Source organism: Oscillatoria sp. CS-180, from assembly GCF_028330965.1.
Lineage (GTDB): Bacteria > Cyanobacteriota > Cyanobacteriia > Phormidesmidales > Phormidesmidaceae > Halomicronema.
The window spans coordinates 1-57,671 of record NZ_JAQMUB010000029.1; the positions used below are offsets into that span (position 1 = coordinate 1).

Annotated in this window: 50 protein-coding genes (1 of these 50 running past the window's edge); 23 read left to right on the forward strand and 27 right to left on the reverse strand. The window is 49.4% G+C overall.

The window, feature by feature from the left end; all coding sequences use genetic code 11:
• Positions 1 to 150 precede the first annotated feature (150 nt).
• Both PN498_RS28560 and PN498_RS05745 read left to right on the forward strand, forming a co-directional pair.
• The gene (locus PN498_RS28560) at positions 151 to 375 is read left to right on the forward strand and encodes a response regulator (RefSeq protein WP_442951403.1); all 225 of its coding nucleotides are present in this window, start codon (positions 151 to 153) and stop codon (positions 373 to 375) included.
• Positions 376 to 413: 38 nt separating this feature from the next.
• Positions 414 to 2,771 carry an EAL domain-containing protein gene (locus PN498_RS05745; RefSeq protein WP_272061763.1) on the forward strand — a complete coding sequence of 786 codons (2,358 nt, stop codon included), beginning with the start codon at positions 414 to 416 and terminating at the stop codon, positions 2,769 to 2,771.
• 20 nt (positions 2,772 to 2,791) lie between these two features.
• On the opposite strand, the gene PN498_RS05750 is transcribed toward PN498_RS05745, so the two are convergent.
• The 6 genes from PN498_RS05750 to hemC form a co-directional block, all read right to left on the reverse strand.
• Complete coding sequence (locus tag PN498_RS05750) at positions 2,792 to 4,126, reverse strand: methyltransferase domain-containing protein (RefSeq protein ID WP_272061764.1); 1,335 nt, start codon at positions 4,124 to 4,126, stop codon at positions 2,792 to 2,794.
• A 270-nt stretch (positions 4,127 to 4,396) separates the two neighbouring features.
• Positions 4,397 to 5,212: a hypothetical protein gene (locus PN498_RS05755; protein WP_272061765.1), complete on the reverse strand. Its 816-nt coding sequence runs from the start codon at positions 5,210 to 5,212 to the stop codon at positions 4,397 to 4,399.
• A gap of 383 nt (positions 5,213 to 5,595) precedes the next feature.
• Complete coding sequence (locus PN498_RS05760) at positions 5,596 to 6,147, reverse strand: type IV pilin-like G/H family protein (protein WP_272061766.1); 552 nt, start codon at positions 6,145 to 6,147, stop codon at positions 5,596 to 5,598.
• A 462-nt stretch (positions 6,148 to 6,609) separates the two neighbouring features.
• Positions 6,610 to 8,160 carry an ATP-binding protein gene (locus PN498_RS05765; RefSeq protein ID WP_272061767.1) on the reverse strand — a complete coding sequence of 517 codons (1,551 nt, stop codon included), beginning with the start codon at positions 8,158 to 8,160 and terminating at the stop codon, positions 6,610 to 6,612.
• Between the two features lie 60 nt (positions 8,161 to 8,220).
• Complete coding sequence (locus PN498_RS05770; protein ID WP_272061768.1) at positions 8,221 to 9,150, reverse strand: lysophospholipid acyltransferase family protein; 930 nt, start codon at positions 9,148 to 9,150, stop codon at positions 8,221 to 8,223.
• Between the two features lie 28 nt (positions 9,151 to 9,178).
• Positions 9,179 to 10,156 (reverse strand): hydroxymethylbilane synthase, encoded by a 978-nt coding sequence (gene hemC / locus PN498_RS05775; RefSeq protein WP_272061769.1) that lies wholly within the window; start codon positions 10,154 to 10,156, stop codon positions 9,179 to 9,181.
• Positions 10,157 to 10,295: 139 nt separating this feature from the next.
• On the opposite strand from hemC, the gene PN498_RS05780 reads away from it, so the two are divergent.
• Positions 10,296 to 11,618, forward strand: a complete 1,323-nt coding sequence (locus PN498_RS05780; RefSeq protein ID WP_272061770.1) for a tetratricopeptide repeat protein — start codon at positions 10,296 to 10,298, stop codon at positions 11,616 to 11,618.
• 104 nt (positions 11,619 to 11,722) lie between these two features.
• Here the strand turns inward: PN498_RS05780 and PN498_RS05785 are convergent, their stop codons facing one another.
• From PN498_RS05785 to PN498_RS05800, 4 genes are all read right to left on the reverse strand, one after another.
• Positions 11,723 to 12,313, reverse strand: a complete 591-nt coding sequence (locus PN498_RS05785; protein ID WP_272061771.1) for a hypothetical protein — start codon at positions 12,311 to 12,313, stop codon at positions 11,723 to 11,725.
• A 211-nt stretch (positions 12,314 to 12,524) separates the two neighbouring features.
• On the reverse strand, positions 12,525 to 14,144 hold the full coding sequence (locus tag PN498_RS05790; protein WP_272061772.1) for a CHAT domain-containing protein: 1,620 nt from the start codon (positions 14,142 to 14,144) through the stop codon (positions 12,525 to 12,527).
• Positions 14,145 to 14,247: 103 nt separating this feature from the next.
• Positions 14,248 to 16,500, reverse strand: a complete 2,253-nt coding sequence (locus tag PN498_RS05795) for a protein phosphatase 2C domain-containing protein (RefSeq protein WP_272061773.1) — start codon at positions 16,498 to 16,500, stop codon at positions 14,248 to 14,250.
• 87 nt (positions 16,501 to 16,587) lie between these two features.
• Positions 16,588 to 16,935 (reverse strand): NAD(P)H-quinone oxidoreductase subunit M, encoded by a 348-nt coding sequence (locus PN498_RS05800; RefSeq protein WP_272061774.1) that lies wholly within the window; start codon positions 16,933 to 16,935, stop codon positions 16,588 to 16,590.
• 252 nt (positions 16,936 to 17,187) lie between these two features.
• On the opposite strand from PN498_RS05800, the gene cofH reads away from it, so the two are divergent.
• Positions 17,188 to 18,435, forward strand: coding sequence for a 7,8-didemethyl-8-hydroxy-5-deazariboflavin synthase subunit CofH (gene cofH, locus PN498_RS05805; protein ID WP_272061775.1), 1,248 nt, complete (start codon positions 17,188 to 17,190; stop codon positions 18,433 to 18,435).
• 937 nt (positions 18,436 to 19,372) lie between these two features.
• Positions 19,373 to 23,095, forward strand: a complete 3,723-nt coding sequence (locus tag PN498_RS05810) for a substrate-binding domain-containing protein (protein ID WP_272061776.1) — start codon at positions 19,373 to 19,375, stop codon at positions 23,093 to 23,095.
• A gap of 83 nt (positions 23,096 to 23,178) precedes the next feature.
• Here the strand turns inward: PN498_RS05810 and hpsJ-B are convergent, their stop codons facing one another.
• Both hpsJ-B and PN498_RS05820 read right to left on the reverse strand, forming a co-directional pair.
• On the reverse strand, positions 23,179 to 23,958 hold the full coding sequence (gene hpsJ-B, locus PN498_RS05815; RefSeq protein ID WP_272061777.1) for a hormogonium polysaccharide biosynthesis protein HpsJ: 780 nt from the start codon (positions 23,956 to 23,958) through the stop codon (positions 23,179 to 23,181).
• A gap of 352 nt (positions 23,959 to 24,310) precedes the next feature.
• Positions 24,311 to 24,799, reverse strand: coding sequence for a HugZ family pyridoxamine 5'-phosphate oxidase (locus tag PN498_RS05820; RefSeq protein WP_272061778.1), 489 nt, complete (start codon positions 24,797 to 24,799; stop codon positions 24,311 to 24,313).
• Positions 24,800 to 24,846: 47 nt separating this feature from the next.
• Here PN498_RS05820 and PN498_RS05825 point away from each other — a divergent pair, with 47 nt between their 5' ends.
• Together PN498_RS05825 and PN498_RS05830 are read left to right on the forward strand one after the other, a co-directional pair.
• Positions 24,847 to 25,392, forward strand: coding sequence for an SRPBCC family protein (locus tag PN498_RS05825; RefSeq protein ID WP_272061779.1), 546 nt, complete (start codon positions 24,847 to 24,849; stop codon positions 25,390 to 25,392).
• Between the two features lie 84 nt (positions 25,393 to 25,476).
• On the forward strand, positions 25,477 to 26,175 hold the full coding sequence (locus PN498_RS05830) for an SOS response-associated peptidase (RefSeq protein WP_272061780.1): 699 nt from the start codon (positions 25,477 to 25,479) through the stop codon (positions 26,173 to 26,175).
• 283 nt (positions 26,176 to 26,458) lie between these two features.
• Here PN498_RS05830 and PN498_RS05835 read toward each other — a convergent pair whose 3' ends face one another.
• A complete protein-coding gene (locus PN498_RS05835) occupies positions 26,459 to 26,764 on the reverse strand; it encodes an RNA recognition motif domain-containing protein (RefSeq protein ID WP_272061781.1) in 306 nt (101 codons plus the stop codon).
• Positions 26,765 to 27,387: 623 nt separating this feature from the next.
• Between PN498_RS05835 and bchI the strand changes: the two genes are divergently transcribed.
• The 5 genes from bchI (at position 27,388) to PN498_RS05860 (ending at position 32,536) form a co-directional block, all read left to right on the forward strand.
• Positions 27,388 to 28,491 carry a magnesium chelatase ATPase subunit I gene (gene bchI, locus PN498_RS05840; protein ID WP_334312225.1) on the forward strand — a complete coding sequence of 368 codons (1,104 nt, stop codon included), beginning with the start codon at positions 27,388 to 27,390 and terminating at the stop codon, positions 28,489 to 28,491.
• The gene (gene ruvC / locus PN498_RS05845; RefSeq protein ID WP_272061783.1) at positions 28,491 to 28,979 is read left to right on the forward strand and encodes a crossover junction endodeoxyribonuclease RuvC; all 489 of its coding nucleotides are present in this window, start codon (positions 28,491 to 28,493) and stop codon (positions 28,977 to 28,979) included. Before bchI ends, ruvC begins: the two co-directional genes overlap by 1 nt.
• Positions 28,980 to 29,207: 228 nt before the next feature.
• Positions 29,208 to 29,555 carry a c-type cytochrome gene (locus PN498_RS05850; RefSeq protein WP_272061784.1) on the forward strand — a complete coding sequence of 116 codons (348 nt, stop codon included), beginning with the start codon at positions 29,208 to 29,210 and terminating at the stop codon, positions 29,553 to 29,555.
• A 422-nt stretch (positions 29,556 to 29,977) separates the two neighbouring features.
• Entirely contained in the window at positions 29,978 to 30,871 is an 894-nt protein-coding gene (locus PN498_RS05855; RefSeq protein ID WP_272061785.1) for a hypothetical protein, read from the forward strand.
• A gap of 321 nt (positions 30,872 to 31,192) precedes the next feature.
• Positions 31,193 to 32,536, forward strand: coding sequence for an MATE family efflux transporter (locus PN498_RS05860; protein WP_272061786.1), 1,344 nt, complete (start codon positions 31,193 to 31,195; stop codon positions 32,534 to 32,536).
• 94 nt (positions 32,537 to 32,630) lie between these two features.
• Here the strand turns inward: PN498_RS05860 and PN498_RS05865 are convergent, their stop codons facing one another.
• The 7 genes from PN498_RS05865 to ahcY form a co-directional block, all read right to left on the reverse strand.
• Positions 32,631 to 33,389: a class I SAM-dependent methyltransferase gene (locus PN498_RS05865; protein ID WP_272061787.1), complete on the reverse strand. Its 759-nt coding sequence runs from the start codon at positions 33,387 to 33,389 to the stop codon at positions 32,631 to 32,633.
• A gap of 90 nt (positions 33,390 to 33,479) precedes the next feature.
• A complete protein-coding gene (locus PN498_RS05870; RefSeq protein WP_272061788.1) occupies positions 33,480 to 34,331 on the reverse strand; it encodes an energy-coupling factor ABC transporter ATP-binding protein in 852 nt (283 codons plus the stop codon).
• Positions 34,328 to 35,116: a cobalt ECF transporter T component CbiQ gene (gene cbiQ / locus PN498_RS05875; protein WP_272061789.1), complete on the reverse strand. Its 789-nt coding sequence runs from the start codon at positions 35,114 to 35,116 to the stop codon at positions 34,328 to 34,330. Before cbiQ ends, PN498_RS05870 begins: the two co-directional genes overlap by 4 nt.
• A gap of 16 nt (positions 35,117 to 35,132) precedes the next feature.
• The gene (cbiM, locus tag PN498_RS05880) at positions 35,133 to 35,777 is read right to left on the reverse strand and encodes a cobalt transporter CbiM (protein WP_272061790.1); all 645 of its coding nucleotides are present in this window, start codon (positions 35,775 to 35,777) and stop codon (positions 35,133 to 35,135) included.
• Positions 35,777 to 36,244, reverse strand: coding sequence for a carboxypeptidase-like regulatory domain-containing protein (locus tag PN498_RS05885; RefSeq protein ID WP_272061791.1), 468 nt, complete (start codon positions 36,242 to 36,244; stop codon positions 35,777 to 35,779). The genes cbiM and PN498_RS05885 overlap by 1 nt, the downstream gene beginning before the upstream one ends.
• On the reverse strand, positions 36,244 to 37,125 hold the full coding sequence (locus tag PN498_RS05890) for a DUF4382 domain-containing protein (protein ID WP_272061792.1): 882 nt from the start codon (positions 37,123 to 37,125) through the stop codon (positions 36,244 to 36,246). The genes PN498_RS05885 and PN498_RS05890 overlap by 1 nt, the downstream gene beginning before the upstream one ends.
• A gap of 909 nt (positions 37,126 to 38,034) precedes the next feature.
• Positions 38,035 to 39,312: an adenosylhomocysteinase gene (gene ahcY / locus PN498_RS05895; RefSeq protein WP_272061793.1), complete on the reverse strand. Its 1,278-nt coding sequence runs from the start codon at positions 39,310 to 39,312 to the stop codon at positions 38,035 to 38,037.
• Positions 39,313 to 39,969: 657 nt separating this feature from the next.
• Here ahcY and rpaB point away from each other — a divergent pair.
• The 3 genes from rpaB to PN498_RS05910 are packed head-to-tail and all read left to right on the forward strand — an operon-like array spanning position 39,970 to position 42,771.
• Positions 39,970 to 40,698: a response regulator transcription factor RpaB gene (gene rpaB / locus PN498_RS05900; protein ID WP_272061794.1), complete on the forward strand. Its 729-nt coding sequence runs from the start codon at positions 39,970 to 39,972 to the stop codon at positions 40,696 to 40,698.
• 40 nt (positions 40,699 to 40,738) lie between these two features.
• On the forward strand, positions 40,739 to 41,773 hold the full coding sequence (gene plsX / locus PN498_RS05905) for a phosphate acyltransferase PlsX (RefSeq protein WP_272061795.1): 1,035 nt from the start codon (positions 40,739 to 40,741) through the stop codon (positions 41,771 to 41,773).
• A complete protein-coding gene (locus PN498_RS05910; protein WP_272061796.1) occupies positions 41,773 to 42,771 on the forward strand; it encodes a beta-ketoacyl-ACP synthase III in 999 nt (332 codons plus the stop codon). The genes plsX and PN498_RS05910 overlap by 1 nt, the downstream gene beginning before the upstream one ends.
• A gap of 150 nt (positions 42,772 to 42,921) precedes the next feature.
• Here the strand turns inward: PN498_RS05910 and PN498_RS05915 are convergent, their stop codons facing one another.
• The 4 genes from PN498_RS05915 to hisG all read right to left on the reverse strand — a co-directional run bounded on the left by PN498_RS05915 (position 42,922) and on the right by hisG (position 47,430).
• A complete protein-coding gene (locus PN498_RS05915) occupies positions 42,922 to 43,578 on the reverse strand; it encodes a DUF4033 domain-containing protein (protein ID WP_272061797.1) in 657 nt (218 codons plus the stop codon).
• Positions 43,579 to 43,731: 153 nt separating this feature from the next.
• Positions 43,732 to 44,466 carry a histidine phosphatase family protein gene (locus tag PN498_RS05920; protein ID WP_272061798.1) on the reverse strand — a complete coding sequence of 245 codons (735 nt, stop codon included), beginning with the start codon at positions 44,464 to 44,466 and terminating at the stop codon, positions 43,732 to 43,734.
• Positions 44,467 to 44,554: 88 nt separating this feature from the next.
• Positions 44,555 to 46,453, reverse strand: coding sequence for an ABC transporter ATP-binding protein (locus tag PN498_RS05925; RefSeq protein WP_272061799.1), 1,899 nt, complete (start codon positions 46,451 to 46,453; stop codon positions 44,555 to 44,557).
• A gap of 332 nt (positions 46,454 to 46,785) precedes the next feature.
• Positions 46,786 to 47,430 carry an ATP phosphoribosyltransferase gene (hisG, locus tag PN498_RS05930; protein ID WP_272061800.1) on the reverse strand — a complete coding sequence of 215 codons (645 nt, stop codon included), beginning with the start codon at positions 47,428 to 47,430 and terminating at the stop codon, positions 46,786 to 46,788.
• Positions 47,431 to 47,570: 140 nt separating this feature from the next.
• On the opposite strand from hisG, the gene PN498_RS05935 reads away from it, so the two are divergent.
• Positions 47,571 to 48,182, forward strand: a complete 612-nt coding sequence (locus PN498_RS05935; protein ID WP_272061801.1) for a thioredoxin family protein — start codon at positions 47,571 to 47,573, stop codon at positions 48,180 to 48,182.
• 16 nt (positions 48,183 to 48,198) lie between these two features.
• On the opposite strand, the gene gmk is transcribed toward PN498_RS05935, so the two are convergent.
• Together gmk and PN498_RS05945 are read right to left on the reverse strand one after the other, a co-directional pair.
• The gene (gmk, locus tag PN498_RS05940; protein WP_272061802.1) at positions 48,199 to 48,837 is read right to left on the reverse strand and encodes a guanylate kinase; all 639 of its coding nucleotides are present in this window, start codon (positions 48,835 to 48,837) and stop codon (positions 48,199 to 48,201) included.
• A 207-nt stretch (positions 48,838 to 49,044) separates the two neighbouring features.
• Positions 49,045 to 49,782, reverse strand: coding sequence for a phycocyanobilin:ferredoxin oxidoreductase (locus PN498_RS05945; RefSeq protein ID WP_272061803.1), 738 nt, complete (start codon positions 49,780 to 49,782; stop codon positions 49,045 to 49,047).
• Here PN498_RS05945 and PN498_RS05950 point away from each other — a divergent pair.
• Complete coding sequence (locus PN498_RS05950) at positions 49,781 to 49,909, forward strand: hypothetical protein (RefSeq protein ID WP_272061804.1); 129 nt, start codon at positions 49,781 to 49,783, stop codon at positions 49,907 to 49,909. The two genes, PN498_RS05945 and PN498_RS05950, sit on opposite strands and share 2 nt — an antisense overlap.
• Positions 49,910 to 49,954: 45 nt before the next feature.
• On the opposite strand, the gene PN498_RS05955 is transcribed toward PN498_RS05950, so the two are convergent.
• Positions 49,955 to 50,122, reverse strand: a complete 168-nt coding sequence (locus PN498_RS05955) for a metallothionein (protein WP_272061805.1) — start codon at positions 50,120 to 50,122, stop codon at positions 49,955 to 49,957.
• A 176-nt stretch (positions 50,123 to 50,298) separates the two neighbouring features.
• On the opposite strand from PN498_RS05955, the gene PN498_RS05960 reads away from it, so the two are divergent.
• From PN498_RS05960 to acnA, 6 genes are all read left to right on the forward strand, one after another.
• Positions 50,299 to 50,676: an ArsR/SmtB family transcription factor gene (locus PN498_RS05960; protein WP_442951402.1), complete on the forward strand. Its 378-nt coding sequence runs from the start codon at positions 50,299 to 50,301 to the stop codon at positions 50,674 to 50,676.
• Between the two features lie 590 nt (positions 50,677 to 51,266).
• Positions 51,267 to 52,301, forward strand: coding sequence for a FecCD family ABC transporter permease (locus PN498_RS05965; RefSeq protein ID WP_272061806.1), 1,035 nt, complete (start codon positions 51,267 to 51,269; stop codon positions 52,299 to 52,301).
• Between the two features lie 2 nt (positions 52,302 to 52,303).
• Positions 52,304 to 53,116 carry an ABC transporter ATP-binding protein gene (locus PN498_RS05970; protein ID WP_272061807.1) on the forward strand — a complete coding sequence of 271 codons (813 nt, stop codon included), beginning with the start codon at positions 52,304 to 52,306 and terminating at the stop codon, positions 53,114 to 53,116.
• A 68-nt stretch (positions 53,117 to 53,184) separates the two neighbouring features.
• Complete coding sequence (locus PN498_RS05975; RefSeq protein ID WP_272061808.1) at positions 53,185 to 55,851, forward strand: TonB-dependent hemoglobin/transferrin/lactoferrin family receptor; 2,667 nt, start codon at positions 53,185 to 53,187, stop codon at positions 55,849 to 55,851.
• Between the two features lie 120 nt (positions 55,852 to 55,971).
• Complete coding sequence (locus PN498_RS05980) at positions 55,972 to 56,874, forward strand: ABC transporter substrate-binding protein (RefSeq protein ID WP_272061809.1); 903 nt, start codon at positions 55,972 to 55,974, stop codon at positions 56,872 to 56,874.
• A 159-nt stretch (positions 56,875 to 57,033) separates the two neighbouring features.
• Positions 57,034 to 57,671 carry the 5' portion of an aconitate hydratase AcnA gene (gene acnA, locus PN498_RS05985; protein ID WP_272061810.1) on the forward strand. It continues 2,050 nt past the right edge of the window, so the window shows 638 of its 2,688 coding nt (coding positions 1-638); the start codon lies at positions 57,034 to 57,036; its stop codon lies off the right edge, out of view.

A 57,671-nucleotide genomic window follows, 5' to 3' on the forward strand; every position in this document is an offset into this window, starting at 1 on the left:
AGTCAAGCTCATCTCAAGAAGAAGATTCTGGCCTTTGTCGATTACTTCAATCGCACCATGGCCAAGCCTTTTAAGTGGAATTACACGGGCAAACCACTCACCTCATGAATAGTTCCTTTATTTCTGCCGTCAGGTACTAGATTTAGTGGCATAGAAGTTTTACAAGCAATTCGGCAGAATTCAACTACGCAGTACTTGCCTGTTGTTATCATGTCTTCTTCATCAGAAGAAAGTGATTTGACGGCTTGCTACAATCTAGGCGTTAACAGCTACGTTGTGAAATCTTTAGATTTTCAACGGTTTCACGAAACCATCAGGCAAGTCGCAATTTACTGGATGACAATCAATTATCCCGTTAGTGTTTTAATACCCTGACGGGAATCATGAATGTAGAATAGGATACCTTCGGGTTTATGGTGAATCGTTCTCTCTCTGTGCAGAGGGGTATAACCAATGTTGCGAATTTAGATGATGCTGAAACAGCTGCATCACGATTAAAGCTGCTGGTTGTAGAAGATGTCCAAGAAGACGTCGAACTGATTTCCCTGTGCCTAGATGCAGCTGATATAGACTGTGCCATTGAGGTAGCAGACTCTTTTGAGAACTGCGATAGTCTTCTCTCTCAGCAGACTTTTAATGCTGTTTTAGCAGACTATCGCTTACCTGGTCTGAACGCCTTCGATATCTTTCATCTTGTCCAAAAACATCAATCAACAATCCCCTTCATTTTGGTGACAGGTAGTCTAGGGGAAGAGTCAGCTGTTGAGTGCATCAAAGCTGGAATGACTGATTATGTGCTCAAGGATAGACTCTATCGTTTACCAACCGTGTTGAAACGGGCCTTGGCTGAGGCCAAACTGAAACGGCAGCAACAAACTGCTATCGAGCAAATGGAGCAGCAGGCTTGGCGCGAATCTGTTTTGAATCGCATTATACAGGCCATTCGGGAGTCCCTTATTTTAGAAGAGGTTTTGCAAGCAACCGTAAAACAATTGCAGACAGCACTCAAAGTGGACTACTGCATGGTCGTTCAGCCTTCTGCAACTCAGCAAATGCTCACGCAATATGTCAGTTCCTCTACAGGTGAAAGCACTGTTTTTTATCAAGAAAACTGGGATCTGTGCATTCATTTTGAGGAACAACTCAGAGCCGGACAGCAGATAGAACTTAATCAAGCTAACCTGGCGATCGCTGAGATTTCCAAAGGTAAGCATCTCCAGTCGGCGTTGGTGACTCCGCTGAATTATCAACAGATGTACTTTGGGGCATTGATGCTATGCCATATCCATGAGCAACGTTCCTGGGAAAAGCTAGAAGCCGGTCTAATCCAGGCTGTCGCTGAGCAGTGCGCGATCGCAATCTATCAAGCCAATCTTTATGCCCAAGCACAAAGAGAGTTGGAACAGCGTCGCCGTGTTGAAGATCAGCTGCACCATGATGCCTTTCACGATGCTCTCACTGGTTTACCGAATCGAGCCTTATTTCTGGACCGTTTGAACCATGCTCTCCAAATTGCTCACCGAGATAAGTCCGACAATGTTGGAGGCGTGCTAGGCAGTTTTGCTGTACTGTTCCTGGATTTAGATGACTTCCGCATTGTCAACGATAGTCTGGGACATGATGCCGGTGACTTCTTATTGCAAGTCGTAGCCGCAAGACTATATCAATGCCTCCGAGTAGGAGATACGCTCGCACGTATCAGCGGTGATGAATTTGCCGTTTTGCTTGAAGACATCTCAAATATTGACCACATCATCAAGGTGGTAGAGGACATCCAAAACGTTTTAAGAGAGTCGATTACTCTGGAATCTCAAGAGATTTCAATAAGTTCCTGTGTTGGCATTGTGATTGATGCTCCAAACTACAACAATGCGGCTCAGTTTTTGAGAGATGCTGATACCGCGATGTACCAAGCCAAACGCAAAGGTCGTGGTAGTTATCGAGTTTTTAATTGGTCAATGCATGCTGAAGTCAAGCAGCGTCTTCAGCTCGAAAACGATTTGCGCCGGGCAGTCGCTCGGGATGAATTTCATCTGGTTTATCAGCCTATTATTCATCTTCCTAGTCGAGCTTTACGCGGGTTTGAAGCACTGATACGTTGGTGTGACCCGGTTCAAGGCATCCTTTCACCTAGTGAATTTATTCCTGTCGCTGAGCAGACTGGCCTGATCATTCCCATGGGTCAATGGGTTATTCGTCAATCTTGCCAGCAATGGAAGCAATGGCTTCAGCGCTGGCCCCAATTGTTGAATCGTTGCAGCATCAGCGTAAATCTATCTGCTAAGCAGTTTGTACAGAGTGATTTGGCCACTCAGATTGATACCATTTTGAAAGAAACTGGCATTGACTGTTCCTGTCTTCGGATCGAAATTACGGAGAGTGCCCTCCTCAATAATGAGGCTACCTCTCTTGAGATACTGACTCAGCTAAAGGCACGCCGCATTCAAGTTGCAATGGATGATTTTGGTACAGGATATTCTTCACTCAGTTATCTCCTGCGTTTTCCCAAGGATGTCCTCAAAATTGATAAATCTTTTGTCTCTAATTTGGACGATAGTCCAGACAACCAAGAGATTATTAAAACAATTCTTGCACTAGGTAGTAATTTGGGGCTGGATGTAGTGGCTGAAGGCATTGAAACTGAGCATCAAGCTCAGTTTTTGCTTGATCAGGGCTGTGCTTTCGGTCAGGGATACTGGTTTTCAGAACCTTTGACCAGCGAAGACGCTGATGCCTTGTTGCATGAACAGTTGGATAGCCCTTTGCTTTGATTGAGCGGAAAGCTATTGCCCTATATATCGCTGTTAAGCTCAATGAGAACGTATCCTACCTGCTCTAAGTTGGCCAAGAAATTGCGCACGGTTGCAAACCCTTGAGAGGGCGGTGCCGGCTGTAAGGTGATGGGGTCTAGGGGATTCACCTGCAGCCATCGCTGGGCTAGTTCATTGACGGTTTTAGGGGTTTCTAGCAGTGCATAGAGACAGCCTGCATAAGCACTGTCCAGTTTGAAGGGTCTACCGTCTATTTGGAAATACTGATCTAGAGGAATCATGCCAGGTCTGTTTGCATGACTTCTCAGAAGCTTCTTAAAGGCTGAAGTTTTCAATTGAGGATGCAAATGCACACGGGCTGTTTTCCACTGCTGATCGCTCCATTCAATCAGTGGCAAACGTGCTTGAGCTTGACCTGGATGTCCACAATAGAGATCTAGCAAACGGTGAACTGGATGAAGCAGATCAAAGAGATGAAGCTGTTTCTCTAAGCTCATTTCTGCCATGGTTAGGGCGATCGCCAGAGGTAAATCTGTCAAGTCTTTGAACAACATCTCCAAATTCCAAGTCCGCCAGTCCACCATGCTGACAAACTCTAGTCCCGCCTGCTGTAGCATCGTGGAAAAGGCCTGCATTGTTGTTCCTTTATCACCCCGCAACAAGAAATTGGCAAATAGCTTCTCCTCATCAGTTTCCAGTTCTGGGTTAGGCTGCCAAATTTCCCGCTTCGTCACAGTCCAATCCTGTAAATTGCGCATCGTCTGTCGTGTTAGCGCAATTTCTTCTTGAGTTAGTGCCCCACGCAGGTACCCCAACTGCGTCAAAAACGCCTGCACTCGGTAGCAATCTGCCCGCTGAAATGCACTGTGCATGTTGGCCCGTATAATGCCGTCGGGTTTCAAGACAGCTCTCATAGCCTCTAACCCATCGACTGGATCGGCTAGTAGATACAGCGTTTCGTCACAGTTGATGTAATCGAACGAATATCCCAGACTCGGCAACTCTTCAACTGCTAAACAGTGAAACTCCACTGGGTTTTGAATCCCGTGATACTCAATTCGCTGTTTGGCAAGCTCGACCGATTTTGGTGAAATGTCAATGCCAACAACGCGAGCACCCGGATTTGCCATTGCCAAAGCCGCAGCTTTAACTCCAGATCCACAGCCCGCATCTAGAATCCATTTGTCCTGAGTATTTATAACCTGGTGATATCGCAAATAGTAAGGAATCACGCAGCTATGGACTGACAAATAGTTGGGATGATTTCCAAACGGCTGTTCTAAAGGAACATTAGGATAAGGAAGAGCATCAAACTGCGGACGGACGTACTCCCATTGATCGCTCGTTTGAGACATGGAAACATTCTCTTGCAAGTAGTTTTAAGGTCTGAATTTGGAAATTTTTCTCATTCTGCCTTTAAACGATCTTTAAAGACGGCAAATCAATCATTTGAGTTTATTGGCCTATATCAATTTTCGGTCAGTTTTTTGTTTTGAACTCAGGTCCGTAAGGGTTGGAAAAAACTAAATTCAGCATCTGTAGCTCCTGGGCAAAATCTAGCGATATTCACAAACTGCGTCTCCAAGTTGGGAAATGCCTTCTTTTCAAATTGGCATCGCTTAAGCCTATTCTTCATTCTCTGCCTCCTCCTGCTCAGGATTGTACCGAATCGTATATCGCCCCTGTTCATTAGGAACAATCTCTGCTCCCAAGTCCTCGATTTGTCTAGCAACGACGGCACGAGTCTGATCATCTTGTGCTGAAGCTAACACTTGTGACCAGGCATTCAATTGAGCTTGAAGACTGTTAGGGTTGGTAGCATAAAACTCCGCAGCACGCGCTAGCGAATACTGATCGTCTTCTGCGCTCGGATAGGGCGATTCAGCCGCCCATTCAGCCGCAATTTGGTGCGATCGACTAGCGGCTTCGTGATCTCCCAAGAACAAAAGCTCATCAATGCCTTTACTGCGCCAGATGAAATATGACCGGGGTGGTAAGTCTGGCGATAAAGATTGCAAGCCTTTCTCTTGTAGAGCTACAGCCCGCTCCGGTTGAGCGGCGAACAGCGAAACACTACTGGATAAGAAAATGTAGGGGTCGTAGGCATAGGGATCGCGCTCAATGATGATGTCAAAGTAGTCACCGCTAAGGCTATATCCCGTTATCTGACGATGCTCAAGGTTACCAAAATATTGAAGAAATTTAAGAAAAGTCCAATCCGCAATAATGTTACGAAAGCCAAAATCGGGCAAAACTTTGAGTATTTGTAACTCCAAAGATTCCTGCTGTTCCTGATTTTTGGCTTGAGTAGGAATGGTCTCTGAGCTTGGCTCAGTTAAAGCTTGCAAACGTGCTTTTTGTAAAACAGCTAATACCAGTAAAATAGCTGCTATCAAAACTCCTTTAAGCGTGATTTCTAAAGTTTTCTTAGACAACTTCATAAGCATTCACGTTGGGGCCATGAGTGGAAGTCTGGCAGGATCTAGCAAATCGTCTGCTCTTACAATGTATTGTATGCAAATTATAGCTGTGGTCATCTAGGCTAATGTACCCAGTAGCATTCTGGTGCCTAATGCATCGCCGACGGCTCCTGGCTTTCTGTCCTGTATAGCTGTCCCAGATGATTTTTGAAGGAAGGCTTTTTGAGTACGAGTTTTCCAAGAAAACCTTTATTCAAAATTCAAGTAGGATTGCTCTATGTTTTTGATTGCAGAACCAAACTAAAAACTGCTCTGTCTTTTGGACGGAGCAGTTTTTAGAAAACCCAGACTGCTGAATGCTTATAAGCCTAAAGAAAAGGAACTAGTCTGTCCTCTACTGGAGCTTACAGCTGATCGTATGCGGTATCGACGCATTCTTCTGAAGTTACAGCAGTAACGTCAGTATCATTGGATTGGTCTTTCTTCTCACGGCAGAGGTTGGCACCTGTATCGTCCTCTTCAACAAAAGCAATACCCGCAAACCCTTTGAGTTCTCTCTTAGGCAGAGCGTATAACGCGGCACCGCTGCCGTTGGCTACCGTTACATCGGTAAAATTACCATCTCCAGTAGTATTTTCATTACCACCAGCAGTAGCACTGCCGTAAGCATAATTGGGAGTCGTGGTCTCAATACCAACGTCCAAATCTGTAGTGTTAGCGGCGAAGTCTACAAACTCTAGATAATAAGCTTGCTGACCTCGGTTGGCTGCACCAACATAGTTAGCTGCTTCAGACTCGCGGGCGCGGTTTGCTTGGTTGAGGAATGAAGGCAGAGCGATCGCGGCCAAGATGCCGATGATGATGATAACTACAAGCAGTTCGATCAGGGTGAAGCCACCTTCAGCTTGCCTACGACGCAAGTGCTGTAGCAAATTATATTTCAGGCTGGTTTTCATTGTGAATGTCTCTCCTTGGGAAGCCAATGTGCAAATGTGCTGGTCTAGCTCCATGGCATTAGGCTACCCCCGCTAATCTCCTTTCATATCACCACTAAAAATCTTTTTCGAAGACGACTTAGCCTTCAGTGATCTTCCTCAGAGAAGTTGAGAAATTATCTCTTCGCTGCTTTCTTTTGAATTTTCCATTTCGGTAATCTTTCAGATAAAGCGCTTGATTAAGCGTTACAAACAGCAGCAATTTAAAAACCTTTACGTCAAAGAAGGAGTCGTCGGCTTTTAGCCAGATACAAGCAGATTGCCCATTGTGTCTGTCAAATATTAGGGCATTAAATCCTATAACTTAGGTGTCCGACTTAAAAACATAAGGTACGGTGATTGAATTTTAGACAGTTTAATTTCTGCTGATAAATGGAATTTATAGGAGATTAAAACAGGTGCTTTGATGGCAGTGAAATTGTTTCATCCACGAATAACAGTAACGTTTCGATTATTGGATGTTGTCGCTTGCTCAGTTGTGACGCGATCAGCGATGGGAGGCAGGCCTGGGCGTTGATCAAAGATGATGAGCCAGCCTGTTTCTAGTCCTAGGCCTGTGAGATAGCGATCCAATTGCTCTAAGCCTGCTTGGAGGGGATCTGGGCGTCCTTCCCGCCAAACCTTGAGTTCCATGCCAAGAGTGACATCGCCATAGCGAAGGCAGAGATCCATGCGATCGCTACCAATGGCATACTCTCGCTCTAGGGTGCCACCCCCGTTCACAACTCGATGAAGAAAGGCCATTAGGACTAGATGAGGTGCAATCTCGTGATAAGGAGCGCTTTTCAGCAGCGGTTGCCCGTGCTGACGCCAGAAAGCTAGAAAGGCTTCTAAAAGCTTGTTGGAGTCAATCTGGCCTTCAGCAGTCAACCAGCTGGGAGAGATTTGCGGTAGTGATGCCTGTGGAATTTGAGCTAAAACCCTAGGCAGGACTTCTTGATAAATAGGATTTGAGACCACTAGACCGCCATGTGGACTCATACGGCACAATCCTAAATCAATTAAGAACTCTAAATCATCATGGGAAACACCTTTTAGCTCTTGTCCTGCAAGCATAGGTTCGATGACTACTCGTACCCTATCTTCCTGTAGGAGACTTGCCAAACTGTCTAAGTGCGTATCGCGTCGCTGAATCAGAATTTCCTTGGCTTGTTCAACATGTTCGATGCTGATGGTTGTTCGAGAATCAGGCACAAGCACTTCTACCATTTGCCGAGCTAATGCATTGACGAGCCAAGGCTGTCCCTGAGTAAGGTAGAAGGAATGTTCAATAGCTGCTTCAGTGAACACCTGTCCGGTTTCAGTTGTGTGCTGACCGTAGAGTTCGGCCACCTCGTCCTGAGTAAAGTTCCGTAGCGTTAGGGACTCAACCTTGATGTTAAAGGGACTGGAGGTGTTGAGGCGATCGCTTCCCCCTGAAGCAACCTTGTAGTCTCGCACATCGCGTACGCCAACCAGCGCTAGCGCATGGGGAAATCCCTCTGGACGGGCAGGATAGCCGTTGCGTAACTGACGTAGGACAGAGATTAGTGTTTCATTCCTCAAAGAATCAATTTCATCAATAAAAATGACTAAGGGGCGAGGTGACTGCTGCGACCATTCGCTGAGAGCGGAACCAATCCTGAGTCTAGAGGTTAACTCAAGCCAGTTTGGAGGATGTAGCTCAGACGGCAGTTTAAGTTTAGCCATAGTATACCAAGCCTCTAAAATGCTGGTCTCAGCAGTAATAGGGGCATCTGGAAAAGCGGCTCCGACTTCTGCCGACACCATAATGGCTGTATACTTGCCCTGTTCTGTAAGCTGTTGAGCCAAAGCTAGCATCATGGTTGTCTTGCCCGTCTGCCGAGGTGCATGGATGACGAAGTAGCCTTGCTGTTCAACCAACCGTTCTAACTGGGGTAACCGTGCTAGGGGCGGCAGCATGTAGTGAATATCTGCTTTACAAGGGCCAGCCGTGTTAAACCATTTGGGCATGGAAAGTAGCGATCGCTTTCCTTCATCTTAGGAGACTTCTTAAATTGAGTAGCAGAAGAATCACCAGAACAGCTGATTGAGTTGTTTCGTCAACGGCTTTGCCCCTTTGGGTTCCTTGTAATCGGCGACAAGTAAGTGGCTCAAAGCCTGCTCAACTTGGGCTGTCGCTTCCTCCAGTTCTTTGCGTTTAGGACGAGTATTTTGAGAAAAGGGAAGAGGTTCTCCAAACCGAAGAGTCAATTTTTTGCGGAAATGCAGCGTTTTACTGCCAATAATCGCGACAGGTACAATCGGCACGCCAGATCGTATTGCGTAGATAACGGTGCCTCGCTTCAGAGGTAAATGGAGTTGTCCTTCTTGGTGGCCCAAGCGTCCTTCAGGAAACAGCATGAGACCGTCTCCTCGTTTCAGAATGGCTTGAACAGCTTGATCAATCTGGCGCATCTGCTGTATCGAGCTACCATTGGGAACGTCTGCTTGAATGGCCTGGGCCAGATCTTTCAGGTCAGGACGAACCGTTTGAGATCGCTCTATTACCGCAATTTCTTCCTTCCACCAGCGCTCTAATGGAATAACGCCGCCTGCACTGCCAACAATCCAGCGTTTCCAGCGCTTGTTATACAAGGTTCGAGCATCACCCAAGATGTAGTAATACGGATGTGGGGGTACCGCTGCCAGAACTAGAAATGGATCGAGATGACTTAGATGATTGGCCACCAGTACGACGGGTTCCTGAGGAATATTCTCTGGATTTTCGACTTCAATACGAAACAAGAATCGAATAAACCGTCGCAGTAACCAATGACGAAAGCGACCGCTGACGCGAAGGTCAGAGTCCCCACGGGCGATCGCACTGATGTTGTTGAGAGCAGTTTGGGTTTGGGTCTGCACGTGAACATCACGGGCTGCCGCCAATCCCTCTTGAACACGCTGAATGACCTCAGGGGTCAGCTCAACCGTCTCTGCTTCGGCCTGTTTGGGTGCATCCATACAACGAGAGTAAATAGACCAAGAATCTTTACTGCCGATTCTCAGCGTTGATTGCATCTAGAATTGTCTGAGCACCCTGACTGCGAACGTTTTGTGCAAGCTGGGTTCCCATATTTTCGGCATCATCGGGATGCCCTTGAACTGTATCTTTTATCAGAGTTTGACCATCTAAACTGGCGACAAGCCCCATCAAGGTTAGGACACCATCATTGATTTTCGTATTAACTCCGATGGGAACCTGACAGCCGCCTTCCAATTCTCGAAGAAAGGCCCGTTCGGCTAAACAGCGATAGGCCGTAGAGCTGTCTTCTAGGGTTTTGATGAGAGCGAGAATCTCGTCATCCCCCATCCGGCATTCGATGCCCAAAGCTCCTTGGCCTACTGCATGCAACGAAAGGTCAGCAGGAATAACTTGGTGAATGCGATCGCCCATATCCAATCGCTTCAGACCTGCTACTGCCAGAATAATGGCATCGTACTGCCCCTCGTCCAGCTTACGAAGCCGAGTGTTGAGATTTCCGCGAATATCTTTAAAGGTGAAATGGGGAAAATGATGACGGAGTTGAGCGAGACGCCGGAGAGAGGAGGTGCCAATCACCGCTCCCTTTGGCAGCGTGTCTAGCTGCTTATCCTGGTGCTTTTCGTGAACAACCAGCGCATCTGCTGGGTCTTCCCGCTCGGTAATGCAGCCCAGCATTAGACCTTCAGGTAAACGAGTGGGCAAATCTTTCAGGGAATGCACGGCAAAGTCAATATTGCCTTGCAACATGCCATCTTCCAACTCTTGAGTAAAGAGACCCTTATCACCAATTTTGGAGAGGGAAACGTCTAGGACTTTGTCGCCTTGAGTATCCATCGTCGTGACTTCGAAGGTCAGCTCTGGAAACCGCTTTTGTAGCTCATCTCGTACCCAATGGGTCTGCACCAGTGCCAATTGACTCTTACGAGAGCCAATGCGAATCGTCCGGGTTGGTGCAGTCGTTGGAGTAGAAACCAGTGAAGTCATGGAAACTTGGCTTGTTAAAGTTTTGAAGGTTTGAAATTACGCAGAAAAGCTGCAAGATCTTAAGGTTACATCAATTGCTTCCCCTTTCTGCTCTTGGTAAAGGGGAGTGTTAACGAAACCCATAGTTCCGCAATCTCCTATGCCACAAACGCTCTCTATTCTTTGGGGTCGCTGGTTTGCAGCGATCGCGATCGCTCTTGTTGGTGGGGCATTGGCTCCTCTAACCGTCTGGGCACAACTGTCTCCGGCAATTCGCGATCCGTTTTTATCTGACCCGGAGTTGACTGAACCTCGTGATCCGCTATTACCAGATTTGCCCGTGGAACGTCGTTTGAGTCCGCTAGAGAAATCTGCGCTCAGAGACGAGCTTGATGGGTTAGCTGCAGAGGCAGAACAGCGTTATCTAGAAGGACAAACCGATTTGGCTTTTGCCATCTGGATACGGGAAGTGCGTCTGCGGCGAATTTTGGGATACGAAGCAGAAATTGCCGCCCTACAGCGAGTTGGCCTGCGCGCCTGGGAAAACTCTCGGGCTGACGAAGTTCAGCTAATCACACTGCGGTTGAGACAGATCCAAGCCGATCTCTTAGCTGCGGATCCACTCGATATTGAGCTATTAGAAGAGATAGCAGCAGCGTTTGAAATTCTGCGAGACATTGACTCTGCGATCGCGGTTTACGAAACATTGATTGTACGAGCAGCTCAAACCAATGATCGAGCAGAGCGGCAGCGCTTGTTGGAAAATCTGGCAAGTCTCCAGCAAAATTGGTTTCGCTTCCCTGAGGCCGGTAAAACCTATCAGACTTTGCTCACTTCCCTAGGAAGCAATCGAGATCCGATTAAGGAGGTGGAATACTTACGGGGTGCGATTCGCAATTTCCAAGATGCAGGCGATCTGCGGACTGCAATTAACTACCAGCAGCGCTTAGTCAGGCTATATGAAGAGACGCTACAACCTCGGTTAATTCCACCATTAACGTTAGCGATCGCTCGCAACTACCGTAACCTAGACGACCTCAGTCAGGCCCAGACCTTTTACATGACTACTTATTCAACAGCACTGGCCCAACGTCAGACCGATGTCGCCAGTGATGCGCTGCAAGACCTGGCTGATATTTATGAAGCTCTTGGTCGCTCAGAAGATGTGCTTTACCTCTATGAGCAGCGGCTTGCTGTAGAACGTTTGTCATACAACGGTTATGGCCTGATGCAGACATTCGACGACTTGGGGCAATTTTACGAAGCTCAAGGAGAGCCAGACACTGCGATCGCAGCTTATAAAGAGGCTCTCATCCTAGCTGACCATCTCGACCATCGTGAAGCTTATTTTACATTGCGCTTACAGCAGCTGTTATTGAATCAGGGCCGCTTAACCCTTCCACCACTAGAACAGCACCAGGCAAGTCGTGTCAGGGCCTTACAGAAGCCTGAACCGTGGAAAGGCAATAGTCGTATCCCATAGCCGGACGGCATATTTTATAACGCAGTCTAATTTTTCCAAGCTCCAAGTCTTCTACTGAAAGTCAGGCGTAGCGAGTGACGAGTAGAAAACCTGGAGCGATTGGCTTAAGCGTTTTCAGATAATTCGTCTAGAGCATAGCGGGCGATCGCTAAACTCAGCCGCGCTTTTTCTAATTCAGAAAGTTCTCCCCATTCAACCTGCCGAACTGAACGCAGCGTAACGTCTAAAATTTCTTCTTGCCCCCCTCGCATCGCCATCGCTAAGGGACGAGCCATTACCTGAAGATCTTCAACTTCCCAACTGTCTAGTACAGATTGAACTGATTCAACCAACTGATCGACCAAAGCAAGACTGCTACGAGAAACGGCTTCAGCAGCTTTTGCGATCTGACCTAACTGGTTTAGAGAAACACGAGAGCCAAACTTTTGAGCTAGCACTGCAACCAGCGATTCTGAAGACTCGGCCCAAATCTGTCCTGCAATCTGCGAGACTTGCTGCCATTGGGAATCAAAACCATCGTCAAACGAATCCTCTGACGCAAAGGTATTTTCGAGATCATCAACATATGCAGCGGTCGTAGGATCGTAGGCGTTCCAGGGATATACCTCGCCGTCGTCTAGAACAGAATGCAACAGCTCTAGCTTGATACACTGCTCATCTGAGATTTTAGATGCGGGACGGTTTGACTCTTTCATGGGTTTTTATTCTCGTTATGGATGCACCGACGGTGGATAAGTTGGCGCGACAGGTTTGCCTATGTGACCAGGTTGGCTAGTTTTGTATACAAAACCTATCGCCGCAGTTCCGCAGAAAACTCAATGAAATCGAAATTAGAGGAAACACAAAAATCTTGTGGACTTATTTACACTCTAGTTTCCAGACTTGTTCATTACAACAAAAGTGACTTCAACCTTCGAGCACAAATTCCATAAGACGTCCTTGAGGACTACCAAATCGAATTTGCGTTCCCGGTTTCAAGATAATTTCCTGTCGATGAACGTGTTGCCACCCTTCTGCTTTTTGACAAAACGTGCCAAAGCGGGAGTCATCTCGGAGGTAATAGCAGCCGTCTACCTGACCAATTGCCACGTTTTTGTTGGGTTGTCGGCAAAAAATTTCGGCATGACTGCCCGATACCCAGGGTTCTGGAATAACGACATCGTTTTCTGGACGACGCCCTACTCGTAGAACGCCGCTATACAGATACCAGACTAAATGAGGATCATCGACAACGCGGATGGCTGCAACCGGACCAGACGTGCAGGACTCTCCAGGCAGTCGGGTAATGTCGATAGTTTGCTCTGAGAGGAGCTGACCATCAAAATTGGGATGTAGGTAGAGGACCGGTAGAGTCCAAGCGGGCTGGTTGAATTTATAAAGGGTTAGCAACTGTTGACGAGCAATGGCGACAGCTCGATCAACGGGATGGCGCTCTACTAGAGACTGGGAAAAGCTTTGGATGAAACTCAAAGCTTCCTCATCAGCGATTGAATCTCGCATGGCAATCACCGCTGGGACACCGTGATGCAATAAAACTTCAGCTAAGCTACTACGAGAAATCGTCCGCTGTCCTTGCTGGTCGGGTTGTGCCCCCCAACAAGTGTTGAAAACAGCTAATTTGACTCGGTTATGAGTCAACAGCTGAGCCAACTCTGTGCCATTAAGCGTAGACTGAGCCTGCAGAAAAATGAGTCCGCCATCAGGTGCAGGCACTCCATGACCAGCATAGAAAAAGACATTGTATTGGCCATTTTCTAATGCTTTGATTAGATCAGCGGCCCGCGGTCGAACTAAAACGTCAACCTGACAAGACACTGCTGTCGGTCGTTTGCTGAGACCAGAAGTGACTTCGCCCAGCAGAATCCGTCTTAGGGTATTGGCTTCATTTTCAAGTTGCAGAGTTTCACTGGCGCGATCCGCATTTGGATCGTTGCTAGGAACATCTGGTTCTCCTAGCACCAGCAAAATCTTCAAGCTCTCGTTTAGGCTAATGTCAGCGAGGGGATCAACGTCACTTGTCGTTCTGCTAAAGCGAATGTGCTCACTTAAGGACATTGCCTGACGACCTGGCTGAGACTGCATGATTTCCCAGGGCAAGCTGATGAGAGCAGGGTCACGAATATCGAGACAAAGACAGAGAGGATTACCTTGCCCCATTGCAATTCCTAAACTTTGGTCGAGGCTACTCTTGATAGCGCCATCAAATAGCCATTGCCACAGCTTCACACCTAAGGTTTGCATCAAACGTCCGGTGTAGCCTCGGCCTGAAGAGGTGTCTTTACCAAGGTCTGCTGTCACAAACTGAGGAATGTAGGCAGAAGGAACGTGGGGTACTTGAGGTAGACCCCGTAAGGAGAAGAGCTGAAGCCAACTTTGCCAAAGTTGATTAAGTTCGTCTGTCCACGGGCGATCATGATGAACGTATCCCCCCGGATGAGGAGCCTTTACGACCCAAATTGCATAATGAGGGGTCGCGGATGAGGATAACCGCTCAATGGCAATACGCAAGCGAATAGGCTCTGGCATCAAAGAACGCTGCTGTCACAAACAATTGCGAAGGATCAAAACACCCTTAAACTTTAGCGATTTAAGCACGAAAGTAGGGGAATCTGGAACACCTGAGATCAAATCAATCAGTACATAATCCCTGTTGTGCATTGGATGTACCCAATAGTCGCTCAGCGAAGACAGGAAGCTCTGTTTCTAATAGCCATCCTTGGTCGCCAGACTGCACGAAAGGAATCTGACGATCGCCCTCTAGCTCAGCTGACTCATTCGATCCTAAAGACGATGTCGGTGGATCGGATGGGCGCATAGCTTCGGCATCAGTGACTAAGGTAGAGCAAACTTCTAAACGCACCCATGTCTGATTGTCAGGCGTTCTTTGTCGGCTGATAACTTGCACAATACTACCAATCGGTAGCAATCGCTCAGGTAAATCTACTGCGACTGGGGGATCTGGCACGGGAGGATTATCGACAACGAGTAAGGTTGCCGCTGCTGAAGGATCCGTCAGCGGCTTGATTTGCAGATAGTCACCAATGGCCAAACTATCAGTATTTTCTGATGCAGAGGAATTAGGAGGCGGTGCCACTGGGGAAAGGGTTTCGCCTTCGTCGGAATCGTCGGAATCGGTGACGATAGGCCGTTGTAACCACTGCCATCCCAGCGCACCCGCAATACCCAATAGCCCAACTATCAAAACGCTGCTGAGCAGCAGAGGCAGCGGTCGCCACTGCTTGGATGCGGATTGGGGCGTTAGATTCTGAGTAATAGGTACCGCCACGGTTTGGGTCGCAGACTGACTGCCCCTATTTTCCGGTGGAACTGCTGTCAGCAAATCAGCAACTGTTGCTGAAATAGGCGTTTCCTGTGCAGACTTGTGAGGTGCTAGCTTCAAGACGCCTACTGTGACGTTGTCATGACCATTTTGGCTATTAGCAAGATCAATCAGACGCTTGACGCCCGTTGCGACATCGCGATCGCCACTCAAGATCGGTTTTAGTTCTGACACCCAAGTCCGTTCCAACAGATCGTGATCGCTCAATCCATCTGAGCACAAAACAATTAAGCTATCAGTTGCAATCGGATAGAGCTTGACCGTGGGATGCAGATGTTCGGCTTTAGCCATACCTAATGCCTGCACCAAAGCGCCAGATCCCGGATTCTGTAGAGCATCCTGGTACAGTTCTAGCCCTAAGCGCATTTCGCGAACGGCTACATCATCATCCAGCGTAATTTGGCGACAGCTATAGGGCCGCACTCGATAGGCACGGCTGTCGCCCAGGTGAGCGACGTACAGCCGCGTTCCATAAACGAGGGCAATGACAATGGTTGTCCCCATCCGGTCTCGGTCTTGTCGCTGGTCAGCATCATTACGAGCCGAAATCACTTGATTGGCTGCAAAAATGGCCTGTTTCAAAGATGCCACAATGTCGACATGGGACAGGTTGGGCGTACGGGTGAGATGTTTTAATTGCTGTGTCACTTCGGCGATCGCGCTTCGCGAAGCAACATCCCCACCTTGATGTCCACCCACCCCATCACACACGACAACCAATGGAGCAGGCACAGTGTCAACCATTGTTGGAGTAACAGAGCGCTGTTCTGAAAATCCGCTGCTGGGAAAACAAGCATCTTCATTGCGTTGACGGGTCGGACCTTGATCGGACGCTGTTGCGAACTCTACAGAAACAGCCTGTTTTGCAGAGAGCTGTTCGATAGCTCGGATCAGAGAATAGGCCAGTCCTTTAGCGTTGCCTTCGCCTGACTGAAGACGCTGAATCACTTGACTCAGATAATCCTTCACTGGAACGGCAGCGGTTTCTACCAAAGCTTGCCAGTGCTGTCCTAGGTTCACCAAAGTTGGTGAGTCCGGCTTGGCCATAAGCGTCAACAGCCGCAGATCTTCTCCGTCAACTCGAAGATTTTGCCAATCCAGCAAACTCTGAGCAACTTGGTTATCAATGCAGGGTTGCCAAAGCTTAGCAATTCTCCAGAGCCAGGTGAGTTGATGAAGCGCAGTTGCTTTTTCCCAAACCGCTAAAAGCGTTGGCAACAATGTCGGAGTCTGCCCTTTTCCAGCAACCTCGTGTAAAGGCACTTCCTCAAGCAATAGCAAGGGAGTTTGATCGCTAGGATGCGGAACTTGAGTAAACGGTCGTGGAATCGCGACTGAAAACGCAGACAGAGCCAGATACGGTTCTGCTAATGAAGGCACTGCCTCTAGCTGTGTCGGTGGCTCTTGAGGACATGTGTCTTGAATCAGAGGGAATTGAACAACCTGATATCGCCCAGCCAGCAAGGTGCCTGGAGGTAGAGGAGAGGCTGCTCCTTGAACCCATAGATATCGATGAATCGGCGGCAGTTGCAAACTAGGCATGCAGGGCGATCGCACCATCAATGGATCAATAATAACAATTCAGAAAACCGAGAAAGACGCTTAAAGGCTGCCATTACCTGGGTGAAATCAAGCATTACTCTCAGCATCTGATACGACCTGAGGGAGTCCCATGCTGTAATTCAGCACACGACTTCTGAGGTTATAGCTAATCTCTCCAGATTGAAGCAACTGCTTGATGAAATGTTCCAGGTCCGAGCCGACACGACGCAAATTGTAATCTGTCAACTCAGCACCGTTGGAAGCTTGCACCAGACGATCAAACTCGTCATTGACTTTTTGCAGAGCCTCATCGCTCCAATTGAATTCATTGTCCGGATCGACATCCAGTGTCAGAACAGATTCGCTGGGAACCAGTTCATCGTCAACGACTTCGGCGGCGTAAATAAAAACGTGGCGAGTAGTTGATTTCAGCATTGCGTTTGTGCAGGTGGGTAATCAGGATAACCTGATGACATTGTAAGGGGATCAGGCTAGGTCAACCGATAGAGATTAGAAATGGTCGTGCTCAGATTTTCATAGCTATAAGTCTCAGTTCAATCAGATAAAGCTTCAGGACCAGCTTTTTACGTCGCGTTCAATTTTGTGCTTTCGCCTGTTGCCCCATACCTCAGCTTATGGATCAAACAATTTCTCGTTCACAATATAAGGAAAAGAATTGTCCTAACCATGACTCGATCGCTGAACACCATTTTAGAGCGCGCTCTAGACGGCGCTGACCTAACTCCTGATGAAGGGGTGCACTTACTGAAGCAAGCGGACGAAGGAGCGATCGCCGCGATTAGCTCTGTTGCTAATACATTAAGGCAGCGACAAGTTGGCGACACCGTCACCTATGTCGTCAACCGCAACCTGAATTTCACTAACATTTGCGAGCAACACTGTAGTTTTTGTGCCTTTCGCCGCGATGACGGCGATGAGGGTGCCTTCTGGCTTGATTGGGGAGCCATGCTGGAGAAAGCTGCTGAAGCGGTTGCTGAGGGAGCAAGTGAAATTTGCATGCAGGGGGGGTTGAACCCAACCGCTAAGATTGACGGCAGCAGTCTACGCTACTATCTACGCCTAGTCGAGAATATCAAAGCAGCCTTTCCTGACCTGCATCTCCATGCCTTTTCGCCTCAAGAGGTGCAGTTTATCGCGCGGGAAGATGGGCTGAGCTACACGGCAGTAATTGCTGCACTCCAAGCGGCTGGCGTAGGGTCGCTACCAGGAACCGCAGCTGAAGTCCTTGATGATCGTGTCCGCAGGGTACTGTGTCCTGAAAAGATCAATACCGCTACCTGGCTGGAGATTGTGGGTCTTGCTCACCAGCAGGGTTTACCCACAACCAGCACCCTGCTTTGTGGGCACATCGAAACACCTGAACAGCAGATTCAGCACATGGAGCATTTACGGCAGTTGCAGCAGCAAGCGATCGCCCAACAGCGACCCGCTCGCATCACCGAATTCATTCTGCTGCCGTTTGTCGGTCAAGAGGCTCCTAAACCTCTGCAACGACGTGTCGGTCGAGATCAGCCTAGTTTGCAAGACACGCTGCATTTAACAGCCGTTGCGCGTATTTACTTGGGTAACTGGATTCCCAATCATCAGCCGAGCTGGGTCAAGTTAGGCCTAGCCGGAGCCGTTGAAGCGCTGCAGTGGGGTTGTAATGACATTGGTGGCACGCTGATGGAAGAGCATATTACAACCATGGCAGGTGCCCAAGGGGGGACCTGTATGACCGTAAATGAATTACGAGGGGCGATCGCGTCTCTGGGACGCCCAGCTCAGCAACGAGATACCCTCTACCGTTCACTATCCGCACCCTCCTCCGCATCCACGCTTTCTTCGACAGCTTCAGCCTCCTCCACAGCTTCGGCATCTACCGGATATGTTGCCCCTGCCCGGCAGTCTCTGAGCCAGAGGCGTACTGCTTGACCCACAATGCCGTCACTGCTTTCACGGGGAGGTGTGGGAGGTCGAATCGAGGGTTCGTCTACTGCTAGCCGGGAAAACAACAGTGCCATGCGCCATCCGTCTTCGTCTGGAGTGACGAATAACCAGTAATAGTTCTCTAGATTGACAAAATCAGTCTCGTTGTAGTGCCGTTCCAAGGTTGTAAAAAACACTTGCTGGACCGCAGCTTCAGTTAGGACTCCGGCTTCACTAAACGTGAGAGGAGAAATCTCAAGCGGTTCGAATTCGGCACGGCCCGCGATCAAAACAGTGCCAAATCCAGCATCATTCTCTTGAATACCCAAATTGCGACGTGCAACCCGGTTAGCATACCCTGGCAGATCTCGTAAAAGTCCCTGCGTCATCAGCTCTAGGTCTTCAGGGCAGGACGTTTCAGGACGAAGAAAAGGAGTCTCCAACTCGGGAAGTTCATTCTGAGTTTCCTCCACAGCATCAGACGTGGAATCAGCATCAGAGAAGGACGCGATCGCGCTCTTTGCTGTTCCTATCAGCAGAACACTCATCAAAACAGGCCCCACGAACGATGCCCCCTTGAAACCGCTTATAGTCATCAAATCAACTCTCCCCCCAGCCTTTCATTTTCTGACTACGTAGAGCAAACCTCAGCGCTGTCCCGACTCTACGCCGTGAAAGATTGCAATGTTATGACTCGAAATTCGATATCCCTAGTATCCTTATCGGAAAATCCTTTTAATCTCTTTCAGCATGACGATATGCCGTTCTTGATGGCCTCAAACTTTAGACAGCGCCGCCGCAAACAGCATACCTACAATTGGCTTAGACAGCTTAGAGAGGGAGACCTTAACCTATTTTCCTTACAAATGGGTGACGGGTTCTTAGGGAAGTATCGTATGACAACCACAAGGCCTTTAGGGCTGCTGGTGAGGAGAAATTGAACATGGTCAAGGCACGGAATCGCTCATTATTCGTTCTATTGCTGACGGTTGCCTGTCTAGCACCTCCTCTGATGGCAGCAAATCCCCAAGAGGATCGATTGTTGGCACAAGTGGACCCTGACAATCCAGATGCTGTTGAGGCACCAACTCAAGACGCCGTTGAGGAACCCGCTCCAGAATCACCAGCTGAAACGGCTCCCCAGGAAGAGGTTTTGCCCCTTCCTGAGACAACGCCCCCTGAGCTATCGCCAACCTTTGAGTTACCCAATGAACTCCCTGATGGGACAACCGTAAGCATCACCGGATCATCCAGTATGGAGGTGATCACACGCAGTTTAATCCAGCAGTTTCAGCAGGCTTATCCTAATGCCGATGTAACGTTTACCGAGCAATCTTCCGAGGCCGCATTGGCAGACCTACAAACCGGCTCTGCTGAGCTGGTCGCTACGGGGCGCTCTCTGACAGATGAGCAACTGGCTCAGGGTCTTACGGAAGTTGATGTCAGTCGGGAAAAAATTGCGGTCATTGTGGGGGCGAGTAATCCCTATGAAGGACAGCTGGAAGCCGACGATTTTGTCCGAATTTTTCGAGGCGAAATTACGAACTGGAGTGAGTTGGGAGGGCCAGACGTGCCCATTCGCTTCATTGATCGTCCAGAAACGAGTGACACCCGTGCAGCTTTGGGCGATTACGAAATTTTTGGAGGGGACCTGACAACCGGCGAGAATATCGAACAGGCACCCAGTGATAGCACTTCTGAGATAGTCGAGGCTTTGGGAGACAACGGCATCAGCTACGCGATCGCCAGCCAAGTCATCAATCAAGACAACGTCCGGGTGCTGTCAATGCACAACACGCTGCCTGACGATCCTCGCTATCCCTATTCTCAACCCCGCAACTACATCTATCAGTCAACTGAAACGCTGCCGGTAGGGGTAGAAGCCTTTCTGGCTTTTGCGACTAATGCCCAGGGACAAGAGGCCGTAGCTCAGGCGAAGGCAGCCGAAGCTGCCGATGTTGCCGCTGCTGATCTGCCCGATACTGTCTCTGTGGTTCGCCCTGATGGCCAGGGATTCGTAACGGGCGATCGCACAGGCAATCTCAACTTTTGGAGTGCCGATGGCACTGCGGCTGGCGACCCTGTTTCTGCTCACACTGGACCTGTCACAGCGCTAGCTGTCAGCTCTGATGGAAGACGCCTCATTAGCGGCGGTGCAGACGGCACGATTCGGCTATGGGATAGCACAGACAATGCCATTGGCGATCCTATCAATGGTGGCAATGGTCCTATCACCAGTCTGATTGCCCAGCCTGACGGCAGTTTTATCAGCGCCAGTGCGGATGGGACCCTGCAGCGCTGGGACGAAATGGGCAATACAGAGGGGGAACCGATCACTGGGCATGAAGATGCCGTGCGAGATATGGCACTCACTGCCGATGACGCAACCCTCATCACAGCCTCCAAAGACGGCACAATTCGCCGCTGGAATGTGGCAGACGGATCTGCTACGGGAGAACCTTTGACAGGACATCAGGGAGCAGTACAAGCACTGGCAGTTAAGCCTGATGGTACCTTCTTCTCGGGCGGTGCAGATGCTACAGTCCGCCGTTGGGATTCTGCGGGAACCCAGATAGGAGAGCCAGTCCAAGTTGCAGGTCCAGTGAATGCGATCGCGGCGAATGCAGACGGCACTAACATTGCAGTTGGCGATGAAACAGGAACCCTACAGCTGCTCTCTGGTGAGGGAGTGCCCGTAGGTCAAGCCATTACAGATGTCGGTGCGCCTATTGACGACTTAGCGTTTACCCCCGATGGTCAGCTCATCGTGAGCGCTGGGGAGACGCCACAAATTCGAGATAGTGGGGGACAACTCATCGCGACGCCCACGTCGGAAGCTGAAAGTGACACAGAAGCTGATGGCATCGAATCTGTCTTGCTAGACCTTTGGCAGCGCGTTAGCCAACAACCGCTTCGGTTTTTGTGGATTATCCCAGTTCTCGTTTTAGGATTATTGCTCTTGCAGTTGCTGCGGAATTTTCAGCAAGACGAAGAAGATTTGGACGAGGAAGAAGCGGTTGATGTGCCGCCTGAAGGACGGTTTGATCCGGTTCCTAGTACCGAAAGTCAAGAGTTCGGCTTGACTAGTCCAGACGCTGACGATGAGGCTGTCACAGGCTTCATTTCAGATGATGTCGCTGTTCCACTTGACTCCTCGTTGACGAAAGCTAAGCAAACTTTGGCAGAGGGGATCAGCCTGGGCAGTGCCGGACGCCACCAAGAGTCACTAGACCGATTCAATAAGGCAATTGAACTAGCTGATATGGAGCGATTGAAAGCAGCAGCAGCAGGGGCCTCTCTAGTAGGGGCCGGAGTCGTGATTGCTAGGGGATTGGCGCGACGCGGCACGGCGCTCACTCATCTAGGCCGTTTAGAAGAGGGGTTGAAGAGTATCAACCGGGCCTTAGAAATGGATGCCAATGATGTTGCTGCCTGGATTGGTAAAGGAAATGTCTTGACCGAATTGGGGCAATTTGATGAAGCTGTATTTTCTTTTGATAAGGCGATCGAGTTAAATCCCAACATTGCCGCTGCTTGGCAAGGAAAAGGAATTGCCCTTCAAAAGATAGGCAGAGATACAGAAGCCCGGCGTTGCTTAGCTAAAGCCGATGCTTTGGGGGGCATTGACGACGACATTCCAATGAATTTAGAAACGCCAGTGAGTGCGCCTGTGCCCATTACTCAACAGCCAGACAATGACATTACACCAACCCCCGTTGTCCCTCAGCCAACGCCCGATGTCTCACCGTCAAACACTGATTTTTCCGCTGATTCGGGTTTATCTGATTTCGATGAGTCTGACTTTATGACGTCACCAGTGGACTTTACAGGCGATGATTTTACGAGCGCTGATTTCGCAGACGACGACTTCACGAATAGCGAAGAACAAGCGTTTGTGTCCTCAGCGGGCGATCGCGGCATGGAAGCCGACTACTCTAGCGATTCAGAGACCTCTCCTAATCAACCTCGAATTGTGCCTGATTCACCGGATGAGGTGGAAACAATTGGCATCATCACTCCACAACCGCAACCCCCGGTCGACTCAGATACTGAGTTACCGTCTGATTTGTTAGCTGCCGTTGAAGATTTGCCAACCTATTCAGAACAGGAAATACCTGCAAGATCTGGGCCGGAGAATGATGCCGTTCAAGCTCCAGCCTCATTCTCAGACTATGGACAGACAGAAGATACCGATATCCCTGCGGAGGTGCGAGAGACCCTAGAATATCTGCCATCAGAACCAGACACTCCAGATCCGAATGCTCCGATGACAGAGCCAATTCCAGTCCCCCCTGATGTTGAAGCCATTTTGGCTGGAGAGTCGGAGATTCCCAGTACGGAAGAGACTCCCACGGCTATAAATGATCCAATGGCCGCTTTCCTTGGGAATGATCCGACGACCTCCATGAGACCTACTGCTCGACCGTCGGCAGACATTGAAAATCCTGAGGAATCGCCAGAACCCCCTTCGGTATCGATTCCCGAAGCCGCTGTGGAACCTGATCCACCAGAAGAAATGACCGACCCAGCGTTGGAAGGATTACCTCCAGAAGTTATAGAAGCTCTTAAAGGAATTCCAGAAGATTCGCCTGATAGCTTTGGGTTTTCAGGAGGTTCGTCAACACCGCCACCGCCACCCAATAACCCTCGGTTGAGGGATTCTTAGCCTAGTTAGGATTTGTGTAGAATACAGCTTGAGTCATTAAGGCTAGTGCACCCAATCGCATCCGAATGCTGATCGTGTACTGGCTAAGTGTTTCCCATACTCATGAGTCTGCGTAGGCCTTGCCAACCGATAGCAATATAAGCGATCGCCATCAACAAGCTACCAATCGCAACACGAATGGCTGACTTGAAGGCCCTTTGCCTGATCTGCTGACGAGCATCTTCACGCCGAGTCCCAATTTCAGTCTCAATCTGCTCCCGAGCCTCTCCAGCCCGCTGTGTCAAAAACTCATCCAAGCCAGCAGGGTTATCTCTGAACTGCTCAATTTCGGCGGGTAGCTGTCCCGCCTGAATCGCTTGTTGCAAAAGTGCATCATCTTCAAACAGACGTTGTAATTGACTCTGCTGCTGCGACAGTTCACCACTTAGACGCTGCTCCAACTGACTGGAAGCCTCCGTAGCCTCTCGTTCAACCTGGGCAAGTTCCCCTTGGGCCGCAGTTCGGACATTGTTGACGTGAAGGAAAGGCAGTATTAAAAAAAGAAGACCTAAAATACTGGCGATTAAACACGTCCAGAATCTTAAATCCGCGAGTAGGCTAGTCGGTCTTCCCCCTTTTCCTGAGCTGCGGTCGACCCAAAAGCCCGTCAACAATAGAGCAATACCGACTAGCGGTACAATACCCCGATCAACGATCTGCGTAAACGTCCTCAACTGCCAATCCGTATTTAAGAAGTCAGGCGGTATTAATAGGATCAAGAAATCCAGTAAAACAGACAAAATGGTCACAACGCCCACTAGCTTTAATGCCGTTGCAGCTAGTGGAGAAACCGCAGAATTTGCAAAAGGTTTTTCAGCAGTCATAGATTTCGATGAGGCTAGGATTTGGTCATAGTCTGCCCCTAAACGCTTAGCGACAGACAGTCAGGATGGCACAAAAGCGCAAACACACGTTAATGCCCTAGAGCTTGGCATGCCCAAGATGTAGCTTTAGCCATCTAGGCTTGTGCACTCAATGGCATCCAGGTGCTTAGCACATCGCCAAATGGCTCGTCGTCTTGTTCTCATGGAATTGGCGACGGCTATATCTTATGGCAAAAGACAGTCTCTCAAACCTACACCCCTAATGCATATCCATCGGAATTCATAGAAAAACTTCAACTCTTGGGGTAGATGCATTGAGACTTGCCAGCAATAGTTTTTGCGGCAACGCTGATTAATTCTCAGTCGGCATCAGTCGATCTAGGTTAGTGGGATCAACTTCATAAGCTGCTCCAAATCCCACCACAAATCGCCCTGCTTGGGGAGTCAGTTTAAAGATCTGAAAGTCGGGCAGCTGACGCAGCATGTCGATGAGATTGCCAAAGCGCAGTTTGAACTTATCTGCCCAAGTTGTCCACTGAGGATCATGACGTTCTATCAGTTCTGCTGAGCAGTCATACATCAATCGCTGACGAGCGAAAACCTGCTTAGCTTGGCTCTCATCTTCAATAAACAAAATTCCGGCCTTGGGGGTTGTTTGAAGATTTTGAGTATGACTTGAAAGCCCACTAACAAAGATAAAAACCGTGCGATCGCGCTCCATCACAAAGGGGGTGTAGCTAGCTTGAGGCTGACCTTCAGAGCTGATCGTGCTCAGCATTAAACTTTGAACACGGTTGGGAAAATCGACGTATGCAGATTGAACCTCAGTAAAACTAGCCATACAATAATTCGCTACAGTAACAACAGATGTTTTCTTTCCTAGATTCTATGTCTCCTACGACCACTCTTAATCAGCTGACGAGTAGTCTGAGTGAAGCTGAACAGCAACGTCTGCAACAGGGTGAAGTGGTGCTCATTGGAGAAGAAGGCATTTATGCTGTGCTATCTATCGTGACAGCTTCTTTAGAAACCGTCTGGAATGTTCTCACTGCTTACGAAGCATTTCCTGATTTTTTACCTTCGGTTGTTGCCTGCCGCATTCTAGAACGGCGAGAGAACCGTATCTTGGTTGAACGAAAGGATCGTCGCAAAATTGGCTGGCTACCCATCAAAGTCAAAATCGTGACGGAAAATGTTGAAACCTTTCACGACCGAATTGACTATCGCATGGTTGAAGGAACGTTAGACCACATGCACGGCAACTGGCAACTTGTCCCATACGAAGGCATACAGGGACACACTGGTACTTTGCTGATGCAGAAGATTACAGCCAAAGCCAATATGGGTCCCCTTCAGCCTTACTTCTACGAGGTTTTTGAAACTGGGCTGATCGAAACGATGACAGACCTACGAACTGAAATGGAGCAGCGATGATCGGTAGGTTGCTAGCTCACGAATCAATATGGCTCTGCTGAGCCGTCTCGATTTCTCAAACGTCTATTGAAGCTTTTCATCATTATGTGTGGTCGGTTTGCTCAAACTCAATCAGGGGAGGCGATCGCTGAGGCTTTTCAACTCTCCGCAGTACCTGAACTGGTCCCGCGCTACAATATTGCGCCCAGTCAGGGCATTTCCGTTGTAACTCAATCTCGAAAGACGGGCGATCGCGACCACCATGAAAAGAAATGGGGCTTGATCCCTCGATGGAGCAAAGATTCAAAGATTGGGCAGAAACTCATCAACGCCCGTTCTGAAACTGCCGCCGAAAAGCCATCATTTCGCAATGCCTTTCAGAAACGGCGGTGCCTGATTGTGACTGACGGCTTCTATGAATGGCAAAAAATAGAGGGTCGGACTAAGCAGCCCTACTTGATTCGTCTCAAGTCGCGATCTCCGTTTGCCTTTGCCGGACTCTGGGAGCGGTGGCAAAATCCTCAATCAGAAGAAGAGGTCTTTTCCTGCACTATTCTGACCACAGCGGCTAATGACGCAATGACGTCGATTCATCACAGAATGCCCGTCATTCTCGCTCCTGAAGCTTATGACACTTGGCTAGATACGACGTTCTACAATCCCGGCGTGATGCAGGATTTATTAGGCCCGTTCGACGCTTCAGCAATAGAAACAACGCCCATTAGCAACGCCGTCAATAATCCTAGAAACGATAGTGCCTCAGTGCAGGAGCCGGTTGAACTAGCTTCCGCACTAGACACCTAAGGACGAAAGAATCAGCTGAATCAGAAAACGATCCATTAGCAAACTTTGGATAGCCTACTCTTGCTAGCTCAGAACCACGTCTGTTGTCGACCACCTCAGGTGGCTCAAAAAATACTTCAGGACTAATGCCTGAAAACGACTATGAGCCTTTCATAGAACCTGTGCTGCCGAGAGCCATCGTAGCCGTCACTAGTTCTTTCGAAAAGACGGCGAGCCATCTAGCTATCGCGTTAAGCACCCGCGCATGCGACGAGGTACACCAGCCTAAACGGCGAAAGCTAGGCTAGAGGGGATTGCTTGTAAAATTAGAGCGATCGCTGTTGTCGCGTCGACCGCCGCCACCTTCGTTACGAGGACGAGCTTTATTCACGCGCAGCTCACGTCCTAGCCACTCAGCGCCATCTAGCTCCGAGATAGCAGCATCTTCCTGAGCCTCTTCTAGCATCTCGACGAAAGCAAAACCACGTTTACGGCCCGTTTCTCGGTCGGTTGGTAGGCTAATACGCTTTACCTCACCATACTCGGCAAACACGTCACGCAGGTCGTCCTCTGTCGCCTGAAACGACAAATTACCAACGTAGATAGTCACAATATTCTCCAAACAAACCTAATCAAAACAGTACCTAGAAGAGCCAAGGATAAATCTTAGAATTTTCTGGGCTTGAGCCTCTAAGTATTTTGATGCGATCATAGCTGATTTGTTTTGAATTCTTAGTAGTCCATCTCACATGTCTTGCTTTTGTAGAAAAATCACCCCGATCAAACCCTATTTGCTGATCGACCTAATCCCTAAAACACTGCGACCACAGTGATTTCACGGCACTTACGGAAATGTTTATTTTTGCAAAGATCACGACTTAATACGCAGTATTAATGCCTCAAGGCAGCAATAACTCTCTAAATTTGTCAGGAAAGCTCAATAATTTCAAGCATTTAGAACTCAACCGAAGTTTATCTGTATAGACATCGCTACTCATTTTTATCCATAGGGTTTTTATCCATGGGGTTTGAGCATTTAGTCAAAAGTTTGTTCGTTAGTTTTTATCTGCTCAACCCTAGACACTTCAGGACTTTGCCGTCACTCTGATTGTCGACTACTCTGCCGGGATACACACGTTCCTGTGCTCTCAGGCGAAATTCAAGGCTGTGGGCGCAAACCCCTATGGCACAATAACAAGTAATCAATCGACAAAGCCTGTACTGAGAGAGTTTCTGCTTGTGACTGCGACCGCTAACCGTTCGACTAATTCCCGCCGCGTAGTGTTTCCCTTTACAGCCGTCATCGGCCAGGAAGACATGAAACTGGCTCTAATTCTGAACGTCATTGACCCTCGCATTGGAGGGGTCATGATTATGGGCGATCGCGGTACGGGTAAATCCACAACTATCCGTGCACTGGCCGATCTGCTGCCCGAAATTGAAGTTGTTGCCGATGATCCCTTCAGCCGTTCGCCTCGTGATCCCGACATCCAGCGTGAACGAGAGTCTCCAGATCTACCCACTGACAAAAAGAAAGTTCCGATGGTTGATCTCCCCTTAGGAGCGACTGAAGACCGGGTCTGCGGCACCATTGATATTGAAAAAGCTTTATCTGAAGGCGTCAAAGCTTTCGAACCCGGCCTTCTGGCAAAAGCCAACAGAGGTATCCTGTACGTAGATGAGGTCAATCTACTAGACGATCATTTGGTGGATGTCTTACTAGATTCGGCAGCGTCAGGTTGGAACACGGTTGAACGAGAAGGTATTTCTATTCGTCATCCGGCTCAGTTTGTTTTAGTGGGCTCTGGCAATCCAGAGGAAGGAGAACTCCGTCCTCAACTGCTGGACCGATTTGGTATGCACGCTGAAATCCGCACTGTGCGTGATCCTGAATTGCGGGTGCAAATTGTGGAGCAGCGTTCTGACTTTGACCAGTCACCCCAGGACTATCTAGAGAAACACTCGGCAGCGCAATCAGACTTGCAGCAGCGGATTGTGGATGCTCAGGCTCGCTTGCCGGAGGTTACTATCGATCATGATTACCGCGTCAAAATCTCACAGGTCTGTTCTGAATTGGATGTTGACGGCTTACGGGGCGATATCGTTTCCAATCGAGCTGCGAGGGCACTGACTGCGTTTGAAGGACGCAATGAAGTGACCATAGAGGACATTCGCACTGTGATTGTGATGTGTCTCCGCCATCGCCTGCGCAAAGACCCCCTAGAATCTATCGATTCGGGATACAAGGTTGAAAAGGTTTTCAGCCAAGTTTTTGGAGTTGCCATGGCTGAGGAAGAAGCGTCAAGCAACGGTCGTCAGCCAGTCGGTGCTGGATAGTGGGCAAACGCATTCTGGGATTAGACCCAGGATTGGCGATTCTTGGTTTTGGGGTAATTGATGGTGTCGGCACCTCGGCTACGACATCTGCCGGAGCTGAGGTTATCGATTTTGGTGTTGTTGAGACACCTGCCAATACCCCTGTTGGCGATCGCCTATGTACTCTCCATGACGATCTACACAGTCTAATCCAGCAATTCAAACCCGATTTGGTGGCTTTAGAAAAGCTGTTTTTCTATCGTATGGGTAACACTATTTTGGTTGCTCAAGCGCGCGGGGTGGTGATGTTGGTCCTGGCTCAACATCAGCTTTCTCCAGTCGAATTCACTCCGGCACAAATTAAGCAGGCCCTAACAGGCTATGGCAATGCCGACAAGCTTATGGTGCAAGAATCTGTAATGCGTGAGCTAGGGTTACCTAAAATTCCTAAGCCGGATGATGCAGCAGATGGTCTAGCTGTAGCTCTGACGGCATGGTTTCAACGGTAGATATAGCCCTGTGCGGCTTGGTTAGGTATATCTCAGTGTCTTAAGGGAGTAGGGAATGAGGTGTGTTTGATCCAAATGCTGACCGCTATAAGCTTTACCACTTGGGCTAGTGTACTGAGTCGCATCCAAGTGCTTAGGATAATAGCCAGACAGCTTGCCGTCTTGTCCTCGTGGCACTGGCGACGGCTATACTTCATTCAACTCCAGCCTAATTTTGAGGATGCACTCATGAAGCGATCACGGGTTTATTGGATAGCCTGTCTCATGGCCCTGCTGGTTTGGTGGACTGTCACTGTCCCTTCGGCATTGGCTGAGAGTTCGTCCGTACACGCTCAGGAACTATTTTCGCAACAGTGTGCGGGGTGCCATATCAATGGCGGCAATATTGTGCGTCGAGGCAAAAATCTAAAGCTACGGGCACTGCAACGTAACCACGTCGATTCCATTGAGGCGATCGCGCAACTCATCACCAACGGCAAAGGGGCGATGTCTGCATACGGAGATCGATTGAGCGCAGAAGACATTGATCTGCTCGCTCATTTTGTGTGGGATAAAGCACAGGTGAATTGGAAATGAATGCTGACGCGATCGCGGATTGTCATGAGATTTTTAACTCCGTAAGATCTCGTTGCTGAGAAGCTGATCTCTCTCAGAGAGCAAAAAGATTCCAATAAGTACTGAATGTTGAGTTCTTGAAAGGAGTCAACACGTTTTTCTTAGTGAGTAAAAACAATGTCTTTCAAGATAGATCTGTTTTGAAAGACCCCTTTTCCGAGTGGGTCTACGTAAGTTTCTGTTTGAATGGCATTTGATTTGGGCCTAAAGAAGGCAAAATTTAATCGCTTTTTGAAGTTACTGCTAAAGCAAAGACTATTAAGCAGAAGTTCTTTGACTTGCAATGTAACTTGTAACTATCGAGAGTCCCCATATCACTCAATCTTTTTGGGATTGAGTACTGCCCCGTTGAAATAGAGCTCGGCGTTTTTCCTTGGATATTTATGAGTTTAGCGACAAACCTCTCGAAGACTGCGCTTTCTTTGGGTGTTATGGCCGTAACAAGTACTGGAGCAGCCTTCTTCACTCCCTCTGCTCAAGCCGCAACTTTTGATCTGGATTTTAACTGGTCCGGACTAATCGTAGATGGCGATGCAACCAACGCTGGACAGGCATTAGATGCTAATCAGTTGGATACTAGAAGCGGTCAGCGAATTGATGGAACCAAGTTCAGCACAAAGAAAGGCAATATTGGCAGTATTTGGGACGATTACGGCATTTCTATCACCGGTTTAGACAAACAGGGGCGTCGATCCAACTCTGCTCCTCTAGGCTTGTTCAACAGTAACTGTGTGGCAAGAGGGGGGGTGTCTGTCAACGGCTTCACAGGAACGTGTGCCAGAAACGGTTCTCTTGGTGATAACGATTTGGCTACAGGCAAAGGTAGTTATGGCAATGTGACTTACGACACGATCGCTCAAGGTAACCTTCTGATATTCGAAGAGAATAAAGGTAACGGTACCGCAGACGACACTAGTAAAGGTGGAACATTCGTCTTTGACATTGCCAACGACAAAAACTGGTTTGTTGAGGAGATTGGCATCGTAGATGACGCCCGGGGTGAAATTACATACACCTACCGCGATGGGACCGTTTCCACAGAAATGATCGATATTAACGGTGAGAATGAACTGCAATTCTTTAATGCTGCTCAAGAGAAAGAAATTGCGCAAGTTGCCGTTCGATTTGACGGCAGCGGTGGCATCAGCGCCCTCCGTTTTCGTGATGAAGTCGTTGAAAACGCTAGCGTGCCTGAACCCACCATGGCCATCGGCTTAATCTCGTTGGGGGCAATTGTTGTTCGTACGAAGCGGCAGCGTAAAACAACTTTGGCGTGATGGCTGCATGGTTGTGAAGAAGTCGAGGTCATGAGTAGGTTTTGAAGCCAATTTTGATGTGTAAGGAGGGCAAAACGCCCTCCTTTTTGTTGCCGAAGGCCAATATGGAAAAACCACTTTGCTGTCGCGATCGCTCATTCAATAGGATCAAGTCTGTAAACTATAGCCGTCACCGACTCAATTAGAGCAAGACTTTGAATTCTGTAGAGCTTTGCTCTTCTCGTGCGCCTTTGGCGTTCTCGAAGAGTAGAGTATTTTGCATCTTGAATTCCGCGTAGCGGTACTAAATGGACAAAGCTATATACCTATTGAATTCTTCCAATGCCTCCGACACCTTTTCAAGAAAAACGGCCCAAATCCTTTTTGAAAACCTTTGGTCGTCTTGCGATCGCCAACATGTTTTCTAATTTGATGGTGCCACTGGCAGGAATCATTGACACGGCATTTCTAGGGCATCTTGCAGAAGTTCACTACCTTGGAGGCGTTGCGATCTCGGCTATCATCTTCAACGTTGTGTATTGGAGCTTTAGCTTCCTTCGCATGGGCACAACGGGGACGATCGCCCAGGCTTATGGACGGCAAGATTTTCGCACCATCAGCCTGATTTTGCTACGTAATGGGCTGTTGGCAGTAGCAATAGGTTGCCTGATTCTGCTGTTGCAAGTTCCCATTCGACAGCTTGGTTTTTGGTTACTCAGCGCGGATACCGATGTTCGACTATCAGGAGAAGCCTTTTACAATGCCCGAATCTGGGGCGCGCCTGCGGTGCTACTCAACTATGTTCTGTTGGGTTTATTTATAGGCTGCGGTCAAGGTAAACGGGTCATTGCGATGTCTATTGTGGGCAATGGCAGCAATATCCTGCTGGATTATCTCTTTATCTGGCGGTTAGGTTGGGCTAGTGCGGGAGCGGGTGCGGCTACTGCCATGAGTCAAGGCTGTATGTTGCTAGTAGGCAGCATCTTGGTTTTACGAAAGTTTTCTCTCCCTCAACTGTGGCGGCTGAGAACCGACCTATGGGAAGGATCTGCTGTATATGCAATGGTTCGCTTAAACCGCGACCTTTTGATCCGGACTTTTGCTCTGTTGATCAGCTTTGCTCTGTTTACCAACTGGAGTTCGGCAATGGGAACGGCAGTGCTCGCAGCAAACACCTTACTGCTGCAGGTTGTTACTTTAACGTCTTACTTTGTTGATGGACTAGCTTTTGCGACAGAATCCTTTGCTGGACAGTTTTATGGCGTTGGCGATCGCACCCGTCTCCAGACATTACTCATCTGGGGCATCAGTCTTGGGACGCTGGTAGGAGTCACCATTGCCCTCGTGTTTCTGACCTTCCCTAAATCTCTTTTCCAAGTCATGACGCAGCATGATTCTGTCATCAGTCAGGTTGAAGACTATGTTGGATGGTTGGTGCCGATCCTTGGATTTGGCGCGATCGCATTTCTTCTGGACGGCTACTTTCTAGGCTTGACAGCAGGCAGTTCACTCAGAAACTCGACGTTGGTGGCAACCCTAGCAGGGTTTTTACCCATTGGCCTAATAGCTCAGTCCTTAGAAGCTCCCCACTTACTCTGGCTAGCCCTAACCAGCTTCATGGCCTTACGGGCGATAACGCTGCTCAGTCAAATTCCGAAAACGTTGCAGCCCGTACACAAGACCTGACGCATAGATTCTGCCGATTTCACCATCTTGCATTTTTTCGGTTACGACTTCTTTTGTCCTATTGCTTTCAAATGGTCCTCTCATCAGGGCAACCCTACAAAGATTTGTAAGCAATCACCTGAATGCGTCGATAGTCTGCCCACCATTGGTTGTCTTTGTAGAGATCAGGGCGAGCGATCGCGACAACCTTAGGCAGTAGGTCCTGGACCTGCTGAGACGAGAGATCAGCCCAAAAGCGAGTTGCAAACATTTGCAACCAGTTCAGTAAACCGTCTTCTCCTTGCAAAGGGGTCGGGCGATCGTACAAACGGGCGAACTGCACTTCAAATCCCTGTTCTTCTAATAAGCCGGTATAGGCACTTATGGAGGGGAAATACCAGGGCGACGCTGGGAAAGACCCTAAATCAAGTGCTTGCCGCGCTTGGGCGATCGCAGCTAAAACAGTTGCAATATTGCCATAACCGCCAAATTCAGCAACAAGACGGCCTCCAGGCTTGAGGGCCGCTATCATGCGTGCAGCGACATCGGTCTGTTCTGGAATCCAGTGCAGGGCGGCATTGGAGAAAATGGCATCGGCAGGAGAGGGCAGGGTGAAGTGCCGGGCATCAGCCACGACAAAGGTCAGCTGGGGAAATTGTCGTTGGGCTTCTGCAATCATGGTTGGGTCGGCGTCGATCCCAATGACACTAGCACCTTGGTCTGCAATTTTTTGCGTGAGCTGCCCCGTCCCACAACCCAAATCTAGGACGTATTCCCCTGGTTGAGGAGCAAGCAAATTTAACAGGTCGTCGCTGAGTTGCCAAACAAAGCTGTGTTTCTCTTGGTATAGGTTCGCGTCCCAAGGGTTTTGCATGTTTGGTTCTAAATATGGTGTGTAGCGTTATGCACTAATAGCGGTAGCATTGCTGTACATTAGCGCCGCTTCGCCGCTGGCGTCGTGCACTTAGGGGCCGGTGGTGCTGGTTCGAGCGTATTCGTCGCTGTTAGGTCGGACGTGGTGAGGTTCAACGTGGGGAATCAGGGAATGGGGTTTTTCTAATCCGTGGTTTTCCATCAGAGTTTGATTGCCCATCACTTCGACAGGATCGCCGTCAGCAATAACGCAGCCTTCATCTAACAGAATGATGCGATCGCACACTTCTAGTAAAAATTCGAGGTCATGGGAGGCTAAGACGAGAGTTTCATCAGACTGCTGCAAAAAGCGAATTAGACGACGGCGGGTACGAAGGTCAAGGCTAGCGGTAGGTTCATCATACAGAAGGATGCGCGGACACATGGCGAGGAGTCCCGCGATCGCAACCATCTGTTTTTCTCCGCCAGATAGGTGATGGGGCGGACGGTCTTCTAGAAATTGAGTACCCGTTAGTTCCAAAGCTGCTTCAACTCGTTTTGCAACTTCTGTTTCAGATAGACCTAGGTTTTGGGGGCCGAACGCAACGTCATCGCGAACGGATGGCGAGAAGAGTTGATCTTCAGGATCTTGAAATAAAAATCCCACTTCAGGACGAAATTCACCCGGCTGTACAGGGCGATCAAATAAACAAATGTCGCCTGTTTGGGGCTTTAACATGCCACACATCAGCATAAAAAGGGTTGTTTTGCCACAGCCGTTGTGACCAATGAGTCCAACGCGCTCCCCTTCTCGAACAGAGAAGCTTACTCCCTGCAAAATGTCGGGATTATTGGGATAGGCAAAACCTACATTTTCTAAGGAGATAGCTACAGGTCTGGCTAACAAATCTTTGGTAGTCGGAATACCAATCGTTGGGGGGGTGCTGGATGAAAACTGGTTCATAGATAGGTGAGAATCCACTCTCCAATAACAAAGCTGAGGGTTGCTGACAAGATAGCGGCAGTCGTGAGCCATGACTGCCGGTAGGTAGACCGAGACACAGATGCTCCCAAGGTAATGTCGCTTTGACCGTACCCTCGTAAGCACATTGCTTTGTAGACCCGATGGGATCGCTCATAGCTTCTTAGTAACAAGCTGCCAAAGAGAGCAGCCAGCCAGCTCCACTGCCGTTTCACGGTTTGACGAAGTAAACCGTAGCCCCTGAGTCGCATTGCCTGACGCATACTTGACAATTGCGCTGCAACATCGAACAGGTAGCGATAGGTTAGCAAGGCCATATCGGTCAGTAGCGACGGCAATCCTAGCGATCGCATCGCTTTGAGCATATCGAGGAAAGGAGTGGTCCCCAACAAAATAAAACCTGTTGTTAAGATTGCGAGGAATCTACCTGCAATCAAAGCTGCCGTCTGGAGACCTTCTAGGCGTAGGGTCAACCAATACCCTTGCCAAAGAACGGTCTCTCCTGAAATCCAAGGCAATAGACCCACCATCGCTACGATAAAGATGCCGGGATAGGTCAACCGTTTCAGCAAATACTGCCAGGGCAGTTGTGAGTAGCGATATAACAGCCCAACAACAATGAGCACCCAAGGAATTAGGGCAAGATGGCTGACGAGGGAAATGGCAAACATTAGCCCTAGCAAGCTGAGCAGCTTAGGTCGAACAGCCCAGCAATGGATAGGAGAATTGCCGGCAACAAAAATGTCAGCGCGAAGTGCGATCGCCATACCGTGTCAGTTTCCGTTAGTTTTTCAGTAGCTCTGGCTTCACTCGTAACAAAAAGAAGGACAGCAACATGGTGAAAAGTCCTTCGAGCAAGATGAGAGGGATATGGGCAATCATCAGTGCGGTCAAAAACCCCTGCTCAGTGGCCTGATCAAGCGTAGAGGGAGTTGTGAAAACAATGAGACTGAAGAAAATGAAGGCTGACAGCCCCACGCCAATAGCTCCCGCTAGGAAGCTAAACAGACCGAGTGACCATCGCCGTTGAGCGGCTTTGCCTAAGCGGCGTCTGAATCGAAAGCACTGAGCGGCAACCAGCGCTGGAAGTCCTATCAGGGTCGCGTTGACTCCCAGCGTTGTTAGTCCTCCGTGCCCCAGAAGAATAGCTTGTAGCAATAGACCGATGAGAATAGCAGGCCAGGCATACCATCCCAAAACTGTCCCTAGTAGCCCATTGAGGACTAAATGAACGCTTGCTGGTGGTACCGGTAAGTGAATGGAAGAGCCCACAAAAAAGGCTGCTGACAGTAGCGCAGCGCGGGGAACCTCTTCCTGGGGATCAGAGGTTTTGTTAATCCGCCGGAGCACGACCCAGGTAACGCCGCCGGCGATCGCATAACCTGCCACACTCACTTGAGCTGGAAGAATACCGTCTGGAACATGCACTATCGCTTACCTCGTCTGAAATAAAGAGCTGTTCCCACACAGCCCCAGGCCACTGCCGCCGATATGATGATTCGCTGCAGGGGACTCAGACTCGTTGAATTGATGAATTCCGGAGCGATTGCGCCGTTTGCTTCTACTGGAATCACCGCAATATCGCCATGTCCAGCTTGCCGAACCGAGATTTCCCAATTCCCCGGCTGATTTGGCACAAAGACAAAATGGCCGGCCTCATCAGTTGTTCCCGTGAAGACAGGGGATTGGGGATCATCTGGGGCAAAAACCTGCACTTGGGCTGCTGCCATCGGCTCACCCGTATCGTAAGCAGCTTGAATTTCCACTGCCGAAGTTGCCCGGGATTGAATGTGAGCACCATGGGCGATCGCCCATGCCGGCGTAAGGACAAACCCAACTGCCGCGATCCCAACCCCCTGAAATAGTCTGCTAGTTCTTGTCCAAGTTGGCTTCATTAGCGAGATGTCAGTTCCGTTTCTGCACAATGACCTTCGCCGACATGTCCCAGGCTAGGCAGAATCGACATCAGCGTATCGTAATCCGTGGGAGATAGCTGTGCCTGTAGCCCTGCCATATCGACATCTAATGTGCCACCTTCTGCGATCTCAGCTAGTGGGTCAAACCCAAGCGCCCCAGTGTTAATCTCGTCTTCAGGAGCGGCTTCTCCATCTCCAAAGAGATGATCGAAATGGAAGGTAGCTTCTAAATCAGCTTGATCGGCTGGCTCAAGAATGCCTTTGCGATCGTCACCCACAAAGTCCCCGCAAACAAAGCCCAGTGTTGGATCAAGCTTCAGGGCGAAGTCAACGGTTTCTCCTTCCTTAGCGGCAGTCCCTTCAAGCCACAACGTCTGTCCTGCGGCTGGACCACTATCAGCCGGCATCATCTTCCAAGAGAGCGCGTTGTAGCGTCCAGAGGGTGCTTCTATGGTTTTGACTAAAATCGGCTCTGCATCATCGCCGCCTTCTGCTAAATCGACCGTAACAGGCTCCTCTAGGCTAACGGTCTCTGTTGCCTCTGGCTCTCCCCCCACTTCTGGGTCAAAAGCAGGCTCGCTTTGATACGCGGTGACATCAGCTAACGTGACATAGACATGATCGAAGTCAACTTGCCAACCGTCCTTAGTGACAAAGCCTTGGCGAACGAAGTCCTCACCATTAGCACGAATTTCAAGTTCACCCGTTGCAGCCGAGGCCGGTTCTTCTGCGGGCATTTCATCGGTAGAAAGTTGCTCAGGAGCATCTGTTGCTGCTGGTTCTGAGCTACAGGCAAATAGCAGGGTTGGCACTGCAACACCAACAGCTAAACGACCAAAGAAAGACTTAGATTTCAACATAACAAGCCTGTCAAATTTTCCTTAAGCGATCGCGTTTTCCGACCACTTAGTTCAGTTAATCGAGGCAAGCGTTGAAAAACAATACCCCTAGGGGGCATTCAACTTAATAGAGGTCGCCAGTCTGGATGCTCAGAAAACTTTTATTTCTACTTTTATGAGTTCTTCTCAATTTTCATTGCGCAGAGATTTATTTCAATATATTTTGCGCTGCCCGAAAGTTAATTGGAATCCGCCCCTATATTTTGCGTGTTTACCCAACTCTTAATTTTTCTGAAATTCCCCTCAGGAAAGGGCTACAGCTATATTGGAATGGTAATTCCACTTAAAGAAAACTATTTCTTTGGGGTAGTTGACATGAAAGGGTGACATCTAGCTCCTGCAAAGCTATGTAAAATACAACCTTAAAACTGTATCTTTCAAGGCTTCACTCATCATGACCTGAAAAGTATTGCCACACTTATTGCAAAGGTATCTCAAGCAAGTTTTAATTGAAATGTTTTGCTAGGGCACTTGCTGTGCAAAACCTCGTTGCAGACAATGCTAATTTTCTTGTTTTATTGATAATTTTTGGGTAATGTTCTTGGAGGATTGATTCTCGTTCCATTGGAATCTAAGTTGTACGCAAAGAAGCCTTGAGAGGCTTGGGACGCTTCATCAATGCACAATGCATAACCAAGCTGTCCGTCCAATGTACGGAGTCCAGAAGTTTTCACCTGCTGATGCTTGTATCTAAATTTATTTGATGAAAGTTCTTTGATGTACACCCCTGTACGGCTTGGTTAAGTCCATCTCAGTGTTTTAGGGAAGAAGGGAGTAGAAAAAGTGCAGGGCGAGTATCACCCACCCTGCTTATGGGTCTGCTATGGTCCTGCCCTGTAATAACAGAGCTGGCAGTAGAGACTTTAGCCTTTAGGTTCCAACGGTCCAGGAGTTGATGTAGATTTGCTGTTCAGCCGTCAACGCATCAATTTCGATCCCCATTGCTTTCAGCTTCAGCCGAGCAATCTCCTTATCGACCTCTTCAGGAATGGAGTGGAGGCCGGGTTCAAGCTTGCCTTTGTTGACAGCGAGGTATTCACAGGCAAGGGCTTGGTTAGCAAAGCTCATGTCCATTACGGCGCTAGGGTGTCCTTCAGCTGCTGCCAAATTGACCAGGCGACCCTCACCCAAAACGATGACGGATTTACCGCTGTTGAGTAGATATTGCTCAGTGAAGTTGCGAACTTGCTTGACTTCGCTGGACATCTCTTTGAGAGACTTAAGATCGATTTCAATGTCAAAGTGACCTGCATTGCAAACAAGAGCGCCGTCTTTCATCGCCTCAAAGTGCTCACGACGAATCACGTGCTTGTTACCAGTCACCGTGATAAACAAATCCCCTTGGGAAGCTGCCTGCTCCATCGGCATGACGCGGAAACCATCCATGACGGCTTCAATCGCGCGGGTCGGATCAATTTCAGTCACAATGACGTTTGCGCCCATACCGCGTGCTCGCAATGCAGTCCCCTTACCGCACCAGCCATAGCCTGCTACGACGACGTTCTTGCCCGCTAGTAGGATGTTGGTCGCGCGTAAGATGCCGTCCAAAGTGGATTGCCCAGTGCCGTAGCGATTGTCAAAGAAGTGTTTGGTGTCAGCATCGTTGACGTTCATGGCGGGGAAGCTCAGCACCCCGTCGTTGAACATAGCCCGCAGACGCACAATTCCCGTTGTGGTCTCTTCAGTTGTGCCAATTAAGTCCGACAGTTGCTGCTGCCGTTCTTTGACCAGGGTGGCAACCACATCGCTGCCATCGTCAATGATGATGTTGGGGCGATGGTCCAGCGCGACTTCAACGTGGCGATGGTAAGTGTCATTATCTTCGCCTTTGATGGCATAAACTGGGATGCCGTAATCAGCGACCAAACTAGAAGCGACGTCATCTTGGGTAGAGAGGGGATTGCTGGCAATCAGGACTGCATCGGCGCCACCTTGCTTGAGGGCGATCGCCAAATGTGCCGTCTCTGTTGTAACGTGGCAGCAAGCTGAAATGCGAATACCAGCGAGAGGCTTTTCCTGAGAAAATCGTTCTTGAATCTGTCGCAGCACAGGCATTTCGCGCCCAGCCCACTCAATGCGCTGCTTGCCCTGGCTAGCCAAAGCAATATCTTTGATGTCGTATTTGAACTGAACTTGGGTGGCAGTCATAAATGATAAAACCTTGCTATCGCTGCTATAGAGTTATGGCTGACGACGATTGCAGTGGGTTGAGAATAGGCTACTGCAATCAAGCCACAGCTTTCCTAGCATATCGAAATGATTGAGTCTGGTCAGGGAATCCGAAGAGACTTTTTAAGAGGTTTCTGCCTTTACTTATTGGCTTAACTATGTTCTACCCACTGATCTGGAGCAGAATCTGGGGTCAATATTCAAATAACTTAATTGCTCGAAGAAAGGCCGCTCTATCGGTTTAATCCGAACGTCGAATTCAGGGCGTTAATAGCAGTATCCTCCTATGGAATCGATGTGAAGGATAGCGTCTAGTCAATCATTAAGGCTGATAAATCTCACCCTGTTTGTGAGGATTTGAAGACAGCTGAAGTCTTGAAGACTCTTGATCTTGAAATTTTACAAATTCAGGATTAACATCACTTATCGCTTTAGATCTTTTCGGAATCATACTAATTGAATCTTAAGAAAAGCTAGAAACCTTCTGTGCGGGGAATTCAGGGCGTTTATAAACACTCATCATGACTTAAGATTTAATACGAGTGCACAAAAATTATCCGCAAAGCTTAAGTTTGTTTATTGCTCAACATGAGTTTATTAATTCGTTAAGCATCCACATTGGGAGTAGCAGTAGCCTTGGAAAGTACGAAAGAAAAGATTTTGGTTGTTGACGACGAGGCCAGCATTCGTCGAATTCTGGAAACTCGTCTTTCTATGATTGGGTACGATGTTGTCACCGCTGCAGATGGCGAAGAGGCGATCAACACCTTTCACGCTTCTTGTCCAGATCTTGTGGTTTTGGACGTGATGATGCCCAAGCTTGACGGATACGGTGTTTGCCAAGAGCTGCGGAAAGAATCTGATATTCCCATCATCATGCTGACGGCGCTCGGGGATGTTGCCGATCGCATTACAGGGCTTGAACTCGGTGCGGACGACTATGTTGTTAAGCCTTTTTCACCCAAAGAGCTAGAAGCGCGAATTCGCTCTGTTCTTAGGCGCGTTGATAAGAGCCAAGCCACGGGCATTCCTAGTTCGGGTGTCATTTCCATCAATGCGATTCGCATCGACACCAATAAACGACAGGTTTACAAAGGTGACGAGCGGATTCGGCTCACAGGTATGGAATTTAGCCTGTTGGAGCTATTGGTTAGTCGTTCTGGTGAACCCTTTTCACGAGCTGAGATTCTTCAGGAAGTTTGGGGATATACCCCCGAACGTCACGTAGATACCCGAGTGGTAGACGTGCATATTTCACGTCTGCGAGCGAAGCTGGAAGAAGATCCCAGTAATCCAGAGCTAATCCTCACAGCTCGGGGAACTGGATATTTATTTCAGCGGATTGTAGAACCGGGTGAGGAGTAGTCTGCTAAAATTCTTAGGAGTTTTTACAGAATTCTAGTACATGGTAGCGACTCGCGCTCGAATTGCCGTAGATGCTATGGGGGGCGATCACGCCCCCGCCGAGATTATTGCAGGTGCCGTTAGAGCAAAAGCCGAACTGGATGCTGAAATCCTTCTAGTCGGTGATCCAGACCAAATCAGATCGGTCACCCCTAACGAACATAATCTGGCTGGCATAGAAATCGTGCCCTCTGAAGGGACCATTGAGATGCATGAGGAGCCTATAAGTGCCTTGCGGCGCAAGCCGAAGGCATCAATCAGCGTCTCGATGGATTTAGTCAAGAAGAATAAGGCTGATGCGGTTGTTTCTGCTGGTCATTCAGGCGCCGCGATGGCCTCTGCTTTGCTGCGGTTAGGACGACTGAAGGGCATCGACCGTCCGGCGATTGGAGCCGTTTTTCCGACGGTTCTAGCGGATAAATCAGTTTTGATCTTGGATGTTGGCGCGATCGTTGACTGTCGCCCTAAGTTTTTGGAGCAGTTCGCTGTAATGGGGACGGTTTACTCTAAGTACGTGCTAGGCGTGGAAGAGCCTAAAGTCGGACTGCTCAACATTGGCGAAGAACCCAGCAAAGGTAACGATGCTGCGGTCCAAGCCTATCAGCTTCTGGAACAGCATCCTGTCGTTCCTTTCGTGGGCAACGCTGAAGGGCGTGATATCCTCTCTGGTCAGTTTGATGTGGTTGTCTGCGACGGTTTTGTGGGCAACGTGCTACTCAAGTTTGCCGAAGCTGTCGGTGAATCTGTCTTGCAGATTCTGCGAGAAGAATTACCTCGGGGAGCGCGGGGTAAACTGGGGACGTTTGTTCTCAAAGACAATTTGAAGCGGATTAAGCAGCGGGTTGATCATGCCGAGCATGGTGGTGGATTGCTGTTGGGTGTCGCTGGCATTGCCGTTATCAGTCATGGCAGTTCCCAAGCGCCTTCTATCTTTAACGCGATTCGGTTAGCGAAGGAAGCAGTCGATAATAAGGTATTAGATCGAATTCAGGCCCAATACCGAAAGGTAGCTATGCCTGCGGCAGACGGAGAATAATGGTGCAGCATACAAAAACAGGGGTGGCATTAGTGGGAAGTGGCTCTGCCCACTTGCCGATCGCAGTGACTAATGACGACCTCAGTCAGGTTGTCGAGACATCGGATGAGTGGATTGCGACTCGAACGGGCATCCGCCAGCGCTACATTGCGACGCAGCAGGAGTCTCTCGTTAGCTTGGCAACTAGTGCAGGCACAGCAGCCCTTGAGATGAGTAACACTCAGCCTACTGACGTTGATCTCATCATTTTGGCAACCTCCACTCCTGATGATCTGTTTGGTAGTGCGGCTCAAGTTCAGGCGAATCTTGGCGCCTCCCACGCGGTTGCCTTTGACCTCACAGCGGCTTGTTCTGGCTTTTTATTTGCGTTAGTAACCGCCGCTCAATATATGCGGACTGGAGTGTACAAAACCGTTCTCGTCATCGGGGCTGATGTCCTTTCTCGGTGGACTGATTGGAGCGATCGCCGAACCTGCGTACTGTTTGGCGATGGTGCTGGAGCAGTTGTGTTGAAGGCCAGCGATCGCGATCGGCTGCTGGGATTTGATTTACGCAGCGATGGCACCCTGAATGGCTGTCTTAATTTGCCCTATCAAGCAGATTCCCAAGCATTGACTAGTGACAAAACCGTGCAAAAAGGTACCTATCAGCCCGTCACGATGAATGGCAAAGAGGTGTATCGATTTGCCGTCAAGCGAGTCCCTGAAATTATTGAGAAAGCGCTTTTCCATGCTGGATTATCGACCGATGGCATTGACTGGTTACTGCTTCATCAAGCTAACCAGCGTATCTTAGACGCGGTTGCTGAGCGCCTTAACGTTCCCAAAGACAGGGTAATCAGTAATATGGGACGTCATGGCAATACTTCGGCTGCGTCAATTCCGCTTGCCCTTGACGAAGCCGTGCGTGACGGCAGAATCAAGGCAGGTGACGTTATTGCATCATCCGGCTTTGGTGCAGGTCTCAGTTGGGGAGCCGCTATTTTTGAGTGGGGATGAGGACCGTGCATCGTCATAGGGCTTGCCGTCCTGTCCTAATCGAACTATAGCGGCATGTATTTGGGGCTATTCCCTGCTCCCTCAAGACACTGAGATGGACTTGCCAAGCTGCACAGGGCTATCGTGGCGACCGTAAATGATCACTTAATATTAGTCACGAACTTTCGGACAAGGTTTGCCGTCTGTCGTCGCCATTGCGCACTGATCAACTAGACAAGGGGTGTAGTAGCTGTCCTCGGTTTCCAGAGGGGGTGGCGTTGCACCAAACACCATTTCACAACTCAAATCTTCAAAATTAGGCGTCATCGTCAGGGGAATGCCAAAGTCCTGAGTGAAAAATTTCTGGGTAGGCAGCTTACACATATTGACGCACATCCCCACACAGCGACTCTGTTCCAAATATCGGCACTTTTGGATATGGACTCCACTTCTTTGCTGACGAAGCTGCCCTTTTTCGTCTTTAATTTGCACTTCGACAACTTCGCAGGGGCCAACCAGCCACTCAAAGAGCTGAGTGGCAAACCAAGCATTCAGTTCACATACCAACTGTGTTGGGGAAAAGAGTGTTCGAATGAGCCAGAGTACCTGCGCTGGAACCAGGGAGCTAAGTACGATCGCAACGAGCGCCTGCTGCTCCTGAGCATTGCGCCCTGTCATGATTCGCTGTGATAGATCGACAAAGCCGCTATAGCCTCTGAGACGGGATTTCTGACCTAGGGCATTCGCCATCTTGCGACTGAACAGCCGAATAAAAATTCGGTCAATTAAACTGTCGTGATACTCCGTAGAAACGACCTTCGTTGACATAGTAGAACTCGGACCAGCATCAGCAACAGCGTGACTACTGTAACGCGATCGCCCCCTGCTCTTGTGAATTCGCGACTTTAGGGTTGGTGTAAGACCGTAAGCTTGACAGTTATTTTGACCGGCCTATTGGCATAGGCAAACCACAAAACAGTGTCACAATTCCGGCCTAAACTGCCCTATTTGGGTGAGTTCATCCGCCTGCACCTGGAGGACAACAGCCTCTCCTGACTGGGGTACGATATCGGTTAGCGCTGTGATGTTGACCTGATGCGTCACCATCACCACTACACCGGGCGTCTCTGCTTGGTCGAGTAGATAGTTCTTGACGTCATTGGTTTGGGACTCAGCCGTAGCGCGATCGCGAAAAAATGAATTCAGTGGCAGAAACGGTTCAACGTCACCAACAGCCATCAGTTCAGCTGTTTCCAACGAGCGACACCACTGGCTAGACAACACCTGCTGGACTTCGACACCGCGATCACGGAAAGCCTGTCCAATTTGTTGAGCTTGCGATCGTCCCTCGGCAGACAAATTGCGCTGTGTTGAGCAATCCTCTAGCTGAAAATTGCTGGGGTCACCGCTTCCAGGAGCGAGGGCGTGTCGTAGCAGAACGGCATACAGCGCCTCATCAGGCTGCTGCAACCTTTGCCACAGCTCTTCCTTGGTGAGGACATCAGAAGCATCACTGACGGTCGCATCAGTATTGTTAGGACGATTGTCAACCTCAATCATCTCGGGGGTCGGCGATACAGCCGGAGACGGCGATTCTGAAAGAGGTGTTGGGTCCACTTCATCTGGGCTGCTATCTGGGCGGGTGGCACAGCTAGCCACTAAGAGTACCGTCAACGCACACAACCGAAATGAGTGGAGAATGCTGGTTAGCGTCATGGTTTGCACCGATTCTTACAACTCAGCCGTAATGGATTGCCCTTAGTAAACCCCTTGAAGCTAACCGATTTCATATATGGGGTGGCGTTTAACTTTCAAGCATTTGCAGCTTGTAGAGACTAGCATAGAGACCGTCTTGGGCCAGGAGGGTTTCATGGTTGCCTTGCTCAATCAGTTCCCCCTGTTTCAGGACCAGGATGCGATCCACGTTGCGAATGGTCGAGAGACGGTGAGCAATGATGATAGCCGTTCGCCCCTGCAATAATTTCTCAAGCGCATCCTGAATTAAAGCTTCAGTGCCCACGTCCAAGTTGGCGGTTGCTTCATCAAGGATCAAAATACCAGGATTGCGAATAGCTGCTCTAGCGAAGGCTAATAGCTGCTTTTGACCACCGGAAAGGTTAGTACCTCGTTCTCGTAACGGAGTGTTATATCCTTGGGGAAGCTGCTCGATAAATGGAGCAACGTTTGTTTTCCGAGCAGCCTCTTGAACCGCCTCAAGCGAATAGTTTTCTCCCAGTGAAATATTGCTTTTAACATCACCGGCAAACAAGAAGCCATCTTGTAAGATGACTGCCATGCGACGACGTAGCTCGGCCTGCGGCAGGTCTCTAATATTAATGCCATCCAGCTTGATTTCACCTTTATTAACATCATAGAGACGGCAGAGCAAGCGAATGATGGAGCTTTTACCGGCACCTGTAGGACCAACCAGCGCTACTTTTTCACCAGGCCGGATGGTGAAGTTGAGGTTCTTAAGAACATAGTCATCTTGCTTGTAGCCAAAAGTAACCTGATCAAATCGAATCTCAGACGCGGCTGTTTTTGTCCACTGTCGATCGCGTTTAGCATCCCTTAGATCTGAGGCATGACTAGACCCCTTTATCTGCAACTGCGGCACTACAGCAGATGCGTGGTCTCGACTTGGATCCTGAATTTCAACAGGAACGTTCAATAAATCAGTAATCCGTTCAACAGCAGTAAAACCGGCTTGAATCGAGGTGAATTTGTCGGCAAACTGTCGTAACGGGTCGAACAGGCGCTGAGCAAACAAAATAAAGGAGGCCAGTGTGCCAAAGTTGAGAGACTCTTGCATGACGAGATATCCGCCTAACCAAAGCACCCCTGCGATCGCCACCAATGCAATCCATTCCAGCGTGGCCGAAACAGCTGAGTCATGAAAGATCGTCTTGTCAATGGCCTGAACATACTGTCGATTCGTCTTGGCAAATCCTTGAGCGTTGTACCGCTCCCGACGAAACATCTGCACCACTTCGATGCCCATGATGTTTTCTTGCAGCGTTGCATTCAGCTCTGACAACTTGTCTCGCGCACGATAATTAGCCTTGCGATACTGCTGCTGAAAGTAGATGATCAACCAAGTGACTGGAATCAGCATCGCGATGAGCATCAGGGCTAGCTGCCATTGCAGGATGAACATGGTGACTGCAATGACGCCAATGGAAAAAATATCACTAAAGATGCCGACAGCTCCCGTTGAAAAGACGTCTCCCAGAGCATCCACATCACTGGTGAGTCGAGTAATCAGTTTGCCTACGGGAGTGCGATCAAAGAATCGAACTGCTAGGGAGGTGACGTGGCTGAATAAATCGTTGCGAATATTCGCTGTAATGCGCTGACCAACTTTCTGAACTAAGTAGCTTTGCCAGCCATCTAACGTAAGTCGGACCGTAACGGTGGCTAGCAGCAAAGCCACTAATAAATTGAGTCCTGTTTGCAGCGTCCTACCTTCTAAAAACCAGGCGACAGGTTCCTGACGAATGAGCGAAATGGCTTGTCCAATTAGAATGGGCTGTAGGGCATTTGCTAAAGAAAGCGGCACTAGCAAAATGAGCGGTACCCAAAGAAAGCGCCGCTGAGCTTTGATGTAGGGAAGTAAGCGGAGAAATAAGCGCCAATCGTTGCTGCGTTCTGAGAGCGCTGCCTCATGAGCGGATGATTTGGGCACGTTAGTGGCTGAGGTCATAGGATGAGCGATCGCAATAGGTCTTCAAACCAGGCTTTACACAAGCTCTGTCAGGGAACTCTGTCTGAGGGATCTAGATCTCGTTCTTCACCAACAGCAAAAGCCAACGCTGCATCAGATTCACGACATTAGGGCTTTCACAAATAGACGATTGGTCTTGTAGGGTGGGCAGCCCATGCCGCCTATCAACATTCCGTGTCGGTTCTAAACGTGAATTCTGTTGATGATATGTGCCGCATAGGTTATCGGCAAAGCGTGTACAGTCCTTAATCTATCGCAAGCATTCACTGTTCTGGGGTGAATTAAAGCGCAAATATTGCTGATTAAAGGCCCTAAACAGCCGCAGTCAGAGGTTCTCGGAGTTGACGCACAATGTCAGCTAACCCGCCAGGATTGACTCGATAGCTCACCGGATGAGCAATCAGCCGAGCTGTGCTCTCATACAAAACTTCTAACTCAGTGAGATTGTTTTCTCGCAGTGTGCGCCCAGTTGAAACTAAATCGACAATGGCTTCTGACATACCTGTAATCGGCCCCAACTCGACAGAACCATAGAGGGGCACGATATCAACCGGTAAATCAATGCTTTGAAAATAGTCGCGGGCACAGTTAACAAATTTAGAGGCAACGCGGCTATGGGCGGGCAGATCCAGTGCAGAACGATAGGGACTAGAGGCTTTCACCGCCACAGACATCCGACAGTGCCCAAAACCTAGATCAGCGAGCTGAGCCACATCAGCCTGTTTTTCGCGCAGCACATCATAACCCACGATGCCCAATTGGGCCTGTCCATGCTCTACATATACAGGCACATCTTGGGCCCGAACCAGTAGACCTTGAGCGTTACCGTCAGGCGTTTGGATTTGCAGCTGACGATTTGATTTATCTAGGAAGGCACTGAAGTCCAGTCCGATCGCTTGAAAACGATCAATGCTTTCCTTCAACAGCGCTCCTTTGGGTAGTGCAATAGTCAGCATAGGGATTTCTCTGGCAGCCGTTTCTGATCCTATCAGCCATCGGCATCGGTTTTCTTGAACAAGAAAACCGTAGGAATGAACACCCGTTCGCTATCGTATGAAATGAAGAGTTTTGTCAAAGACGTCAGTTAGGTTTCGCAATGGCTTCTGCTCCTGATTCATCGGCTTCTCAACCTGCCAACAGTTCTGAAACGAGCATGGCAACCAAAATACGCAACTTGCTTATCGTTAGCGTCGCTGTTGTTCTCTCCGTTTTAGTCGTGCTAGGCGTTCAGACTCAAACACCAGCTGCTTCTCTAGAAACATTGGCTGCCGAAGCAACGCCCCTAGAGGTTGCTCTAACCAACAACAAACCGTCTTTTGTTGAGTTCTATGCCAACTGGTGCACGTCTTGCCAGGCAATGGCAGGCGATATGGCAGACCTGAGAACAGCCTACGGCGATCAGGTGAACTTCGTTATGCTGAATGTTGATAACACCAAGTGGCTGCCCGAAATGCTGCATTATCGGGTCGATGGCATTCCTCACTTCCTATATCTAGACCCCTCGGGCGAACCTGTTACCACCGCGATTGGAGAACAGCCGAAAGCCATTATCGCCAGCAACCTGGATGCTCTCGTCTCTGGTGGAGAGCTGCCCTATCAATCTGGCGTTGGGCAACTCTCTGAGCTTGATCAGACAGCGCCGATAGAGGCAGCTAGCAGAGATAGAGGAGACGATCCCCGGAGTCACGGTGCTCAAGCGGTGAACTAATGAGAGGAGCGATCGCCTACAAAAGAGCTTCTTCTAGGGCGGCGATCGCATCGTCTAAATTGTCATTTACGATTTGAACATCAAACTCATCCGCAGCTGCCAGTTCAACCTGTGCCCGCGCTAGTCGGCGAGCGATCGCGGCATCATCGTCTTGTCCTCGATTGCGGATGCGACGTTCTAGCTCGTCTGGAGACGGGGGAAGAATGAAGATTTTCAACGCTGTTGGAAAGGATTGAGCAACCTGACGTGCACCTTCTAGCTCAATCTCAAGAATGACTTGATTTCCCCGCTCTATCTGCACCTCAACAGGCTGACGCGGCGTTCCGTAGTAGTTCCCAGCGAATTCCGCCCATTCCAGCAGATCACCCTGCTCAATCATCAATTCGAACTGTTCACGGCTTAAAAAGTAGTAGTGTTGCCCATGCACTTCCCCTGGACGGGGCTGACGGGTCGTTGCCGAGGTTGAAAGATAGAGATGCGGGTATTTCTCTCTCAAGTGACGCAACAGAGTTCCTTTACCCACTCCACTGGGTCCAGTTAAGACGATCAATCGACCTAGAGTCGATAATGCATGGTCAGCAACTTTTGGCGATAATCCTGAATCGGTCAGCGAAGGAACTGACAGAGAGGAATGAGAAATAAGGGTATGAGCCATAAGAATTAAGGAGATAGCGCCGAGCAACAGAATGAAAGCTTAAGATACCTAAAAACGGGCCTCTGCTCAAATATTGGGCAGGAGCTGTAGATGCGTCAGGTAGTTGAATTCGAGTTAAAAGGGCTACTGGGACCTTAATGCGTCTAAGTCTAATCAAATTTGGAAACTGGTTTGCTACAGGATAGCAAGCATCCCACTTCCATGCCTTTAATTAAGGGCCTGATCAAATAAAACTGTTGTCATGTAACGCTCTGCCCAAGCTTCTCCAAAGGCTTTTTCAAGGACACGACGGGTCTTATCATTTTGCTGCTGCTGAGTACAGTAGCGATTTTGGCCGGCTAAAATCTCGGCCTGTCGCTCGGGATCTGGGGCTAGAGCGATCGCCTGTTCACAATGAATCGTTAGATAGTCTTTGACTCGCTGTAAGAACTGCTGTTCTTCAGCAGGAGAGGCCGGACGAATAAAGACACAACTGTTTGAAAAAATATCACCCCAAGTGGGCACATCACGAGGCTGGCTAAAATCAGCACTCGGTAGGGCTGCGATCGCGTCCCGATAGGCGGCAGAAAGGGTGCGATCGCGACTCACTGGAGACAAATCGACAATGGCAGCGCTGACCTGCCCTCGCCCGCCGACGATGTCACAGCCAAACATCGGCAAATCATAATCTGGGCGGGGAAACATGACACAGTGCAGAATATCGAGCGACTTCCCAACCCGCGCCAGCTCTAGGTGGAGCTTACGAAACTGAGGCGTTTGGTAACAGGCATTCTCGATGACAAGCTTTTCTCCCTCTAGGCGACCTTCGATATAGCCCAAGTCTTCCGGAAGCTGGTAGGGCGACAAGGTCAAATGCTGCTGCCATACTGCTTCGATAATGTCCGCCAACTGGCGGATCATAGGATGCTGTTGTTCCCGAAGGGACGGAGCTGAGGAAGCAGTCATGGCTGTTGCTGAACCAGGTGCACAATTGATTTCAGCATATCAGTCTTCTGCGAGGCATCTTCAAGACGTGAACGCTTTGAAAACACTTCCGCTTGAGTTTCTCCTCGCTGAAATCCAAAAATTCTGAGCGGGATCAAGGACAACCGATCCCGCCCAAAAACGACTGCCTGTCTTAGCTATGGCAAGTACAGCCTTTATGACCACAGCCAGACCCTTCCATATGACCGCTAGCGCAAGCTTCACTGCAATAGTATCTGTCGTCTTTCTCAACGGCCTGACTGGTATCAACGATACATAGACAATCTTCACAAGCACACTTCATTTGAGTCACCGTTGTCATGGCAATCTCCTCAAGGATAAAATTAATAAACAGCTGAACAAGCGTTCATGCTTTACATAATAACATTTGAACATGTGTTCATGTATTGAGATCCAAAAGCTTAATGATTTGTTTGGTTGGCTTGCTGTTGAAATCGTTATCTGCCAAGCTGTCAACGTTTTGAGATTACAGGCTTAATGGTTGGCGATCGCCTCACGAATGAAGCTCACGAAGACTCTGGCTGTCTGCAACCACCAGCAGGTCCGCTTGTTAAAGACGTCATGACTTTGGAAAAAGCTCAGCGGATGGCGGAGTTTTTTGGTGTGCTGAGCGACCCCAACCGTTGGCGTATTTTGTCGGTGCTAGCTTTAGGGGAAACGCGCGTGCGTGATCTAGCAGAAGCTGTAGAGATGACAGATTCTGCCGTTTCTCACCAGCTGCGAATTTTGCGATCGATGCGCTTGGTCAGCTACCACAAACGAGGCCGCAACGTGTTCTACTGCCTCAAAGACGACCATATTTTTAACCTCTATCGAGAAGCTTCAGAGCACCTGGATGAACCTCAGGATCTTTAGGGCCGATCTCATAAGCTTTGAATTGCCTGTTTTAAAGATCTTTTGAACTATTCCAAGCCAAACGGCTATAGCCGTAAAACCGAGGCTTTCACTTAAGATATTTTCCTTGAATTTTAATTCTGCTGGCGATCGCGATAGTGAACGATAGTGGCCAAAAAACGTCGCCTCATACTCTCTTGAAAACAGTACAAATGACCTTCAATCTCATTAAGGATGAGCATTTTTCTCACTTAAGGCTATACAAAAACCTATGAAAAATGGCCTGGTGATTCTATCGCTCAAAGAACGGTATTGTGCCTATCAGAATTTCTTTTCCATAAACTCGATCTTGTAATTGACATAAGATTGCAATAAGCTTACGGTCATGACTTAAGAGCTGTTTTTGGCAGCAACAGATCAAAATTGCGTCCACTGTGACCGCACCAATGAAGGTTGAAATTAGCATGTCTAAGTTCGGCAGTTTTGAGGTGGCAGCATTGCCGCATTGCTGTTTTGGTGCTCTTTTACGGTAATTTTCTTGATTTCGAGGCAAGCCGTTTTTGGGCACTGAAAACAGAATTTCATGATTTCTCTGACGTATTGACTGACCTATGACGACGACTGCGCGATCGCCCCATACGCTCTCTAAGGTGCCTCGACAGCGGCAGCGGGTATTTCTATCGGCTGCTCTGCTGTTAGGGGGGCTAGGACTGGTCATTTTCCTGTCGCTTACCAATGGGTCTGTAGCACTGACTTGGTCCGAGTTAATGACGGCGGCACTGCGACAAGGGGATACCATCAACCAAACCATCCTGTGGGATTTGCGATTGCCGCGTGTGCTGGCGGCACTGATTGTAGGTGCGGCGTTGGGACTGGCTGGAGCATTGCTGCAGGGCATGTTGCGAAATGGGTTGGCCAGCCCGTTTCTGCTGGGTATTTCGGCGGGTGCGGGACTCATGGTCGTGCTCATTGTTGGTGTGGGACTAGTGCAAATTTGGACTCCCCTCGGCGCTTGGTTAGGCGCGGTGATCACGACGTTTCTGGTGTATCTCTTGGCTCGCACAGGCACGACCCTTTCAGTCGAACGGCTAATTTTGGGTGGGGTTGCCTTCAGCTCTTTTTTTGGAGCGATTCAGTCTTTGCTATTGCTCATGTCGCCGGATGGACAAATTCAAGCCGCGTTGAATTGGCTGATTGGCAGCTTAAACGGGCGCGGTTGGACGGAGGTGACGCTGGTTGGACCAGTGGTGTTGGTGGCTGCCATTGCAGGGTGTTTGCTGGCTCGCCAGGTCAATTTGTTGAGTCTGGGAGAAGATTTAGCAACTGGATTGGGAACGTCACTGCTGCGATCGCGCTGCCTGATCGGAGCCGTCGCTACCCTACTTGCGGCAGGTGCCGTCAGCATTGCCGGATTGGTTGGGTTTGTTGGCCTTATCGTGCCTCACGGAGTCAGACTGCTTGTGGGCACGGACTATCGCCTCGTGCTGCCCTTTTCAGCCTTAGGCGGTGCACTGGTGCTATCGGCAGCGGATCTGCTAGCCCGCACGGGACCAGTCGAATTGCCTGTTGGCGTGGTAACGGCCATACTCGGCGCTCCAGTATTTATTGGGCTGCTATATCGTCGTCGTCTGCGGGGAGGGGTGTGATTATGCCATTAGAAGCTCGTCATCTAGCTGGGGGCTATGGCGATCGCCCCATTGTCGAAGCGGTCAATTTAGCGCTGGCAGCCGGGGAATGGCTGAGTCTGTTAGGCGCCAACGGTTCAGGCAAGTCCACGCTGCTGCGACTCATGAGTCGTATTCTCCAACCACAAGCGGGCAATGTTTTGCTAGACGGACGAGACATTCACCAATTGTCGCCAACCGCAACGGCGCGACGATTGGCCCTACTCCCCCAGCAGCAAACCGTACCCGCAGGACTGACGGTTTATCAGCTTGTCAGTTTGGGGCGATCGCCTCATCAACCGTGGTGGCAGTGGGAATTGGATGCCGCTGGACGAGAGCAGGTCGAGAAGGCACTCCATTGGACAGAGATCGAGCACTATCGCGATCGCTCCGTTGCAGAATTGTCAGGCGGCGAGCGGCAGCGAGCATTTCTGGCGCTAGCGCTGGCGCAGGATCCGAAAGTGCTGCTGCTGGACGAACCGACGACTTTTTTGGACTTGCACTATCAGCTTCAGCTCCTGGAACTGTTGAAGCGATTGAACCAACAGCAGGGACTCTCGATTATCACAGTGCTTCACGACATTAATTCGGCAGCACGGTACAGCGATCGCCTTGCCTTAATGCGACAGGGTCATCTTTGGGGCATTGGCACACCAGCAGAGATGCTGACCCCTCAAACGCTACAGGACGTCTTTGAGATCGAAGTCGCCCTCATCGAAACCCCCGTTGGCTTACAAATCTGTCCGCTTAATGCCAGTGATATGTCTGCCAAGGAACTCACCGTCACGTCTTCCTAAGCACATTTCCCTCAATCTTTCCTCACACCTCCTCACATGTTGTATCCATCCATGAGTAACCAACCGCCATGAAACAGTCCCTGTTGATGAGAATCATTCTTTCTAGTGCAGCCCTTTTGACCTTGCCTTTTTGGATATTGGCGGGATCTGCTCACGCTGAAGCTGAGCCAGAGGAGATTTTGTTATCTAATTTTAAAATTCTGTCAGAAAACCATTCCAGTAGTTCTCCAAAAGCCAGTGTTCAAAAAACAAACGCTGATTTCGATCAGATTCATGCTTTGGACTGGCAGACTTTAGATGAGAATAGTTCTCTTTCTAGGTTGTCCGAAGAGGAGTCGGCTGGAGATGCACTGGCGATCTCCCGTTCGTCAAATCTTCAATCCGCTTCGTCCGAGAGCAGTCTGGCAACGTCTGATACTCAGCGAATCCTGTCCAATCCTCAGGCTGCCATTGATCCAATCGCCCCGCCTGCCCAATCGGCAACAACAGCCGTTGACATTGCCCAGGTGGAAGAGACAGAGACTGACGATGAAGAGGACACCGAAGCAGAAACGGATGACTTCTCAGATCCGGTCACGCCAGAATTCACAGGCGATACATTGCGGTTCACCGTCACCGGAACCCGGAACTTCATCCCGGTGAGAGAGCTGCCCGCAACTGTCACCGTTTTTGAGCTGGAAGATTTCGAGTTTTACCAGTTCCAGAATCTGCGAGATCTGTTGCGCTACGAACCAGGTGTCTCAGTGCGCGACAACCTGCAATTTGGCATTCAAGACGTCAATATTCGCGGCTTAGAAGGCAACCGTATTCTGTTTCAGCTCGACGGCATTCGGCTGCCCGAACGTTTTGAATTTGGTCCCTTTAACTTGGGTCGCGGCGATTTTGTGGATTTCGCCACGTTGCAGGCGGTTGAGATCTTGCGGGGTCCTGCTTCGACCCTGTTTGGCAGTGATGCCTTGGGTGGCGTTGTCGCCTATCGATCGCTCGAACCCCGAGACCTGCTCGGTGACGACGATGATTTCGCAGCTGACGTTTCTTCCATTTACATCAGCGAAACGGGCGGCTTAGATAATGTCGGACGGCTAGCGCTGAGACACGAAAACTCTGAAGCGGTCTTTGTCATCAGTCGCCGCGATGGGCGAGAGACAGACTCCTTTGCTGACGATGACTTTGTCGATTCCATTGATGCAGAAGGCACGACCTTGTACGGTAACTTTGTGCAGCGATTAAGCCCTGTCAGCAACATCAGTTTCATTGCAGAAGACCTGAGCCGTTATACCAATCGAGTCGAAGCAGACGGTAATCTGAGCTTGAACTTAACCGAAGAAGAAGACATTCTCATTGATCGAACCCGACTCAGCCTAACCTACGAGTATGACGATCCCGAGAGCGAATCTTTCCTGAACTTTGCCCGCGCGCAGGTTTTTTATCAAGATGCCGTCATCACTGAGCTATTGCGAGAAACGCGGGCTTCTGGATCGGCATTTCGCGGCGATCCCGTCTTCCGAGATACGGAAAACGAATTCGTGTCAGACAGCTATGGTGGCGATATCCAGTTGCGGAGTGACTTTTCTACGGGTACTGTCGATCATCGCCTGACCTATGGTTTGGATGTGTCGAATACGTTCAACTCTCGGCCTCGCGATCGCGTCGAAACCAGTCTCATTACAGGGGAATCCACCAGAGTCATTCCTCCCGATGTTTTCCCCGTCAAAGATTTCCCCGATGGCGAGACCCTCCGCTTAGGTGCCTATGTGCAAAACGAGATGGAGATCGGCCAGTTCGACATCATCGCGGGTTTGCGCTTCGACTATTACGACCTCACCACTGATCCCGACCAAGATTTCAACCGCAATGGTGCTGAATCAGTTGACCTGAACGCTTCTGCGTTATCCCCTCGAATTGCCGTTCTGTATGAGGCAACTCCCGAGATCTCTCTCTATGGTCAGTATGCCAGAGGCTTCCGGGCACCGCTTTACAGCGAGATCAACAGCGGATTCACCAACCTGACCGGTTCCTTCTTCAAGTATGAAACGCTATCGAACCCAGACCTGGAACCCGAGACCAGCAACAGCTTTGAGGTGGGCGTCCGAGGCAATTTCCCCCAGTTCGATTTTCGCGTCACGGGTTTCTACAACACCTACGACAATTTCATTGAGACGTTTGTCTTAACGGGACAGCGCTGTTTGATCCCTAACGCGGATCCCTGTCCTACCCTGCCACCCTTCCAGGGAGGATCTCAGACCGTCAACCAGTTCCAAACCCAAAACGTCGCGGAAGCTGAGATCTATGGCGTTGAAGTCGGGGGAGAATATCGTTTCAGTCCTGACGGTACCGGATTTAGCATCCTCGGCAGTCTGGCCTGGGCTGAAGGCAACAACACCACCGACGATGAACCCCTGAGCACCGTTGATCCGATTACTGCGGTTCTCGGTCTTCGCTATCGAGCACCAGAAGATCTATGGCGAGCGGAATTCATCAGCACAATTGTTGGCCAAGCCAGGGTCGGGGATGATGTGGATACCTTTGTCCCCGATACCTATGCTGTCTTCGATCTAATTGGCAGCTACAATCCCATACCTAACTTAGGGCTGAGTCTGGGAATCTACAATTTATTTGACACGGAGTACTACATCTATTCCGACGTTCGCAATCAGCCAGATGATGCACCTGATATTCAGCGGTTCTCTCAACCGGGAATCAATGTGCGATTCGGCGTTAGCTATCGCTTCTGATGACACTATCGGAGGGCAGCATCACTGCTGTCCTTCCAGTAGTCAGTCCTAAAGATAGGCTGGGTAGCATACCCGCCTCACCTCTATTTCCCGTCCTCTCGCATCATGGAGATCACTCACATGCAAACTCAGTGGCTAACTCGCGGATTCGGTATTGTGCTGGTGGGAGCGATCGCTGCCTGTTCCAGCAATCCTGAAACACCAATTGCTCAAGAGTCTGAGGTCGATGCTGCAGAAACCGCTGAATCGGTCGAGCCAGCCGAAACGGTCGAAACCGTTGACAAGGTTGTGGCCTTAACCTCTTTAACGGCTGACCTGGTTCACACTCTGGACGATGAGCGGCTAGTGGGCATACCCGGCAGTCCACTCTTGCAAGAGGGCGATCGCTTTGCAGGACTGGAAGTCGTGAGTGAAGGACGAGTCGAACCAGACTTAGAGAAAATCGTGGCCTTGGAACCCGATCTCGTCATCGGTGCAGAAGGCTTTCATGATAAGACACTGGAGCGCTTAAGTGAGTTGAATGTCGAGACCTTAACCGTCAACGTCACGGGCTGGGAAGCCCTGCAAACGCTCACGGAAGACTTGGCTCAACGTTTGGGTGCTGATCCACAACCCCTGATGGATCGCTACGCGGCTTGTTTAGCCCAAGCCCCAGAAACCTCACCAACGGCGCTTGTCCTTGTCAGCCGTCAACCGCTGCTTTCTCCTAATCAAGACAGTTGGGCGGGAGACTTCTTGAAGCAATTCAATCTGCAAAACTTGACTGCTGACCTGCAGGGAGAAAGCCCTTTTGAAGGCTATATCACGCTGCCGGAAGAGCAGGTGCTGACGGCTGATCCCGACATGCTGCTAGTGGTTGAAACGGGGGATAACCTCCTGGAACAGCTCAAGGGCGATGCCTTTTGGGGACAGCTCAAAGCCACTCAAACCGACGCCGTCCATACCTTTGACTATTTTGGTCTGGTCAATCCCGGTAGCCTAGCGAGTATCGAAGCAACCTGCGATCGCCTCTCTCAACTCTGATGTATTCCAATATTAAAGAGCTTGTCCAGAACCCTCTTCTTCTGAGAAGAAAGAGGGTTCTGCAATCTACCCTACTGAGGGATGGGTAGCTCAGGATGTAGAATCGTGGTTCGGGCCAAAGCATGCCTGAAGACTCGTTGAGATTCGGAGAGCGATCGCGTGACTAACAGCTTTGATGCCAAAACCACGCTGCCAGTCAATGGTAAGAATTACATATATTACAGTTTGCCAAAGGCTGCGGAGCAGCTAGGGGATATCAGCCGCTTGCCTTTCAGCCTCAAAGTTTTGCTCGAAAATTTGCTGCGATATGAAGACGGACGAACGGTAACGGCGGCGGATGTGGAAGCAATCGCGGCCTGGTTAAAGACCCAAAGCTCGGATCGAGAAATTGCCTATCGCCCAGCCCGAGTTTTGATGCAGGATTTCACTGGGGTTCCAGCGGTAGTTGATCTAGCCGCAATGCGGGATGCGATGGTGAACCTCGGCGGTGATCCTGAAAAGATTAACCCCCTGTCTCCCGTTGATCTCGTGATTGATCATTCGGTCATGGTAGACAGCTACGGTAGCGACAACGCCTTCGGTACTAACGTACAGCGCGAGTTTCAGCGCAACGGTGAGCGCTATGCGTTTCTGCGATGGGGACAAAGCGCCTTCGATAACTTTCGCGTTGTCCCCCCAGGCACAGGCATCTGCCATCAGGTGAATCTGGAATATTTGGCGCAAACGGTGTGGACTAAGGAAGACAATGGCGAGACGATCGCCTATCCCGACACGCTGGTTGGCACGGATAGTCACAC

Bases quoted from the DNA above. Each gene is read 5' to 3' on its own strand.
- PN498_RS05975 (WP_272061808.1), top strand. From the start codon at position 53,185: ATGAAACAGTCCCTGTTGATGAGAATCATTCTTTCTAGTGCAGCCCTT.
- cofH (WP_272061775.1), top strand. From the start codon at position 17,188: ATGACTCGATCGCTGAACACCATTTTAGAGCGCGCTCTAGACGGCGCT.
- PN498_RS05885 (WP_272061791.1), bottom strand. From the start codon at position 36,244: ATGAAGCCAACTTGGACAAGAACTAGCAGACTATTTCAGGGGGTTGGG.
- ahcY (WP_272061793.1), bottom strand. From the start codon at position 39,312: ATGACTGCCACCCAAGTTCAGTTCAAATACGACATCAAAGATATTGCT.
- PN498_RS05770 (WP_272061768.1), bottom strand. From the start codon at position 9,150: ATGGATGCACCCAAACAGGCCGAAGCAGAGACGGTTGAGCTGACCCCT.
- PN498_RS05765 (WP_272061767.1), bottom strand. From the start codon at position 8,160: ATGCCCAAATGGTTTAACACGGCTGGCCCTTGTAAAGCAGATATTCAC.
- PN498_RS05890 (WP_272061792.1), bottom strand. From the start codon at position 37,125: ATGTTGAAATCTAAGTCTTTCTTTGGTCGTTTAGCTGTTGGTGTTGCA.
- PN498_RS05800 (WP_272061774.1), bottom strand. From the start codon at position 16,935: ATGCTGAAATCAACTACTCGCCACGTTTTTATTTACGCCGCCGAAGTC.
- PN498_RS05790 (WP_272061772.1), bottom strand. From the start codon at position 14,144: ATGCCAGAGCCTATTCGCTTGCGTATTGCCATTGAGCGGTTATCCTCA.
- PN498_RS05910 (WP_272061796.1), top strand. From the start codon at position 41,773: ATGGTGCAGCATACAAAAACAGGGGTGGCATTAGTGGGAAGTGGCTCT.
- PN498_RS05785 (WP_272061771.1), bottom strand. From the start codon at position 12,313: ATGAAAGAGTCAAACCGTCCCGCATCTAAAATCTCAGATGAGCAGTGT.
- PN498_RS05925 (WP_272061799.1), bottom strand. From the start codon at position 46,453: ATGACCTCAGCCACTAACGTGCCCAAATCATCCGCTCATGAGGCAGCG.
- PN498_RS05795 (WP_272061773.1), bottom strand. From the start codon at position 16,500: ATGCCTAGTTTGCAACTGCCGCCGATTCATCGATATCTATGGGTTCAA.
- PN498_RS05850 (WP_272061784.1), top strand. From the start codon at position 29,208: ATGAAGCGATCACGGGTTTATTGGATAGCCTGTCTCATGGCCCTGCTG.
- PN498_RS05965 (WP_272061806.1), top strand. From the start codon at position 51,267: ATGACGACGACTGCGCGATCGCCCCATACGCTCTCTAAGGTGCCTCGA.
- PN498_RS05955 (WP_272061805.1), bottom strand. From the start codon at position 50,122: ATGACAACGGTGACTCAAATGAAGTGTGCTTGTGAAGATTGTCTATGT.
- cbiQ (WP_272061789.1), bottom strand. From the start codon at position 35,116: ATGGCGATCGCACTTCGCGCTGACATTTTTGTTGCCGGCAATTCTCCT.
- PN498_RS05755 (WP_272061765.1), bottom strand. From the start codon at position 5,212: ATGAAGTTGTCTAAGAAAACTTTAGAAATCACGCTTAAAGGAGTTTTG.
- PN498_RS05945 (WP_272061803.1), bottom strand. From the start codon at position 49,782: ATGACTGCTTCCTCAGCTCCGTCCCTTCGGGAACAACAGCATCCTATG.
- hisG (WP_272061800.1), bottom strand. From the start codon at position 47,430: ATGCTGACTATTGCACTACCCAAAGGAGCGCTGTTGAAGGAAAGCATT.
- plsX (WP_272061795.1), top strand. From the start codon at position 40,739: ATGGTAGCGACTCGCGCTCGAATTGCCGTAGATGCTATGGGGGGCGAT.
- hemC (WP_272061769.1), bottom strand. From the start codon at position 10,156: ATGACTTCACTGGTTTCTACTCCAACGACTGCACCAACCCGGACGATT.
- PN498_RS05780 (WP_272061770.1), top strand. From the start codon at position 10,296: ATGCCACAAACGCTCTCTATTCTTTGGGGTCGCTGGTTTGCAGCGATC.
- PN498_RS05750 (WP_272061764.1), bottom strand. From the start codon at position 4,126: ATGTCTCAAACGAGCGATCAATGGGAGTACGTCCGTCCGCAGTTTGAT.
- PN498_RS05870 (WP_272061788.1), bottom strand. From the start codon at position 34,331: ATGAACCAGTTTTCATCCAGCACCCCCCCAACGATTGGTATTCCGACT.
- gmk (WP_272061802.1), bottom strand. From the start codon at position 48,837: ATGGCTCATACCCTTATTTCTCATTCCTCTCTGTCAGTTCCTTCGCTG.
- PN498_RS05855 (WP_272061785.1), top strand. From the start codon at position 29,978: ATGAGTTTAGCGACAAACCTCTCGAAGACTGCGCTTTCTTTGGGTGTT.
- PN498_RS05860 (WP_272061786.1), top strand. From the start codon at position 31,193: ATGCCTCCGACACCTTTTCAAGAAAAACGGCCCAAATCCTTTTTGAAA.
- PN498_RS05970 (WP_272061807.1), top strand. From the start codon at position 52,304: ATGCCATTAGAAGCTCGTCATCTAGCTGGGGGCTATGGCGATCGCCCC.
- PN498_RS05825 (WP_272061779.1), top strand. From the start codon at position 24,847: ATGTCTCCTACGACCACTCTTAATCAGCTGACGAGTAGTCTGAGTGAA.
- PN498_RS05950 (WP_272061804.1), top strand. From the start codon at position 49,781: ATGGCTGTTGCTGAACCAGGTGCACAATTGATTTCAGCATATCAGTCT.
- PN498_RS05760 (WP_272061766.1), bottom strand. From the start codon at position 6,147: ATGAAAACCAGCCTGAAATATAATTTGCTACAGCACTTGCGTCGTAGG.
- PN498_RS05745 (WP_272061763.1), top strand. From the start codon at position 414: ATGGTGAATCGTTCTCTCTCTGTGCAGAGGGGTATAACCAATGTTGCG.
- hpsJ-B (WP_272061777.1), bottom strand. From the start codon at position 23,958: ATGACTGCTGAAAAACCTTTTGCAAATTCTGCGGTTTCTCCACTAGCT.
- PN498_RS05830 (WP_272061780.1), top strand. From the start codon at position 25,477: ATGTGTGGTCGGTTTGCTCAAACTCAATCAGGGGAGGCGATCGCTGAG.
- PN498_RS05820 (WP_272061778.1), bottom strand. From the start codon at position 24,799: ATGGCTAGTTTTACTGAGGTTCAATCTGCATACGTCGATTTTCCCAAC.
- PN498_RS05980 (WP_272061809.1), top strand. From the start codon at position 55,972: ATGCAAACTCAGTGGCTAACTCGCGGATTCGGTATTGTGCTGGTGGGA.
- PN498_RS05960 (WP_442951402.1), top strand. From the start codon at position 50,299: ATGGTTGGCGATCGCCTCACGAATGAAGCTCACGAAGACTCTGGCTGT.
- PN498_RS05920 (WP_272061798.1), bottom strand. From the start codon at position 44,466: ATGACGCTAACCAGCATTCTCCACTCATTTCGGTTGTGTGCGTTGACG.
- PN498_RS05915 (WP_272061797.1), bottom strand. From the start codon at position 43,578: ATGTCAACGAAGGTCGTTTCTACGGAGTATCACGACAGTTTAATTGAC.
- PN498_RS05865 (WP_272061787.1), bottom strand. From the start codon at position 33,389: ATGCAAAACCCTTGGGACGCGAACCTATACCAAGAGAAACACAGCTTT.
- PN498_RS05935 (WP_272061801.1), top strand. From the start codon at position 47,571: ATGGCTTCTGCTCCTGATTCATCGGCTTCTCAACCTGCCAACAGTTCT.
- PN498_RS05810 (WP_272061776.1), top strand. From the start codon at position 19,373: ATGGTCAAGGCACGGAATCGCTCATTATTCGTTCTATTGCTGACGGTT.